Annotated in this window: 50 protein-coding genes, 1 tRNA gene and 2 pseudogenes (1 of these 53 cut by a window edge); 25 read left to right on the top strand and 28 right to left on the bottom strand. The window is 47.7% G+C overall.

The genetic code is table 11. The annotated features are described in order from the left end of the window. Nucleotides 1-2,090, top strand: the 3' portion of a protein-coding gene (locus HMPREF9446_RS17665) for a M16 family metallopeptidase (RefSeq protein WP_009127113.1). 814 nt of this gene lie to the left of the window's left edge; the window shows 2,090 of its 2,904 coding nt (coding positions 815-2,904); its start codon lies off the left edge, out of view; the stop codon is at nucleotides 2,088-2,090. Between the two features lie 89 nt (nucleotides 2,091-2,179). Here HMPREF9446_RS17665 and HMPREF9446_RS17660 read toward each other — a convergent pair whose 3' ends face one another. After that, on the bottom strand, nucleotides 2,180-2,803 hold the full coding sequence (locus HMPREF9446_RS17660) for a trimeric intracellular cation channel family protein (protein WP_039969943.1): 624 nt from the start codon (nucleotides 2,801-2,803) through the stop codon (nucleotides 2,180-2,182). A 140-nt stretch (nucleotides 2,804-2,943) separates the two neighbouring features. Here HMPREF9446_RS17660 and HMPREF9446_RS17655 point away from each other — a divergent pair, with 140 nt between their 5' ends. The 5 genes from HMPREF9446_RS17655 to HMPREF9446_RS17635 all read left to right on the top strand — a co-directional run bounded on the left by HMPREF9446_RS17655 (nucleotide 2,944) and on the right by HMPREF9446_RS17635 (nucleotide 10,158). Then, on the top strand, nucleotides 2,944-4,029 hold the full coding sequence (locus HMPREF9446_RS17655; protein WP_009127111.1) for a UDP-N-acetyl glucosamine 2-epimerase: 1,086 nt from the start codon (nucleotides 2,944-2,946) through the stop codon (nucleotides 4,027-4,029). 160 nt (nucleotides 4,030-4,189) lie between these two features. Continuing rightward, nucleotides 4,190-6,775 (top strand): DUF5686 and carboxypeptidase-like regulatory domain-containing protein, encoded by a 2,586-nt coding sequence (locus tag HMPREF9446_RS17650; RefSeq protein WP_009127110.1) that lies wholly within the window; start codon nucleotides 4,190-4,192, stop codon nucleotides 6,773-6,775. Between the two features lie 37 nt (nucleotides 6,776-6,812). Further along, on the top strand, nucleotides 6,813-8,084 hold the full coding sequence (locus HMPREF9446_RS17645; protein ID WP_009127109.1) for a replication-associated recombination protein A: 1,272 nt from the start codon (nucleotides 6,813-6,815) through the stop codon (nucleotides 8,082-8,084). A gap of 11 nt (nucleotides 8,085-8,095) precedes the next feature. Further along, a complete protein-coding gene (locus HMPREF9446_RS17640) occupies nucleotides 8,096-9,055 on the top strand; it encodes a D-2-hydroxyacid dehydrogenase (protein WP_009127108.1) in 960 nt (319 codons plus the stop codon). 17 nt (nucleotides 9,056-9,072) lie between these two features. Further along, nucleotides 9,073-10,158 carry an endonuclease/exonuclease/phosphatase family protein gene (locus HMPREF9446_RS17635; protein WP_009127107.1) on the top strand — a complete coding sequence of 362 codons (1,086 nt, stop codon included), beginning with the start codon at nucleotides 9,073-9,075 and terminating at the stop codon, nucleotides 10,156-10,158. A 144-nt stretch (nucleotides 10,159-10,302) separates the two neighbouring features. Here HMPREF9446_RS17635 and HMPREF9446_RS17630 read toward each other — a convergent pair whose 3' ends face one another. The 5 genes from HMPREF9446_RS17630 to ettA all read right to left on the bottom strand — a co-directional run bounded on the left by HMPREF9446_RS17630 (nucleotide 10,303) and on the right by ettA (nucleotide 22,162). Beyond that, nucleotides 10,303-13,593: a TonB-dependent receptor gene (locus tag HMPREF9446_RS17630; protein WP_009127106.1), complete on the bottom strand. Its 3,291-nt coding sequence runs from the start codon at nucleotides 13,591-13,593 to the stop codon at nucleotides 10,303-10,305. A gap of 899 nt (nucleotides 13,594-14,492) precedes the next feature. Next, complete coding sequence (locus HMPREF9446_RS17625; RefSeq protein WP_009127105.1) at nucleotides 14,493-15,464, bottom strand: DNA/RNA non-specific endonuclease; 972 nt, start codon at nucleotides 15,462-15,464, stop codon at nucleotides 14,493-14,495. 76 nt (nucleotides 15,465-15,540) lie between these two features. Further along, on the bottom strand, nucleotides 15,541-17,487 hold the full coding sequence (locus HMPREF9446_RS17620; RefSeq protein ID WP_009127104.1) for a choice-of-anchor J domain-containing protein: 1,947 nt from the start codon (nucleotides 17,485-17,487) through the stop codon (nucleotides 15,541-15,543). A gap of 21 nt (nucleotides 17,488-17,508) precedes the next feature. Then, the gene (locus HMPREF9446_RS17615; protein WP_009127103.1) at nucleotides 17,509-20,241 is read right to left on the bottom strand and encodes a TonB-dependent receptor; all 2,733 of its coding nucleotides are present in this window, start codon (nucleotides 20,239-20,241) and stop codon (nucleotides 17,509-17,511) included. A gap of 223 nt (nucleotides 20,242-20,464) precedes the next feature. Then, nucleotides 20,465-22,162, bottom strand: a complete 1,698-nt coding sequence (gene ettA / locus HMPREF9446_RS17610; RefSeq protein ID WP_009127102.1) for an energy-dependent translational throttle protein EttA — start codon at nucleotides 22,160-22,162, stop codon at nucleotides 20,465-20,467. Between the two features lie 185 nt (nucleotides 22,163-22,347). Between ettA and HMPREF9446_RS17605 the strand changes: the two genes are divergently transcribed. The 15 genes and pseudogenes from HMPREF9446_RS17605 to HMPREF9446_RS19410 all read left to right on the top strand — a co-directional run bounded on the left by HMPREF9446_RS17605 (nucleotide 22,348) and on the right by HMPREF9446_RS19410 (nucleotide 34,151). Continuing rightward, nucleotides 22,348-22,420 (top strand) — tRNA-Lys (locus HMPREF9446_RS17605). Nucleotides 22,421-22,661: 241 nt separating this feature from the next. Beyond that, a complete protein-coding gene (locus HMPREF9446_RS17600) occupies nucleotides 22,662-23,894 on the top strand; it encodes a site-specific integrase (protein ID WP_009127101.1) in 1,233 nt (410 codons plus the stop codon). Between the two features lie 469 nt (nucleotides 23,895-24,363). Then, nucleotides 24,364-25,980: a hypothetical protein gene (locus tag HMPREF9446_RS17590; protein ID WP_039969938.1), complete on the top strand. Its 1,617-nt coding sequence runs from the start codon at nucleotides 24,364-24,366 to the stop codon at nucleotides 25,978-25,980. After that, nucleotides 25,949-26,932 carry a zinc-binding metallopeptidase family protein gene (locus HMPREF9446_RS17585; protein WP_039969936.1) on the top strand — a complete coding sequence of 328 codons (984 nt, stop codon included), beginning with the start codon at nucleotides 25,949-25,951 and terminating at the stop codon, nucleotides 26,930-26,932. Before HMPREF9446_RS17590 ends, HMPREF9446_RS17585 begins: the two co-directional genes overlap by 32 nt. Before the next feature lie 115 nt (nucleotides 26,933-27,047). Further along, nucleotides 27,048-27,575 (top strand): annotated as a pseudogene (locus HMPREF9446_RS17580) (hypothetical protein); the annotation flags it as partial. Between the two features lie 2 nt (nucleotides 27,576-27,577). Further along, nucleotides 27,578-28,486, top strand: a complete 909-nt coding sequence (locus HMPREF9446_RS17575) for a hypothetical protein (protein WP_039969934.1) — start codon at nucleotides 27,578-27,580, stop codon at nucleotides 28,484-28,486. Continuing rightward, nucleotides 28,486-28,641: a hypothetical protein gene (locus HMPREF9446_RS18930; protein ID WP_009127094.1), complete on the top strand. Its 156-nt coding sequence runs from the start codon at nucleotides 28,486-28,488 to the stop codon at nucleotides 28,639-28,641. The genes HMPREF9446_RS17575 and HMPREF9446_RS18930 overlap by 1 nt, the downstream gene beginning before the upstream one ends. Before the next feature lie 35 nt (nucleotides 28,642-28,676). Continuing rightward, nucleotides 28,677-29,654, top strand: coding sequence for a hypothetical protein (locus tag HMPREF9446_RS17570; protein ID WP_009127093.1), 978 nt, complete (start codon nucleotides 28,677-28,679; stop codon nucleotides 29,652-29,654). Nucleotides 29,655-29,692: 38 nt separating this feature from the next. Then, the gene (locus HMPREF9446_RS17565; RefSeq protein ID WP_009127092.1) at nucleotides 29,693-29,983 is read left to right on the top strand and encodes a DUF4120 family protein; all 291 of its coding nucleotides are present in this window, start codon (nucleotides 29,693-29,695) and stop codon (nucleotides 29,981-29,983) included. A gap of 104 nt (nucleotides 29,984-30,087) precedes the next feature. Next, on the top strand, nucleotides 30,088-30,372 hold the full coding sequence (locus HMPREF9446_RS17560) for a hypothetical protein (RefSeq protein ID WP_039969964.1): 285 nt from the start codon (nucleotides 30,088-30,090) through the stop codon (nucleotides 30,370-30,372). 10 nt (nucleotides 30,373-30,382) lie between these two features. Continuing rightward, a complete protein-coding gene (locus HMPREF9446_RS17555) occupies nucleotides 30,383-31,135 on the top strand; it encodes an N-6 DNA methylase (RefSeq protein ID WP_009127090.1) in 753 nt (250 codons plus the stop codon). A gap of 100 nt (nucleotides 31,136-31,235) precedes the next feature. Next, a complete protein-coding gene (locus HMPREF9446_RS17550) occupies nucleotides 31,236-31,439 on the top strand; it encodes a helix-turn-helix transcriptional regulator (protein ID WP_009127089.1) in 204 nt (67 codons plus the stop codon). A 52-nt stretch (nucleotides 31,440-31,491) separates the two neighbouring features. Then, nucleotides 31,492-32,829 carry an AAA family ATPase gene (locus HMPREF9446_RS17545; RefSeq protein ID WP_009127088.1) on the top strand — a complete coding sequence of 446 codons (1,338 nt, stop codon included), beginning with the start codon at nucleotides 31,492-31,494 and terminating at the stop codon, nucleotides 32,827-32,829. Beyond that, complete coding sequence (locus HMPREF9446_RS17540; protein WP_009127087.1) at nucleotides 32,826-33,563, top strand: HNH endonuclease; 738 nt, start codon at nucleotides 32,826-32,828, stop codon at nucleotides 33,561-33,563. The genes HMPREF9446_RS17545 and HMPREF9446_RS17540 overlap by 4 nt, the downstream gene beginning before the upstream one ends. Nucleotides 33,564-33,803: 240 nt before the next feature. Continuing rightward, on the top strand, nucleotides 33,804-34,151 hold the full coding sequence (locus tag HMPREF9446_RS19410) for a hypothetical protein (protein ID WP_039969963.1): 348 nt from the start codon (nucleotides 33,804-33,806) through the stop codon (nucleotides 34,149-34,151). 45 nt (nucleotides 34,152-34,196) lie between these two features. On the opposite strand, the pseudogene HMPREF9446_RS19405 reads toward HMPREF9446_RS19410, so the two are convergent. From HMPREF9446_RS19405 to HMPREF9446_RS17450, 18 genes and pseudogenes are all read right to left on the bottom strand, one after another. Continuing rightward, a pseudogene (locus HMPREF9446_RS19405) lies at nucleotides 34,197-34,678 on the bottom strand (glycoside hydrolase family protein). 23 nt (nucleotides 34,679-34,701) lie between these two features. Beyond that, a complete protein-coding gene (locus tag HMPREF9446_RS17525) occupies nucleotides 34,702-35,184 on the bottom strand; it encodes a DUF3872 domain-containing protein (protein ID WP_373187138.1) in 483 nt (160 codons plus the stop codon). 11 nt (nucleotides 35,185-35,195) lie between these two features. Further along, nucleotides 35,196-36,056, bottom strand: a complete 861-nt coding sequence (locus HMPREF9446_RS17520; protein WP_009127082.1) for a toprim domain-containing protein — start codon at nucleotides 36,054-36,056, stop codon at nucleotides 35,196-35,198. 6 nt (nucleotides 36,057-36,062) lie between these two features. After that, complete coding sequence (locus tag HMPREF9446_RS17515; protein WP_009127081.1) at nucleotides 36,063-36,620, bottom strand: conjugal transfer protein TraO; 558 nt, start codon at nucleotides 36,618-36,620, stop codon at nucleotides 36,063-36,065. Next, the gene (gene traN / locus HMPREF9446_RS17510) at nucleotides 36,617-37,531 is read right to left on the bottom strand and encodes a conjugative transposon protein TraN (protein WP_039969962.1); all 915 of its coding nucleotides are present in this window, start codon (nucleotides 37,529-37,531) and stop codon (nucleotides 36,617-36,619) included. The genes HMPREF9446_RS17515 and traN overlap by 4 nt, the downstream gene beginning before the upstream one ends. 39 nt (nucleotides 37,532-37,570) lie before the next feature. Further along, nucleotides 37,571-38,890, bottom strand: a complete 1,320-nt coding sequence (traM, locus tag HMPREF9446_RS17505; RefSeq protein ID WP_009127079.1) for a conjugative transposon protein TraM — start codon at nucleotides 38,888-38,890, stop codon at nucleotides 37,571-37,573. Then, nucleotides 38,802-39,119: a hypothetical protein gene (locus HMPREF9446_RS18840; RefSeq protein WP_143722933.1), complete on the bottom strand. Its 318-nt coding sequence runs from the start codon at nucleotides 39,117-39,119 to the stop codon at nucleotides 38,802-38,804. The genes traM and HMPREF9446_RS18840 overlap by 89 nt, the downstream gene beginning before the upstream one ends. Then, nucleotides 39,116-39,739: a conjugative transposon protein TraK gene (gene traK, locus HMPREF9446_RS17500; protein WP_009127078.1), complete on the bottom strand. Its 624-nt coding sequence runs from the start codon at nucleotides 39,737-39,739 to the stop codon at nucleotides 39,116-39,118. The genes HMPREF9446_RS18840 and traK overlap by 4 nt, the downstream gene beginning before the upstream one ends. 21 nt (nucleotides 39,740-39,760) lie before the next feature. Beyond that, nucleotides 39,761-40,774, bottom strand: coding sequence for a conjugative transposon protein TraJ (traJ, locus tag HMPREF9446_RS17495; RefSeq protein ID WP_009127077.1), 1,014 nt, complete (start codon nucleotides 40,772-40,774; stop codon nucleotides 39,761-39,763). Nucleotides 40,775-40,777: 3 nt separating this feature from the next. Next, nucleotides 40,778-41,407 carry a DUF4141 domain-containing protein gene (locus HMPREF9446_RS17490; protein WP_009127076.1) on the bottom strand — a complete coding sequence of 210 codons (630 nt, stop codon included), beginning with the start codon at nucleotides 41,405-41,407 and terminating at the stop codon, nucleotides 40,778-40,780. After that, complete coding sequence (locus tag HMPREF9446_RS17485) at nucleotides 41,404-41,757, bottom strand: DUF3876 domain-containing protein (protein WP_039969960.1); 354 nt, start codon at nucleotides 41,755-41,757, stop codon at nucleotides 41,404-41,406. Before HMPREF9446_RS17485 ends, HMPREF9446_RS17490 begins: the two co-directional genes overlap by 4 nt. A gap of 41 nt (nucleotides 41,758-41,798) precedes the next feature. Further along, on the bottom strand, nucleotides 41,799-42,395 hold the full coding sequence (locus HMPREF9446_RS17480) for a hypothetical protein (protein WP_009127074.1): 597 nt from the start codon (nucleotides 42,393-42,395) through the stop codon (nucleotides 41,799-41,801). After that, complete coding sequence (locus tag HMPREF9446_RS17475) at nucleotides 42,388-44,922, bottom strand: TraG family conjugative transposon ATPase (RefSeq protein WP_039969931.1); 2,535 nt, start codon at nucleotides 44,920-44,922, stop codon at nucleotides 42,388-42,390. The genes HMPREF9446_RS17480 and HMPREF9446_RS17475 overlap by 8 nt, the downstream gene beginning before the upstream one ends. Further along, nucleotides 44,919-45,245 (bottom strand): DUF4133 domain-containing protein, encoded by a 327-nt coding sequence (locus tag HMPREF9446_RS17470; RefSeq protein ID WP_009127070.1) that lies wholly within the window; start codon nucleotides 45,243-45,245, stop codon nucleotides 44,919-44,921. Before HMPREF9446_RS17470 ends, HMPREF9446_RS17475 begins: the two co-directional genes overlap by 4 nt. A 3-nt stretch (nucleotides 45,246-45,248) precedes the next feature. Continuing rightward, entirely contained in the window at nucleotides 45,249-45,572 is a 324-nt protein-coding gene (locus tag HMPREF9446_RS17465; RefSeq protein ID WP_229089538.1) for a DUF4134 domain-containing protein, read from the bottom strand. 93 nt (nucleotides 45,573-45,665) lie between these two features. After that, nucleotides 45,666-46,325, bottom strand: a complete 660-nt coding sequence (locus HMPREF9446_RS17460; RefSeq protein WP_009127068.1) for a DUF4122 family protein — start codon at nucleotides 46,323-46,325, stop codon at nucleotides 45,666-45,668. Between the two features lies 1 nt (nucleotide 46,326). Next, the gene (locus tag HMPREF9446_RS17455) at nucleotides 46,327-46,761 is read right to left on the bottom strand and encodes a DUF3408 domain-containing protein (protein WP_009127067.1); all 435 of its coding nucleotides are present in this window, start codon (nucleotides 46,759-46,761) and stop codon (nucleotides 46,327-46,329) included. 5 nt (nucleotides 46,762-46,766) lie between these two features. Further along, the gene (locus HMPREF9446_RS17450) at nucleotides 46,767-47,519 is read right to left on the bottom strand and encodes a ParA family protein (RefSeq protein WP_009127066.1); all 753 of its coding nucleotides are present in this window, start codon (nucleotides 47,517-47,519) and stop codon (nucleotides 46,767-46,769) included. Between the two features lie 767 nt (nucleotides 47,520-48,286). Here HMPREF9446_RS17450 and mobA point away from each other — a divergent pair. The 4 genes from mobA (at nucleotide 48,287) to HMPREF9446_RS17430 (ending at nucleotide 52,740) form a co-directional block, all read left to right on the top strand. After that, on the top strand, nucleotides 48,287-48,709 hold the full coding sequence (mobA, locus tag HMPREF9446_RS17445) for a conjugal transfer protein MobA (protein WP_039969959.1): 423 nt from the start codon (nucleotides 48,287-48,289) through the stop codon (nucleotides 48,707-48,709). Beyond that, nucleotides 48,694-49,956: a conjugal transfer protein MobB gene (gene mobB / locus HMPREF9446_RS17440; RefSeq protein WP_009127062.1), complete on the top strand. Its 1,263-nt coding sequence runs from the start codon at nucleotides 48,694-48,696 to the stop codon at nucleotides 49,954-49,956. The genes mobA and mobB overlap by 16 nt, the downstream gene beginning before the upstream one ends. A gap of 52 nt (nucleotides 49,957-50,008) precedes the next feature. After that, nucleotides 50,009-52,048 (top strand): conjugal transfer protein MobC, encoded by a 2,040-nt coding sequence (mobC, locus tag HMPREF9446_RS17435; RefSeq protein ID WP_009127061.1) that lies wholly within the window; start codon nucleotides 50,009-50,011, stop codon nucleotides 52,046-52,048. Between the two features lie 272 nt (nucleotides 52,049-52,320). Beyond that, nucleotides 52,321-52,740: a hypothetical protein gene (locus tag HMPREF9446_RS17430; RefSeq protein WP_039969958.1), complete on the top strand. Its 420-nt coding sequence runs from the start codon at nucleotides 52,321-52,323 to the stop codon at nucleotides 52,738-52,740. 19 nt (nucleotides 52,741-52,759) lie between these two features. Here the strand turns inward: HMPREF9446_RS17430 and HMPREF9446_RS17425 are convergent, their stop codons facing one another. From HMPREF9446_RS17425 to HMPREF9446_RS17410, 4 genes are all read right to left on the bottom strand, one after another. Beyond that, the gene (locus tag HMPREF9446_RS17425; RefSeq protein WP_009127059.1) at nucleotides 52,760-54,046 is read right to left on the bottom strand and encodes a sigma-54-dependent transcriptional regulator; all 1,287 of its coding nucleotides are present in this window, start codon (nucleotides 54,044-54,046) and stop codon (nucleotides 52,760-52,762) included. Then, the gene (locus HMPREF9446_RS17420) at nucleotides 54,021-56,354 is read right to left on the bottom strand and encodes a hybrid sensor histidine kinase/response regulator (protein ID WP_009127058.1); all 2,334 of its coding nucleotides are present in this window, start codon (nucleotides 56,352-56,354) and stop codon (nucleotides 54,021-54,023) included. The genes HMPREF9446_RS17425 and HMPREF9446_RS17420 overlap by 26 nt, the downstream gene beginning before the upstream one ends. 36 nt (nucleotides 56,355-56,390) lie before the next feature. Beyond that, nucleotides 56,391-56,837, bottom strand: coding sequence for a hypothetical protein (locus HMPREF9446_RS17415; RefSeq protein ID WP_039969925.1), 447 nt, complete (start codon nucleotides 56,835-56,837; stop codon nucleotides 56,391-56,393). Nucleotides 56,838-56,856: 19 nt separating this feature from the next. Next, nucleotides 56,857-57,671 (bottom strand): phage baseplate assembly protein V (locus tag HMPREF9446_RS17410; RefSeq protein ID WP_009127056.1); only part of this gene is annotated, 815 nt, incomplete at its 5' end.

Here is a 57,671-nt window from a genome sequence, read left to right as displayed (position 1 = left end):
GTATCAATGCCGCCTTTGGCCGTTTACCCAAGAAGAGCACTCCCGAACGCAAACAGTATTCTGAGTTAGATATCAAAGGGCGTACCCAGTACAATGCCAAAATCGGCTACTACCCCAGCGTATATCTGGTATATAAAGGTGTACCTGCAGGACATCCGGACGAAAAGGCACTGGAAATAGCCATGAAATTACTTTCCAACGGCAGCAACACCGGTACATTGAACAAACTGGTAATCGGCGGTGAACTCACCAGCGGGGTAGCTCTCCCCATGACGTTCCGCGAACAGGGACGCAACGTCGTAAATGTGATTCCTTTATACGACGAAAACCAACGCCGTTTCGAATCCAACAAAAGTGCGGAAAAGAAAGCCCTGAAAGCCATCCAGCAAATTGCCAACGGCGAATTTGAGGAATGGGCGGTAGCAGCCATCAAAAACAACATGTGCCGCGACTACGACCTGCAGATGGAATTCAACGAAAACAGAGCCAATGAGTTGATGAATGCTTTCATCAATGAAACAGACTTGAGCAAGGTATTGAACTATAAGGATGAAATCATGGCCATCACCAACGAAGACATCAAACGCGTCGCCAAGCAATATCTGTCCGACAACTATCTGGCACTTTACATCGAGAAGGGCAAAAATAAAGAAGAAAGTAAAATCAAGAAGCCCGGGTACAAACCCATCGAGCCGCCTGTAGGCAAACAGTCTCTCTATGCCACACAGTTCAAGAACATGCCTATCGGAAACGTGAACGAAAAATTCATGGACTTCAGTGACGTGCAAATCAAGAAGCTGAACGACCGCTCCAAAATGTATTACACCAAGAATCCGGAAAACAATATATTCAGCCTGACGCTGAGATACGGTGTCGGAGAACGCGAGTTCCCCAAACTGGGCATCGCAGCAGAACTAATGAACAATGCCGGAATCATGGGTGCATACGAACCCCAGCAGTTGAAAGAAGAATTGAGTAAACTCAACGCCACTTGTTCGGTGAATGCCGATGACGACTACCTCTACATCACCATGAGAGGTTATGAAGAAACGTTGCCGCAAGCTTGCCAGCTCCTTGCCCGCCAGATATTAATGCCCAAACTGGACGACAAACAATTAAGCCGTATCAAAGGCTCCATATTGGGAGGCCGCCAGCAACGTAAAGAGAACGTCAGCCTGCTGGCAAACGCCCTGACGCAGTACATACGCCATGGAGAAAAGTCCAGCTATATCGATGAACTGACAGACAAGGAAGTCTATGAACTGCAAATATCCGAATTGACAGGTGACATCAACCGTGCCGCCAACTATGAAGCGGAAATCTTCTACTGCGGTACTCTGCCCTTCGAAAACGCATACGATATCTTGAGCAAGAATCTGCCGCTGGTTGCCAACGAACGTCCCAGCCAATCGCCTCAAGACACTCCCCTGGCACCGGTAACGGAGAACACGATCTACTTCCTGCCAAACTCGGACGCTGAACAGGCACAGATATCCTTCTACCTGCCTATGCAGAAATATGAAAAGAAAGACGATGTGCTGCGCGATGCTTTCTATCAATATTTCTCCGGAGGGTTCAACGGACTGGTCATCAATGAAATCCGCGAAAAGCGTTCCATGGCCTATACAGCCGGAGCCTATATAGCAACACCAGAGGTTTTAGGAAACCAGACCTACATGATCGGAAACATCGGCACACAAAACGACAAGGCCAATGATGCAGTGGATGTATTCATGGGACTCATCAACGACATGCCAAAGAATGCTGAACGCATAGACAATATCAAAAGCTACATGCGTCAGGAAGCTTTGAGCACACATCCGGACTTCCGCTATAAGGCGCGATACCTCAAGATGTACCAGCAAATGGGCTATAAAGGAGATCCTGCCGAAGAAAACCTGCCGAAGATTGACGCACTGACATTCGACGACATCGTGAAGTTCTACGAAGAAAACATCAAGGGAAAACCATACGCCATCGGCATCATGGGTAATCCGAAAGATATAGACTTGAAAAGACTGGAAAAGTATGGCAAGGTCGTAAAACTCAACGAACGTAAATTGTTCAACACGAAGGATACTATGTTCTGATAGAGAACACAATCCAATAAAAAAAAGAGGCTCAAAATAAGATGAATTCTTAATTTTGAGCCTCTTTTTACCTGATAATAGATGTGATATCACTCCTCCTGTTCCCCGTTTCCTGAAAGAATAGGTAAGCAAATCCTATATTTCACTGCCAAAATGCGCGTAATAAAAACCGTGACGCCTCCTACAATCTGGCAAATAAAAGCCTCCAGACCCAACAGATGGCACAGCCAATAGCATGTACCGCCCACCACACACGCCATGGCATAGATCTCTTTCCGGAAAATCAACGGGATTTCATTAATGAACACGTCACGTATCACACCTCCGGCCGCACCGGTAATGCTACCCATGATGATGGCTACCCAGAAAGGATACCCCAAAGCGAGGCTTTTTCCTACACCTACCACCGTAAACAGCGCCAGACCGATGCTGTCGAAAATAAAAAACGTATTGTGCAAATGAATAAGGTACTTTCCGAAAAGGATAACCCACAGCAAGGCTAGCCCCGTACAGATTAAATAAATAGGGTCAGTCATCCAGCCGGGAGTGACATCCAACAACAAATCGCGTATCGTACCGCCGCCTATGGCAGTCACAAACCCCACAACGTATGCCCCGAACCAGTCGAACCTTTTTGCCGAGGCCAGGCGTATGCCACTGATAGCAAAGGCGAATGTACCTATAAAATCGAGTATCTGAACAAATGTCGGCATTGTCATAATGAATTTATAAATTAAAGAATTAAATAATCAAAGCTTGGCAATTTTCAAGGTGTATTCAAAATAATGGGGCAAAGTAACAAATAATTTCCCTAAGAAAACGTATTTTTGTCTCATCATTTAAAATTTTTGAAATGAAAATTACCATCGTATCGGGTGCACGCCCCAACTTCATGAAAATAGCGCCTATCTGCCGTGCCATTGACGCGGCCAGAGAAGCAGGAAAGAAAATATCCTATCGCCTTGTTTACACAGGTCCTCAAGATGACACCAGTCTGGACGCCTCCCTTTTCTCCGACCTGGCGATGAAAAGACCGGACGCATACCTCGGGATCAGCGGACACGACCATTCACAAGTAGCGGCTGCCATCATGCTGGCCTTTGAAAAGGAACTGGATGCCAACCCCGCACAAGTAGTATTGGTTGTAGATGACATGACCGCCACCATGAGCTGTGCCATCGTCGCCAAAAAACGGGGATTGAAGGTAGCGCACGTCATTGCCGGCACCCGTTCTTTTGACATGAACATGCCCCGTGAAGTGAACCGCACCATTGTGGATGCCATCTCCGACTACCTCTTCACCGCTGGTATGGTAGCCAACCGTAACCTCAACCAGGAAGGTATGATACCTGAATATATCCATTATGTGGGAAACATACTGATAGACACCATCCGCTATAACCGCCACCGTCTGATTCAGCCCTTATGGTTCCCTACACTCGGTTTGCGCAAAGGCAATTATCTGCTGCTCACTCTCAACCGGCGGGATTTGCTGGAAAAGAAAGCAGTTCTGCATTCCTTGTTACAGACTCTCATTGAAAAAGCAGATGGCATGCCCATCGTAGCCCCCCTGCATCCATACGTGGAGAAAGCGGTCAAGTCGCTGGACTTGAACATACCCAATCTGCATATCCTGCCTCCACAAAGTTACCTGCATTTCGGATTCCTCATCAACCAGGCCAAAGGTATCGTCACCGATTCGGGCAACATCGCCGAAGAAGCTACTTTCCTTGATGTCCCCTGCATCACTCTCAACACTTATGCCGAGCATCCTGAAACCTGGCGCATCGGAACCAATGAACTGGTGGGCGAGAATTCCTTTGCGCTTTCCGCCGCACTCGACAAACTGCTAAACGGAGAATGGAAACATGCCACTCTGCCCGACCGCTGGGACGGGCGGACAGCAGAACGAATTGTACAAACGTTGCTCAACGAATAGCTGAGAGACGGATGATACAGCGCAGTGCAAAGTACGATACTGACTTGATAAAGAGTAATTTTTGTTGGTTACAGCCGATAGGTTTATAACTATATAAGATTATTTTGCTTCTTGATTAACAGTAATTTGTTAACTTTGCACTCTGATTTATATATAATATATGAAGCAACGACATATCACTCTCATCCTTTTTCTGCTGTTTTTGTTTGCCTCTATCGGCGCATCCGCACAGATTAAAGGTGTCATAACAGACTCCCTCACCAACGAACCCTTGATGTATATCACTGTACAATACGAGGGTAAAGGTGTAGGCGGGATTTCTAACGGTAAAGGAGAATACCAGGTTGAAACGCGTAAAGGCTGGGACGAACTGACCTTTTCCGCTGTAGGTTACATCACGCAAAAGATAAAAATAACTCCCGGGACCAAAGTTCTGAATGTAAAGATGGTACCGGACGATATCATGCTTGCCGAAGTCGTGGTAAAACCCAAGAAAGAGAAATACTCCCGCAAGAATAATCCTGCCGTGGAGTTTATGAAAAAGGTCATCGAGCATAAGAAAGCATTGAAACTGGAAGAGAACGACTACTACCAGTTCCAGAAATACGAAAAGATGAAAATGTCCATCAACGATGTCACACCGGACAAGACGGAAAAAGGCATCTACAAAAAGTTCTCTTTCTTCAAAGACCAGGTGGAAGTTTCGCCAAAGACCAACAAGATGATCCTTCCCATCTCCATCAAAGAGACGGCATCCAAAACCATTTACCGTAAAAATCCCAAGAGCGAAAAGACCATCATTGAAGGGATGAATTCCAACGGTATCGAAGAGTTCTTCAGTACCGGGGATATGTTGGGTACCATTCTTACGGACGTATTCTCGGACATCAACATCTACGATGATGATATCCGCTTGCTGCAACGCCGTTTCGTCAGTCCCATAGGACGTGGCGCCATCAGTTTCTATAAATACTATCTCATGGATACCTTGATGGTGGACAAACAAGAGTGCGTACACCTTACTTTCGTCCCCCAAAACCCGCAGGACTTCGGTTTTACCGGCCACCTCTACGTTGTAAAGGACTCTACCTACGCGGTGAAAAAAGCCACCATGAAACTGCCCAAAAAGACAGGTGTCAACTTTGTGGAGAACCTCGACATTGTCCAGCAATTCGAACAGTTGCCGGACAGCAACTGGGTACTGACCGATGACGACATGACGGTGGAACTGGCTTTCGTCAAAGGTATCCAGGGACTGGAGGTGCAACGTACCACCAAATATACCGACTATAAATTCGAAGAAATAGAGCCCCGCCTCTTCCGGCTGAAAGGAAGCGTCATAAAGGAAGCGAACATGCTCGGCAAGAGTGATGAATACTGGGCAAAAGTACGCCAGGTGCCACTCACCAAGAAAGAGAGTACAATGGACTTGTTCATGAACCGGATTGAACAGATACCGGGCTTCAAATACGTCATATTCGGGGCAAAGGCCTTGATTGAAAACTTTGTGGAGACAGGCAGCAAGAAGCATCCGAGTAAATTTGACTTCGGGCCTATCAACACGATGATTACCAGCAACTACGTAAACGGTACGCGCTTCCGTGTAAGCGGCATGACTACCGGTAATCTTGACCCGCACTGGAGCTTGAGCGGCTATGGTGCATATGGTACCAAAGACAAAAAATGGTTCTATTCGGGACAAGTGGCCTACTCTTTCAACAAACGCGAATACGTGTTGTGGGAATTCCCGAAACACTACATCGCCTTCAAGTACACATACGATGTCATGTCCCCCATGGATAAGTATCTGGCAACGGACAAGGATAACCTGTTCGTCGGATGGAAATGGACCAAAGTCGACCAGATGTCCTACATGCGCGATGCTACCCTGAGCTATGAATTGGAAACGAATGCCGGATTCTCCATCCAGGCCATGGCACGCCACCGCAACGACCAGCCTGCGGGTATTCTGCAATATTGGAAGAACAATGGCGGCACGCCCGGAGAATGGGACCAAAAGAATACACTGGTACATGACATCACTACTACCGAACTGGGTGTAACCTTGCGCTACGCTCCCGGTGAAACCTTTGTCAACACCAAGCAGCGCCGCGTCCCCGTATCCTTGGACGCCCCCATCTTCAGCCTCTCCCACACGGCAGGCTTTAAAGGCGTGTTGGGAGGCGAATACAACTTCAACCTGACGGAAGCCAGCATACGCAAGCGTTTCTGGTTTGGTTCATGGGGCAAACTGGATGTTACCGCCCGTGCCGGTGCACAATGGAACACAGTTCCGTTCCCCCTGTTGAACCTGCCCATGGCAAACCTCTCGTACATCACCCAGAACAATGAGTCCTTCAACCTCATCAACAATATGGAATTCCTCAACGACCGTTATGCCTCCCTCAACCTGAGTTATGACATGAACGGAAAGTTGTTCAACCGCATTCCTCTCATCAAGAAGTTGAAATGGCGTGAAATGTTCCGTATCCGCGGCTTGTGGGGCACATTGACCGACAAGAACAATCCGTATAAGAGCAACAACCCGGATTTGTTCCTTTTCCCGACACGCGATGGCGTGCCGACCAGTCACATCATGGGTGATACCCCTTACATTGAAGCAAGTGTAGGTATCTACAACATCTTCAAGTTATTGCATATCGAGTATGTCCGCCGACTGACCTACACCGACATTCCGGGAGTAAAGAAGGGAGGCATACGGTTCATGATATTGATGATATTCTAAAGTAGTTACAAGTTACAACCAATAACCCCAAAGCACCATGCCTCCATTAGCAGAACGGCTTCGGCCAAAGACATTAGACGATTATATCGGTCAGAAACACTTGGTGGGACCGGGGGCAGTACTGCGCAAAATGATTGATGCAGGACGTATCTCATCGTTTATCCTGTGGGGACCTCCGGGAGTGGGAAAGACAACACTGGCACAAATCATCGCCAACAAGCTGGACACTCCTTTCTATACCCTCAGTGCCGTGACCAGCGGTGTGAAAGATGTGCGCGACGTGATAGAACGTGCCAAAAGCAACCGCTTCTTCTCACAGTCAAGCCCCATTCTCTTCATCGATGAAATTCATCGTTTCAGCAAATCGCAGCAAGACTCACTGCTGGGAGCAGTGGAACAAGGCACAGTGACACTGATAGGTGCCACCACGGAAAATCCTTCGTTTGAAGTAATACGTCCGTTGCTGTCGCGCTGTCAACTCTACGTATTGAAATCACTGGAAAAGGACGACTTGCAAGAATTACTCCAACGTGCCATTACTACCGACATCGTGTTGAAAGAACGAAAAATAGAACTGGAGGAAACTACCGCCATGCTCCGTTATAGCGGTGGAGATGCCCGGAAACTACTGAACATACTTGAACTCGTCGTGGAGTCGGAAATCAGCGACCCCGTTGTCATCACCGACGAGATGGTGACTGAGCGCCTGCAGCAAAACCCTCTTGCCTACGACAAAGACGGCGAGATGCACTACGATATCATCTCCGCTTTCATCAAATCCATCCGCGGAAGTGACCCGGACGGTGCCATCTATTGGCTGGCACGTATGGTAGAGGGCGGTGAAGATCCTGCTTTCATAGCCCGCCGGCTTGTCATCTCCGCTTCGGAAGATATCGGCCTGGCCAATCCCAATGCCTTGCTACTCGCCAATGCCTGTTTCGACACCATTATGAAGGTGGGATGGCCCGAAGGACGCATCCCGCTGGCAGAAGCTACCATCTACCTTGCCACAAGTCCCAAGAGCAATTCGGCCTACATGGCCATCAACCATGCCTTGGAACTGGTACGTGAAACCGGTAACCTGCCCGTTCCCCTGCACCTGCGTAACGCACCTACAAAGTTGATGAAACAGTTAGGCTACGGGGAAAAATACAAATATGCCCATGACTATCCGGGGAACTTTGTCAAACAGCAGTTCCTGCCCGATGAATTGAAGAACCACCGCCTCTGGGAACCTCAAGCCAATGCTGCCGAGCAGAAGCATAAAGAGAGGATGCAGCAGCTGTGGGGAAAAGATAAATTTAAATAATTATATGCATTATGAAAATAGTAGTATTAGACGGTTATGCCGCCAACCCCGGAGACCTCTGCTGGGATGAACTGGAAATGTTGGGTGAATGCGCCATCTATGATCGCACGGCTCCCGAAGAAGTATTGGAACGTGCCGCAGGAGCAGAAATCCTGCTGACCAACAAGACAGTCTTGACAGCCGGACACATGGCTGCACTGCCTGAACTGAAATATATCGGTGTACTTGCCACCGGATACAACATCGTTGACGTGGCTGCCGCCAAAGAACATGACATCATCGTCACCAACATCCCGGCATACAGTACCGACTCTGTAGCTCAAATGGTCTTTGCACACATCCTCAACATAGCCCAGCAGGTACAGCACCACTCGGAGGAGGTTCATAAAGGACGTTGGACACGCAGCAAAGATTTCTGTTTCTGGGATACTCCCCTCATCGAACTGCGTGGAAAAAAGCTCGGTATCGTCGGACTGGGACATACGGGATACACCACTGCCCGTATTGCCATCGGCTTTGGAATGCAGGTGTGCGCCTACACCTCGAAAACCAATTTCCAGCTTCCTCCCGAAATACGCAAGATGGAATTGGATGAACTTTTCCGTGAATGCGACATCATCAGCCTGCATTGTCCCCTTACCGATTCTACCCGCGAACTGGTGAATGCGGAACGTCTTAAAATGATGAAGCCTACCGCCATCCTAATCAATACCGGCCGTGGCCCGCTCATCAACGAGCAAGACCTTGCCGATGCCTTGAACAACAACATCATCTATGCAGCCGGACTGGACGTGCTCTCCCAAGAACCTCCCCATGCCGACAACCCGTTGCTCACCGCCAAGAATTGTTACATCACCCCTCACATCGCTTGGGCAAGTACCGCCGCACGTGAACGCCTCATGCAGATCATGCTGGAGAATATCAAGGCATACCAAGCAGGAAAGCCGATAAATTCCGTGATTAAACAATAACAGCAAAAGATTGAATCATGGGAAAAGCGGCCATCAAAGGTCTCTTCTATAGCTGTCTGATAGCTGCCACATTCATTCTGGCAGCTATCACGGCAATAGCCGGATTTTCCGGAAACGTGTCGCCTACCGACTCTGTCATCATGCCTCTATTGGGTCTGGCGGTACCTGCATTGTTGGTCTGCAACCTGATAGCCTCCCTATGTTGGGGAATGGCCCGCAAATGGTGGGCGCTGATTCCGTTGGCTGCCTTTTTCTGTAACTGGAACTACCTGACCTCTGTCATCCAGTTCCATTCCCCTAAAGAGAAAACTCCCTCAGCCCGACATCTGAAAATAGCCACCTACAACGTACACAATTTCGGCGATGAAATTACAGGCTATTCCTGCAAGGAAATGGCCCGGTATATGCAACAGGAACACGTCGATATACTTTGCCTCCAAGAATTCGGGAACAACCGGTACTTCACGGCAGACAGCATACGCAAAGCCCTCTCACATTGGCCCCATGTACTGACCCTCCAAGAAGACTCCCTCCGCAAAGTGCTTCCCATCGCGGTGTTCAGCCGTTATCCGCTGATACACGAACGGTTCATCACCTACCCTCAAAGCGCCAATTGCAGCATGTTGTGCGATATAGTGGCAGGAACGGATACCGTCCGTTTGCTCAACAGTCACCTGCAAACCACGAGTGTCAGCCAAAAGCGTGGCAAATGGCAACGCGAAATGGCCTCTGACGATGCACGCCGTGAAATCCGGGCAGCCAAAGATGCTGCGGAGACCCTGCATGGAAATTTTGTGAAACGCACCCTGCAAACCTACACCGTCGGCTACTTCGCCAAGAACAGCCCCTACCCGGTAATCGTCTGCGGTGACTTCAACTCCCTGCCTTCCTCCTATACCTACCAGTACTTCAGCGGCTTCCTCAAGGACGGTTTCAGAACTGCCGGCAACGGCTATATGTACACCTACCGCTATGGCAAGAAGATGCTGCGTATCGACTATATCTTCCACTCCAACGAACTGGAAGGAATGAGTTACTACTCTCCCACGCAGGAATTTTGCAGTGACCACAACCCGGTGATAATGGAAATGAAAATCCGATAAACAGGAAACAGGCCTGAAGGACAACCTCCGGACAAACTAAAACAAAGGGCTGTCTCCAAACAGGGATAATTGTTTTCCTGTTTCAAGACAGCCCTTGCCGTTATATGCCCCTCCGTCCATACGAAGAGACACCTACCTCATACTTTAGTTGAAAATATAGCGGATACCCACCTGCAACTTCCAACACTCATCATAATTCTTGTTGAAAGAGAATGTTTCAGCAGGAGCATTTCCCGCCTTGTCACGATAGAGCGAATAAACAGGACGGTTGTTGGCATCCTTGCTCTCGTACTTCAAGATACGTCCGTTATTACTGTTTGACATATTCTTGGTAACTCCCCATTTGGAGTTGAACAAGTTTCCGATATTCATAAAATCAAGGCTGATCTGCAGTTTATTGGTTGTCTTTCCTACCTTTACAGCAAAGTCCTGAGCAATACGGAAGTCGAAACGATGTACCCACGGAGCCCGTGCTGCATAAGCTTCGGCATATTCACCTTTATGGTTCTTCAGATAAGAATCCTGATTTACGAAAGCCCAGAAGTCAGCACGGTCAGCCTCATTTGCAAACTGAATTTCACTGTCATCCTTCGGAATATACATCAGGTCATTGTTGATACCGTCACCGTTCATATCATTGGTGTACAGGAAAGAATAACCGCTGGGAGAATAACCACTGTAGAACAAGCTATAATGGGTTTCAAAACCCGGCTTGCAATGTGAGGCAGTATAATTGACAGAAGCGATCACACGGTCAGGTACCACATACTGCGAACGTTGCACAGTGGCAAAGTTAGGTCCATCAATCGTATATTGTCCCTGCCAGGTAGAATTGGCATTGTTGCCCGGAAGACCGGTAACTTCCTTAGACTCGGTATGCGTATAAGCCATCATCACATTCATGTTCTTAATAGGCTCGGCGTTTACGGTAACATTGGCCGTATAGCCATATCCCCGGGATGTATTCGTCAGTACGCAAGCACTGGTCACTTTATCATAATACTTGTATGAAGAAGGATAAATCAAACGGTTATCCGCACCTGAGAAACGCTCCCAACCTTCAGACGGCTTGATGTTGTAGTTAACCATATTCACACCATTGATGTTTTTGGTGTACATGAACTCACCTGTCACACTCAGCGGGAAAGAAACCGGCAATACATAATCCACGGCAATAGAGCTCTTCCATACCTGCGGCATCTTGAAGTCCGGATCCACACCGGCCATCTGGCTCGGAGCCACGCCTTCCTCCGGAGAAATCGTAGTGGGCAAGCCCAATACCTCTATCATCTTATTTACATCCGTAATCATGCCGCCCTTCAGCAGGTCCAAACGAGGGTCACGGCTCTTGATCGTACCGTCGTCATTATACTTTGTATTGATAGTGGCCAGATTCTGAACCATGCCGGAGTTGGTAGGCATATTCGTAAAGAATACCAACGGCAAACGTCCGGCAAACAAACCCGTACCGCCACGTACTTTCAAAGCCTTGTTGCCCAATACATCCCAAACAAATCCCAAACGCGGAGAAACTTGAATCTTGGCTCCCGGCCATTTGCCTGTATCGATACGCTTACCGTCAAAGTTGTAGTCGTAAATAGCATTGTTACGCATCAAGTCATCATCATTGAACACGAGGTCATCGAAACGGATACCGGCTGTCAGTTTGAAATTATTGGTAATGTTCCAATCATCCTGCACATACAAGCCAAACTGGTTGAAAGCCACCTCCGCATTCGGAGTTGTATTGCCGTTGTAACCATAAGTCAGAGCAAACGCTTCGGGAGCAGCACCATTCAAGAAATCGTCCAAACTGCGATAACGGTAATATCCCGTACCATTACGCATATAAGCGTTATTGGCCATCTGGTGTTCAAAGCTAAATCCGGCAGTCAGCTTGTGGTCACCGGCATAGTAAGTAAAGTTATCCGTAAGTGTATAAATCTTGTTATTTACGGCATTGTTGTAAGTAAACAGTTCATATCCCAAAGACATGTACGGCTGCAACGTCTGGACACCTGTAGAGGCATCATATCCCCCCATGATGTCAATGAACGGGAACGGGGAAGAATCCGTTCCGCGAACATCCTGGATATTGGTATAGGTAAACAACAGCTGGTTAGACATATTATTGGAGAAACGGCTGTTCAAATCAGCGGAAACAGAACTCACCTTATTGTCCATTGAATAGCATGAATTGGCAAACGCCATGGAATATTGAGAGAAACGGTTCATGCCATTCAGACGATAGCCGGTATCACTTGAGTTACCGTTGGTCTGGTTCCACGCAGTGTTCTTGGTATAATTATAACGTACAGCCAACTTATGATATTGATTGATGTTCCAGTCTATACGTCCCAACAGTTTCAAGTTGGTTTCATCAGCAGGGAAGCTGGTATAAGAACCTGTATCATAACCATATTTCTGTTTTACAAACTCTGAGACTTTCTGCATGTCCGAAAGTCTGGTGGCTGAAATATAATTATCCGGATTGGCTATGCCATCCTCAGAAGCCCTCCAGTTTACAATCGTAGAAGGAATTTTCTGATACTCTACATTACCGAAAAAGAACAGTTTGTTCTTGACAATAGGACCGCCAAAAGTAGCACCATAGATATGTTTGTCATTCTCTTCGGGCACATTCAAGCTCTGACCGTCCACACGGCTTCCGCGCATGTTGTCATTATAGTGATAAGTATAGGCAGTCCCCTGGAAAGTATTGGTACCCGATTTAGTCACAGCATTAATACCACCGCCGATGAAGTTCGTCTGACGGACATCGAACGGGGCAATCACTACCTGTACTTCTTCAATGGCATCCATGGAGATAGGATTTCCACCGCCGGGTAGCGCTGACGAAAGACCGAAGTTATTGTTGAAGTTGGCACCGTCAATGGTGAAGTTCGTGGAACGGCCGTCACCACCTGCCATGTTCATGCCCGACGCATACGGAGAAAGGCGTGCGATGTCCGAAATACTACGGTTGATGGTAGGCAACTGCTTCATTTGTGAAGAAGAAATATTGGTAGAAGCCCCCGTCTTCTCTGCAGCAAACTTCGTCTTGGCAGCCGTTACAACTACCTCTGTCAATATCTCCGAAGATTCGTCCATTTCAACATTCTGGTTGTAAACTTCACCCAACTGGAGAGTGATGTCCTTGAGAACAATAGTCTGATAGCCTATATAAGAAATAGTAACCGTATAAGGTCCCCCGGTGCGCATCCCCTGAATAGAATAGCGTCCGTCAACATTAGTCACCGTACCATACTGCGATCCCGAAGGCACGTGTACAGCCTGGATTGTAGCCCCGATAATGGGTTCATTACTTGCATCAGTCACTCTACCACCCATTGAAGCAGTAGTAACCTGCGCGTTAACACCCACAGCCGCCAGTAGCAGTACAAGCGTGAGCATAAGTCTTACTCTTTTTAACATAATACCTTTTAATTAGTTCTTTAAAATGTTATATTTTTCAAAAACACAGGCAAAGGTACGTAATTTTATACAATATTATGTTACAGCGTAGTTACATTTTTTAAGATTATGCCCGGTTCTTCATTTAAAGACAACTAAAATAGGAAATAAGCCTTATTTTATACCCAACACCACTATCTGGACCAACTGTCGCATGTATAACTTGAACTCAGCGCTACAGAAAAAGTTTTCGGTTCATTTTGCCTACACTCCGTCACTTTTGTCTTGCAGCTCCCTGTTCATCGGCATTTGCGGAGTGTAGGCAACCGTGTAGGCAAGTGACGGCAAATGGTTTGCCAGCACGCTTATTTATTCCTGTTTTGTTACAAATACCTGTATTAACTTTATAATAATCAGCTTTTTATCTATTCGTTTATTTTGCGTTTTTCATTGTATGGAAATAACTTTTATTAACGTCGATTTTAAGCCAATTCGGCACTTTACCATTCAAGAATCTCTTGTCTGATGACTGATTCTTGCATCCGGTGCTGTGCGTGCTCCTTGATGGGTGTGTAGTGCATCCGGATTCATCCTTTAGGAAACAGGTGTCTTTTCTTTGCAGGGCTTATACTTAATGCGGAAAGGTATCATGTAGAATGCTTGCAGGCCTTATGTAACACTTCGTCCCACGTACGTGTGCCCGCCGGTTCAGGTACGTGGGCTCGCCGGTTTACATGCCTGAACCGGCGGGCACACGTACGTGGGACGAAGTATTGAATGAGCTGTAAGCATAAAAGGCATAAGGCAGATAAGGGATTTATGATTAATCTTTGGTAAACCACCTACATCAAAAAAGCAAACCACGCACCTCGAAGAGAATGAAGTGCGTGGTTGTAAAAGTCAAAAAGAGATGGCGGTTCTTACCAGTTCCAATCCCCTTGGGTATAGCTACTCTCTACCATATCCTCCACCACATCTGGAAGATTACAGAAGAAGTCAAGCCCGGTCTTCTGCTCCAAATTATCAATGCTCACGGCATATTGTTTCATTACATCCGATGGAGCAAAATTATCATACTCATAACCATAATCATCACGGTGCTCCATCCAAAACCCCATAGCTTGATACCTGTCCTCTTTTGCGGAGTCATTTTGTCCTTTGCAGGCAAGGATGGCCATGAAATAATAGCGTGGACAAGCTAAGCCATACTTCGTGCAGCCGTTAGCATCAGTCTTGGGAAAAGTTCCATCCGGTGCTTTCTTCGTACCTGTAAAATTGACGAGCAACTGATCCAATGTTCCACCTTTAACGACATAAAGTTTGTCATACTTACCGGAACGTGCCCACTTCTGCACTAATCCCTCAAACGAAGCCCAAAAACCTCCGTTGAAGCTGTTGAGTTGCGGACTCATATTGCTGTAATAAAAGGTTTGTTCATTGGCTTCTTTGGAATATACCCTGTCGTAAGAGGCAACAAGATGCCCCCTATCGAAACCGTCACTCTTATGCATACTTTCGGTAGTCTGCATTTCAGAAGGAAGCAAAGGATCAACACTCCACGCATCGGTACGCTTCACATTGTTGGCACTAGTTACTTTGTCAAAACTGAAAGCCACCCAGGCTGCATGTTTCTTGTCGGCATTCCATTCCAAAGCATAGTTAAGTATAACTTTATTGTCATACGTTACGGTATGCTCTACATAGTAATTGGAAGGATTGAGATGAGGAATAGAATAGTCAGTGACAAAATCTTGTCCTTCTTTTACCACATTTCCATTCTCATTTTTACTTTCTCCGGGAACCGGTATTTCCGACTCTTCCGAAGAAGTACAACTAATAAATATAAAACATAATAAGAATGAGTATCTTCCAATATTAATAAGTTTTTTCATCGCTAATTCTGTTTATTTAAAAAAAGAAAGTGTGCCATTCAAGGGACACACTTTCTCAACTCATACTATAAAAAGATTATTTCACTTCTTTTAAAGACTCAGCCACATACTCAAATTTACCCTTTTCTATTACTTTATACTGAATAGTCCAAGTAGTAGTGTTAGTTGTCACGCCATCAGCTGCATAAATACCAAAATTAATGGTATAAATCACATCAATGCCCTCTATTGGAGCCACCGAAGAATAGAGTGTCTCCAAAGCATGTATAAACGACTCGGGTAAACGTTTCCACATTAAGGCCTTCAACTCTTCATCGGAAACATCATTGTAAGTACCTTGCCCTTTCCATGCACTTAAACGGAAATCAAAATTATTCTGATAAGCCGAACCTCCGTAATAATAGTCATTATTGCCATATCCGGTCACATACTTAGGATAATTTTCTTTCACCCAATCAGTTATTGTCTGATAGAAAGTTGAAACCTCTTCATTGCCTTTTTCAACAGGTAAGGTAATCACCGTACTCGGATCAAAGTTCCATTTTCCATTACTCAAAACAAATTGATCTGTAACCACTTCTACAGCTGCCGAATGCCAATTACCAGACATATAACTGTAAGAACTACAATTTACAGATGTATTTTTACCATCATAATACTTATAAACCACAGTATATTTCGCATCTTCCTGTGCATATGGATAATTCGTTTTCAAATAAGCAGGCAAATAATCAGCAGGAAGCATCGATGAACTAAAGTTATCATACTTACCTCCCATAGCCTTGTAATCTGCCAAATTCAGAACGACTGCATCCGTAAATGCCTTCCAATCAGAACCGTCAAAGCGGAACAGGCCTGCCATAGCTTCATATTTATTATCAGCCTCGCCACTAGCTGCTGATTTCACAACCACATTATCAAGCTGTATAGTCGTTGTTGCACCAGAAGCACCATCACCGTTATAACGGAAAGCAATTCTTATTTTTTTTCCCGCCAAAGCAGAAAGATCATAGTCACATACATTATCCAAAACGCCATACGTTCCTGTAGGTACAGGTATGTTCACAGCAGATGTAATATCCACCCATGTAGCAGCTCCCACTGCTTCTTTGGTATCACTCTCCAAGTTTTCCGTATAAAGCAAAGTAAGGCGTCCTCCTTTCTCTACATAATTGCCGTAGCAAGCATCAAAAGTTAGATGCATACCTTGAGCGATATTCAATTCCGGAGTAATCATATAAGTTTCCAACTCACCATCATGCTTATAAGCACTTTGTTGCAAGTAATTGTTGCCATTATAAATACGTCCTTGCCATGAGTATGTTCCCTTAGTCGTTATATTAGCCCAACCATCAATGGCGGCAGAACTTACAGTAGCATCCCATAATCCTTCAAAAGTCTCATTGATAGCCGATGCACTTCCGATAGGCTCTTCAGTTGAATAGTTATAATCCACTAACACCATATCGCCTTCGGCGGCATCAGTATATGCAGCTTTAAGGAATCCCGGCACATGTTTTGATGCACTTTCTATAGGAGTAAAGAAATTAAAAGCAGCTCCCCAAGCCTGCTCATAATCCGCATTACTTACTTTATAGATAGAAGCTGCATTAATGGCCTTCTCCATATCAGTAGTAGCTGCCTTCTTGTTGTAAGTCACTTTTACAGAAGAGCCATTGTCTGCAGAATACCAAGTTTTACTCAAGAAAAGCGAAATAATATCAGAGGCACGGTCAGCCAAAGCATTTTCAGTCTTAGCAGCAGACAACCCAGCAGCCACTTCGTTCAAGTAGGCCTTCTCCTCTTCTTCATTATTAAACTCTTTACCCAAATAAGAGAGAACATCTTTAGCTTTATATCCGCCAATTTGAGTATAATCCGCCTCAGTCAACGTATAATCTTTCTTGAACACATAGGTAGGACGGTCAAACTTCTCACTCCCCTCAAAATCGTCTTCGATGTAGTCACAAGCACCTAGCAATAATACAGATGCCATTAACGGGAATATATATTTTCTTTTCATAATCTTCTTCAACGTTAAGAGTTAGAAATTGATTTTAAGTCTTACTGAATAAGTACGTCCCCAAGAATAAAGTACGGAAACATCTTCCCAGTTACCAGAATTCTGTGAATCTTTGGCATCTGTGATATACAACTGATTAAACAGGTTATCTACATTACCATAAAGCGTAGCGTTTATCTTACCAATGTTAAAACGATAACTTGCACTCAAATCAAATACATTTGAAGAGGGAATACGCCATGGATCTTTACGAGTAATTTCAGCGTTAGCGCTCAAATCATTGGAACTTAATGACCATTCTGCATAATTACGACCGAAATAGTTCCAATCCAGACTTACTCGGAAGCCTTTTGCAACCCTGGCATTAAGCCCCAAAGCAGCAGTAGTCTGTGCAGAATTACCAACTTTAGTTCCATCCAGCTTAATAGTAGCAGACGCATGATCCTCAGCTTGAATTCCAGAAGCATGAGTTATTTCACCTGAATTTGTCCAACTCTTTACTGGCTGACCTGCTGAATCATAAAAATAGCCTTTAGCAGTACAGTCCCAACGCCAATTACCAATAGACAACATACCACGTACATCCAGCCAGTTCAAAGGTTTAGCAACAAAATCCAATTCAATACCTTGATGGATAGCATCCAAACCTGACATATTGATGCTGACACGGTCAACAAACACACCATTATTCTTCAAGTCAATACCACGGCTCATCGTCTTGTTCATCCATTTTGTATGGTACAAGTTCAAATTGGCAGTCAAATATTTAGAACGGAAACCATATCCTAATTCTGCAGAGAAAATTTTCTCATTTACAGCATCAGGATTAGTAAGGTTGCTTGTAGTAGATTGAAGGAAAGCTCCACCGGAGAAGAACGGAGCACGGCTGATATAACCTACATTAGCAAACACATTATGATTTTCTGTCAGGTTATAATTCAATCCTCCTTTGGCAGTCCATCCGATAAAGTTAACAGTCTTAGATTTTGCATGTTCCGCATCATAATAGAAGCGGTCATAACGCCAATATCCTGTATTGGAAACAGAACCAGCAACAAAAGCGCTCAATTTATCACGGTTATATTCGGCCTGTCCAAACATGCCTTCTTGTAAAGTATATCCATCATAGTCACGATAAACGACGTCACCCACCTTTAATTTCTTATTTACAAAAGTTGGATCGGCAGCCGCTGCATTATTGGCAACGAGCACTCCTTGACGTGAAGACGAATCTATAAAGAACTCTCCTCCATATAAATCAGTAAGTTCATTAGTATGAACGCCTTTATAATAGCGGAAATCAACACCTCCGTATAAATCTACAAATTCACCAAGTTTGGTAGTATAGGTAGAGAGCAATCCATACCATTGATGTTTATTATATGATTTAGACATAGCCATTTTAGAACCATTTTCACTTTCTTTATTATAATCGTATATCTGGTCATAAGCAAATGTGCCATCATCATTACGGAAATAAGTGTTCAGCATACCATCTGAAGAAGTACCATACCATTTGTATCTATCTTCCGAAGACAAGCCTTGACCGCTATAGCCATAACCGTTACCAATAGAAGCATAAATAGAAGTACTAAGTGAAGATCTAGTATTAATCTGCCACAAGTGATTCAACGACAACTGAGGTTTATGATATGAGTTATAATCAGCCGTCTTGCGTTCTCCATTAATACCATGACCATATGTCGGATTATATCTGTAAGGGCTTTCACCATTCATATAACGCTGAGCCAAAGTCTGCCATTCTGATATTTTCATACCATTATTGTCACGCTTATTATGCCATTGAGGCGCACCAAAAGCTGTAAACGAAAGTTGGTGGTTGTCATTAATACGTTTTGCAATATTAACAAACCAGTTATACGCTTCATATTCAGTTCCTTGAATATACCCATCTGCCCAAGTTTTAGCCCCTAACAATGTCAAAGCCCAACCAGATTTGCTCATACCGGTAGATACGTTAAACAATATTTTGTTATACCCATCATTACCCATTGCGTAAGATATAGAGCCACCTTTCTTTGCCTCTACTGAATTTGTTACAATATTAATAGAACCTCCAACAGAAGGAGCCGATACTTTGGAAGCACCCAAACCACGTTGAGTTTGCATACTACGTGTCACATCAGACAAACCTGCCCAATTAGACCAGTACACACCACCCCACTCCATATCATTCATTGGGACTCCATTAATCATTACTGCAATATTTTCCGTTTCAAACCCACGCATATTAATACGAGAATCTCCAAAACCACCACCCTGTTTGGTAGCATAAATACCCGGAGTAGATTTTAACACTTCTGGAAATTCTTTCGTTCCTAATCTTTCCTCAATATATACCGGATCTACAGTTGACAACGCCACTGGGGTTTTACGGGCTACAGCTACTGAAGAAGTAACAACAACGTCATTCAACATTACAGCATCAAGCTCCATTTTAACCACTCCTAATTCTACAGAAGCACCCTTCTGTGTAATCTTCTTTTTGAGGTCTTTATACCCCACATACCTAAATAATAAAGTAGCATCCGAAGCAACGCTTTGCTTGAAATAGCCATCAATGTCGGTCACCGATCCTTGTGAAGTACCTTCCACCATGACGGCAGCACCCACTAACGGTTCACCTGTTTCTGAATCAACAAGCTGACCTCTCACTGTAGTCTGAGCATAAGTAGCGGCACTAAATACCGACAGCAATGCAACTAACAGGAAATGAATTAGATGTTTTCTCATAATTCTGTTTTTTGTTAATAGATAGTGTTAATTAAACATTAATTTATGTTTTAAGTCGCAAATATAATTAATTAAAACAATATTCATGTTACAATAATGCTACAAAATTTCAAGGTAATAAAGCTTTTTTGAAACATTTTTAAACAAAAAAGCTCCGCAGGTAAATGCGGAGCTTTCATTTTGTAAACAAGTATATAAATATTCTTTCAATCTTTAATAGAAATCAATCATTCATGAGCTTTCTATAACGTACGCGGGTAGGTTCCTCCTTACCCAGGCGTTTCTGTTTATTTTCCTCATATTCGGAATATGAACCCTCAAAAAAGAATACGTTCGAATCCCCTTCGAAGGCTAATATGTGTGTACAGATACGGTCGAGGAACCAACGGTCATGGCTGATGACTACAGCACATCCGGCAAAATCATCCAGACCTTCTTCAAGAGCACGAAGTGTATTTACGTCAATATCATTGGTCGGCTCATCAAGAAGCAATACATTGCCTTCTTCTTTCAAGCACAGTGCCAAATGCAAACGGTTACGTTCACCTCCAGAAAGCACTCCGCAAAGTTTTTCCTGGTCAGCACCGGAGAAATTGAAACGTGACAGATAAGCACGGGCATTGATGTCGCGTCCACCCATACGAATCAAATCCGCTCCACCGGAGATTACCTGATACACAGTTTTGTTAGGGTCAATATCCTTATGCTGTTGGTCAACGTATGCCACCTTTACCGTTTCCCCCACTTCAAACTCGCCTTTATCTGCCTGTTCCAAACCCATAATCAGACGGAAAAGCGTAGTCTTACCGGCACCGTTAGGACCGATGATTCCCACAATACCATTCGGGGGAAGCATGAAGTTAAGATCATCAAAAAGCAATTTATCACCAAAAGCTTTTGCCACATGCTTGGCTTCGATAACCTTGTTACCTAAACGAGGGCCATTGGGAATGAAGATTTCCAACTTCTCTTCTTTCTCTTTTACATCTTCATTCAATAATTTATCATAGGAGTTCAAACGTGCCTTACCTTTTGACTGACGAGCCTTGGGTGCCATGCGTACCCATTCCAACTCACGTTCCAAAGTCTTGCGGCGTTTGCTGGCAGTCTTTTCCTCCATTTCCATACGTTTGGTCTTCTGTTCCAACCAGCTGGAATAATTGCCTTTCCAAGGAATACCTTCACCGCGGTCCAATTCAAGAATCCAGCCTGCCACATGGTCAAGGAAGTAACGGTCGTGCGTCACGGCAATCACCGTACCTTCATATTGCTGCAAGTGCTGTTCCAGCCAGTCGATTGATTCAGCATCAAGGTGGTTGGTAGGCTCATCAAGCAACAATACGTCAGGCTTCTGTAGCAATAACCTGCAAAGCGCCACACGACGGCGTTCACCACCGGAAAGATGTTCTACAGACTGATCTTCGGGCGGACAGCGCAACGCATCCATTGCACGTTCCAATTTACTGTCGAGGTTCCAGGCATCAGTAGCATCGATGATATCCTGCAGTTCGGCCTGCCGGGAAAAAAGTTTATCCATCTTATCCTGGTCTTCATAATATTCGGGCAAGCCAAACTTCTGGTTGATTTCTTCGTACTCTGCCAAGGCGTCCACAATAGGCTGCACACCTTCCATTACAACCTCTTTTACGGTCTTGGCAGGATCCAGGTGGGGCTCTTGCGCAAGATATCCTACAGTATATCCCGGTGAAAACACCACTTCGCCCTGATAGGATTTATCCAATCCGGCGATAATCTTCAGCAGAGTTGATTTACCCGAACCGTTCAGACCGATGATACCGATCTTCGCTCCATAGAAGAACGAGAGGTAGATGTTCTTCAACACCTGCTTATTGTTCTGCTGAATGGTCTTATTCAGCCCTACCATAGAAAAGATAATTTTCTTATCATCCACTGTTGCCATTATTTTTCAATTATGAGTTATTATTTATAAATTATTCGTTACCAACCTTTTGTAAAAGCAAACATCTAAGAACACGCTCTCCTTTTCCTTTTCATCGAGGGCAAAGATAAGAAAAAAAGCGAAAATCTTTTGCTATTTATAAAAAACTCTCTATCTTTGCACCCGCTTAACAGCAATAAAGGATTGATTCGCTAGCTCAGCAGGTAGAGCACAACACTTTTAATGTTGGGGTCTTGGGTTCGAGCCCCAAGCGGATCACTCAAACAAAAAGCAATTTAACGTAAACCGCTGATAATCAAACATTGTCAGCGGTTTTTCTTTTCTACAAAACGGCAAATTGAGGCACTTTACGGCATTTACGAGGTGGACGAAAAGGTGGACTTGATTTCCGGTCTAAAAAAGTCCACCTTTTTAGGTTCTATTTCATTGAATATCTGTATTTTGCATAAATCCAACTCGCGTTAAAAACAGTAATTTTACAACGTCAAAAACAAAGAGTATGGCCATGCAAAACAACTCATTTTCGGTGCTGTTCTTCATCAAGAAATCCAAGCTTCTAAAAAATGGAGAGGCACCCATCTGTATGCGTATTACAGTGAACAGCAAACGCGCTGAAGTACAAGTCAAACGGAGTGTGGAACCGGACAAATGGAACCACTTGAAAGGATGTGCTGTCGGAAAGGACAGGAAACACCAGGAAATCAACCTCTATCTTGAAACGGTTAGAAACAGGGTTTTCCAAATACACCGACAACTGGAGGCGGACGGCAAGCCCATTACTGCCGTAACCATCAAGAACATCTTCTATGGAGGGTATGACTCACCCAAAATGCTGATTGAAACATTCAATGAGCATAATCAGGAGTACCGGGAACTGATGGACAAGGAATATGCAAAAGGGACGGTACTGCGTTATGAACGGACGGTCCGTTACCTGGTGGAATTCATGCGCGAACAGTACAACTGCGCCGACATTCCTCTCAAATCCATCAATTATGAGTTCATCACCAAATTCGAACATTTCATCAAGACCCAAAAGGGATGTGCCCAAAATGCTACGGTCAAATACCTGAAGAACCTGAAAAAAATCACCAAGACCGCCATTCTGAAAAAGTGGATCAATGAAGACCCGTTTGCCGACATCCATTTCAAGCAGACCAAGACCAACCGGGACTTTCTGAATGAATCTGAACTTCGCCGCATTATTGCCAAAGACATCGACATCGAGCGTCTGCAAACCGTACGGGACATTTTCATCTTCTGTTCTTTCACCGGACTCGCCTTTACGGATGTAAAGCACCTGAAGGCTGAACACATCGTGCAGGCTGACGACGGACGTTGGTGGATCCGCAAGGCCAGGGAAAAAACGGACAACATGTGCGACATCCCCCTTCTGGATATCCCCCGACTGATTCTGGAAAAATACAAGTCGAGACCGGGCTACTCTGAAAGGGGATTCCTGCTGCCGGTCCCTTCCAACCAGCGCATGAACGGGTACCTGAAAGAAATAGCCGACATCTGTCACATCAAGAAGAAACTGTCCACACATATCGCACGCCATACATTCGCTTCCTTGGCCATAGCGAACAAGGTTTCATTGGAGTCCATTGCCAAGATGCTGGGGCATACGGATATACGTACCACCCGAATCTATGCAAAAATCATGAATTCCACTATCGCATTTGAAATGCAGACCTTACAGGACAAATTTGCATTGCCAACCCATCCATAACGGTAAAAACCACCCTCACCTCAACAACGGGAGTAGCCATCCAAGGTTATTCCCGTTTTTTTATTCCCTCAAACAGACAGCAGTTCTTCAAGTATCCATCCGCAGATATTCCTGATTCTTCCCTGCAAAGATAGCTTTTTGCCTTGTCGCAGGCAAGGCGGCCCTTGCGGGCTGGTTGGCAGGAAAAAATCATCCTCACTCCGTTCCGGTATTTTTTCCGCCAAGCCTTGCTTTGGACAAGGCAAAAAACAGGACGGGGCATGTAAGAAACAGGAATACCGCGCTCCAAGGAGCCGGTCATGTCAAATTTAATCCATCAAGAATCATGAAAAGATACCAGTCTTGGAAAGGTTTTCCGGAATACGTACCGGAAAGCGGATGTGCCTATACCGGCAGGGAAGAACAGGCGGACCGGTCAATTCCGCCATTTGGAAATAACCCAGTCATTAACGCCACAACCCTTTAGCCTATGTTGTACTATCGGTTTAGGAACTACGAAGAGTTTAAGGAAATTTTCGCAGTGGAAAAAAGAAGCAACGGCGCAGAGGTCAGAAAGAACAAGATCCTGCTCAGCCATCTGAAGAATGCAGCCCTGCTGAAATATTGCCGGGAAAGGAATGATTTCACCTTGCTTGACATCAAGGACATGGCTCAACTGCAGCAGTCTGTCACCGATGCCGTATGCAGTTCCGGCAAGCGAGATGATTCGCTTCCCCACAAGGTGGAGCTGATCGGATGCACCTACTGGTCCGGGCAGTTCCGCACGGATGAATCTCGCGGTATCTGTGAAGACGGTGACTACGGTTCCATCCGCTATGTCAATATGGAACGCAGCAGGGTGTTCAAGATGAAGTCGGCCAAGTTCCTGAGAGCCGTCATGCTGGAGACCTCCGTAGGAAAGGTCCTTTCCCCGAGTGTCGTGAACTGGCTGTGCGGGGACGTGTTCACCAAGCAGTGGTACACGTTCACCCTGGGCTGTACGTCCAATATGGAGCTGCATGTGGACAACAACTTCGAGGCCATCTATGACAGCTACCGGTGCAAGGGAGACTTCAACTCCTGCATGACGGACAAGGACAGACATTTCTTCTATCTGGACTCGGTGAAGGCCAAAGCGGCCTATCTCAAGGACGAGGAAGGAAAGATTGTAGCAAGGGCTGTCCTGTTCACCGAAGTGACCGACCAGGACAACAGACGGTGGAGGCTGCTGGAGCGCCAGTATACCACCGGTGAGGACGAGATGCTGAAATACATGCTGGTCAACAAGCTGATCCAGGAAAACCGCATCGACGGATACAAGATTGTGGGGGCGTCCTGCCATGAAGCGAACGCATTTGTCGGCATTGACGGAAGTTCGCTTTTTGACCGCCGGTTTGAGATAGACTGCGACCTGGGCATGGACAATACGCTTTCCTATCAGGATTCCTTCAAGTGGTACGACTACGATGAAAGGAAGGCCTACAACTACAAGCATTCGGAAGATGACTACCTGCTGGACACGACCGACCGGAATCTGAACGGCGATGACGACGAAAGCGACGAGGCATGGGATGAATACCACCAGCGCTACTGCACGGAAACCCGGGTCTGCTACATGCAGGGACGGGAAATCGAAGTGGATGTGGACGACCTGGAGGATTTCAACTACATATCCTCCTGCGGTGATTATTACCATCACGATGATACGGTCTGCTGTGACTGGTGCGAAGGCTACTGCCTGACAGACCACTCCGTCTACTCGGAAATCACCGAAGAATACTATTGCTGCGAACAATGCCGGGAGGATGCCGAAAGCAGCCACAAGGAAAACTACTGGCATTACTCCGAATATGACAAGGCCTGGTTTGAAGATGCGGACGAACTGACGGACATTCATATCTGGAACCCGCAGGAAGAAGATTACCGGTCCCAGACCATCCATGTGGATACCGTGGAAAGTCTGCTGGAGAACGGGCAGGCGGGCTGTTTCGAAGATGAATACTACGACCTGCTGGATCCGGAAACCGGCCTTCCACTGAATTATTCCGATGATACGAACGCTTATGAAGAAGAACATGAATACGCAACTGTTGAAGAAGCTGTATAGCATATACAGCCCGAGCGGAAAGGAACAGAAGATGGTCCGCTTCCTCTGTTCCTACATCAACGGGCTTCCCGGAGAAATCAGCCTGGAAAAGGACAGCTTCGGGAACCTGTATGTAACCAAGGGAAGCGGCGAGTCCTATCCCTGCCTGGTGAGCCATCTGGACCAGGTGTCCCATTGCAGGCATTCAAAGGACTTTAGGGCCGTCGAAGCCAAAGGCATCCTCTTCGGCTATTCCCCGTCAAAGCGGAGATTCGAGAACCTGGGGGCCGATGACAAGAACGGCATCTTCATCTGTCTGGAATGCCTGCGGAAATACGATGTCCTCAAGGTCGTGTTCTTCCGTGAGGAGGAAACCGGGTGCAGGGGCAGTTCCCGGGCATACATGCCGTTCTTTGACGACGTGCGGTTTGTCGTCCAGCCCGACCGGAAAGGGAATTCCGACCTGATTACAGCCATCAGCTTCACGGAGCTGTGTTCCGGAGAGTTCATCCGGGAGGCTGCTCCCGAAAGGTGGGGCTATGCGGAGAACAACGGGCTGATGACGGATGTCCTCACGCTGAAGGAGAACGGGCTGGAAGTGAGCTGTGCCAATGTCAGCTGCGGCTATTACAATGCCCATACGGATGAGGAAATCACCGTCAAGAAGGACCTGCAGAAATGTCTGGACTTCGTGGAGCATCTCATTGAGGACTGCACAGCCGTCTATGTCCATCAGGGGACGGATGCACTCTATGATTCCCTCTTCGAGTGCGAGGAGGAGATTCACGACATCCTGCACCGGCACCCGTCCCTGTCGCTGGAAGACCTCCGCAGCCTGTATTCCCCCTCTTTTCCGCGCCTGTCTGCAGAGGACTGGAGCCGGATCTACGAGGATTACCGGCTGGTATGGGACGATGTGCCGGATGACTCGGCTGACTACGGATTCCTGTCCTGCCATGAAACAGATGCATGAACGGACAAAAGGATATACAATCAAATCAAATACCGGTTCCACGGAACCGGAAGTTTCACCTAAAAATCAATGAGACATGAAAGAAAATGAAAGAATGAAGGATGTTTCCAATCTGGAAAAACATCAGGAAGAGTCATGGAACCGCTTGAAACGGGACATTTCCAGCAGCGCACACACCATCCATGAAATTGATGCAGGACGGGCCAGAGGGTACAGCCGTGCCCTGTTCGTCAGCAGCATCCTGAACAAGGTAAGCACCTATGCCGGCAAGGGTGAAGTGGAAATCGTGGAGAAGGCGGTGGACCTGGTCCGGGAGTACAATGCCCGCAGCAGCAAGCCGGTCATCACGGCACGCAACCGTTTTTTCCAACTGCCGGAAGTGGCCCGCCAGAACCGGCTGAAACTGAAAGAAATCCGGGAGAAAGAAAAACGGGAAGTGGCGTTTGAAGGGGGAACGCTGGTCTGGAACTACGAAGCCGACCGGCTGCAGATCCTCTTCGACAGCATTCCCAACGACGGGATGCGCAAGGAACTGAAGGCTTCCGGATTCAAGTGGTCTCCCAGGCAGCAGGCCTGGCAGCGCCAGCTGACGCAGAATGCGGTGCTTGCCGCCCAACGTGTGTTGAACCTCAACCCGCTGTAGCCATGGACAGCCGAACCCGATTCATTGCAGATTCCCGCTGTTTCAGCGGGGTCTGCCTGACAATCATGTCAGACGGACTGCACAGCGACAGTACCGGAGAAACGCTGGAAGAGCTGCGCATCCGGAAAGACAATCAGTTTATAACGGCCCTGTCATCCCGCCAGATGGAAAAGCGGATGCGCCTTTACCGGCAGGCACTGTGTGCCCCTTTCGAGGAAATCACGAAGAAGGAATATCTTGAACGGCTGAACGTGCTTCCACCGATACGGAAGCGGGAGGACTCCTTCTTCCTGTCCGAGCCCTATTACGGGGAACTGGCCGAATTCTGCTTTACACGGGAAAACCGGTTCTTCAAGGGAATCCGGTCCGTCTGCACACCGCAAGCCATATTGGACAAGGAAGTGGACCGGCACATGGAACTGATACGGCGGAAGGCTTTCCTCCTCAAAGGGAAGGATACACCGATCGGTGATAACGACACGGACCTCTGGCATATGACACCTTATTCCTTTTCAGTGGACGGCAAAGCACCGGTTTTCCTGTGCAACCTTGTCTACCGGGATGACCGCCGGCAGGCAAGGACAGATATGACCCATACCCTGAAAAGCCTGCGGAACAGCCATTACCGGTACTGTTGGGGAAAAGGTCCCTATGAAACACCGGACTGCCTGATGGACCGTGCGTTCCAGGAAAATCTTACCCTCATTTCCGGCGGCTGCTTTTTCCAGTATCCCACCAACCGGGAATCCGCCACTTTCTTCGGGCAGGTCAAGGAGACCGGAGAAGAATTCCTTTTCCGTATCTACGACCGGGACTACTTCCTCTATCTGCTGAAGCGGCTGAGGACGGTCAAAAGAGAGAATTGCATGGAAAACATTTCCGATTCATCCACCTTAAAAGCTATCCTGTAATGAAAGAAGGAGACATTGTATTTCTGAAACGCCCCTACAGGGGATACCGTGCCGTTGAACTGATTGAGAGACTGCCTTACCGCTGGCTGGTACGGGTGGTCGAGAGCGGCCTGGAGCTGGAAGTATATGAAGATGAACTGACAGCCGAAAACTGAAAAACAAAATGGTATAACTTAAAATATCCAATCCTATGAACCCTATATCGCAAATTACGGAGTTTCTGCCCAGATATGTCTGCCTATTTTATGTGGATTACCGGGACAGTCTGGATGAACATGAAGATATTCAGGAGAAATGTCTCCGGTCCAACAGCCTGGAAAGTCTGTATGAAAAGAGTTTCGAATGGTATGAAAGCCAGGAACAGGAGAATCTGGAGGAATATATGGACGAGACACGCAGAAATATGGAGAAAGCGGGTCTGTCCGGATTGTTTAAAGAACACGAGGAACAGATCCGTGACCTCATCTATGAGCGGAATGATTCGAATCCGGCAAAGGACCTGATACGGAATTCCTGCGACACCAATCTGTTCTATTCCCTCGGAGTAGAAATAGACGGTTACAGCACAGGCTGCCCGGAACGGGGTGAATCGGTATCCATGGCATGCTACAAGGTACGGCGTGCACTCCGCCTTCCCAAAGGAAAATTTGACGGACCGGTTAAAGAACTCGTTGAAAACGCTTCATACGGCGGAGAACTACGGATTTACTTCAATGCCCGGTTTGACAGACTCATCAGTCCCGGAAAGAAGGAGGATTTCCAACGTATCCGCTTCGGCGGAAATGTGGTGGTGGCCATCGTTGACAGCCGCAACGGTTCAGGTTATCACGTACACATTCCCTTGGACATCACCCTGCCGTTCTGCCGGGAGAATCTGTTTGTGGATTCACAGGTACATTATTCCTATGCGGTTGAGATCTGCGGCATGAGCCACGACTGGTGCCAGGCCACCCGGTGGGAGACGGACATGCGGCCCTTCAACGGTTCCATCCGGAAAAGCCGGATGACCGGATACCAACAGCAGGAAGAGGCTTATGAAAGGACTTTCCGCAGCGGACGATGCACATTCGGAGATATGAACTACAAGCGTCACCGTGACGTACGCTACTCCAACAACTATCCGGCCGGATGCCGCTGCCCTCATTGCGGCACATTCTGGATAGACTGAATATCAAACGATTCATTCACTTTTAAAATTCTATCATCATGAAAATCTGTTGTTCACAAGAACATTACGACAAGGTCGTACAGTATGCCAACTCCATCCAGGACCGGACATTGCAGAACTGCCTGGAACGTCTCCAGCAATGGGAAAAGAACGGACAAGGCTGTGAAATCGAACTTTATTATGACTCAGCCCCTTATTCGTTCGGATTCTGCGAACGGTATGCGGACGGAAAAATCGGCATTGTGGGCGGACTGCTGTATCACGGCAGCCCGGACCGGTCGTTTGCCGTAACCCTGGACCGTTTCCACGGATGGAGCATCCATACGTAAACCGCATCCGGATTGCGGCATGAGGCATACAGGAGAGGAACATCATCTCCACCTGTATGCCTCTTACCTTATATATATGTATCACCATTAAAATCATTTGTCTGATGAAACTGAACTATAACGAATGGCTGAAACTGGCTTTCTGGGAATACAACCGGTATCCGGATGAAGAACTGACGCGGGAGCTGTTTCAGGAAACCTTCGGTTCCGTGCCGGGTGCACACTACTACGAGAAATGGGTCCACTACTACGAAAAGAACCTGTTGGGCATGATAGCCTATTTCAGAGGAGAGGAGGACAAAGGACAGAAGTTCTGTGACATGGTCGCCCGGCAAGTGGAGCGGTATGTACAGAACCGGGAAGCATACACGGAAAACAATCACCTATAACAACAAGCATATGGCAAAATTTGAATTATCCAACGAAGTCAAGCCGCTCGACCGAATCATCAGCCGGTTGGCCGGAGAATGCGGCTACGAAGTCCAGCAGGTGTTCAATGACCTGCTGCGGTATATCATACACGGATTCTCACCGGGTGCTCCACCCCTGAAGGACTGGAAATACAAGCGGCAGCAGAATATGGCATTCCTGGAGATGACCCGGGAATGGGTCGGCATCATGCAACGGCAGACTGCCCTGTCCGGCTGGTTCGATGCATTCGGGGAGCTTCACATGGCCTACTGTTCAAAAAGCGGGCAGCAGTATCTCGGCCAGTTTTTCACCCCGGCTTCCATCTGCGAGCTGATGGTCCAATGTACAAGGACTGAGAAAGGCACTACGGGCAAACGCATCAGTGACCCGACCTGCGGAAGCGGAAGGCTGCTGCTGGCCTACCATGTACATTTTCCGGGCAATTACCTGGTCGGTGAAGACATCAGCCGGACCTGCTGCATGATGACCGTATGCAACATGCTGATTCACGGGTGTGTCGGTGAGGTCATCTGTCACGACAGCCTCATGCCGGACAAGTTTACGGACGGCTGGAAAGTCAATCCGACCCTGCAATTCAGCGGTCTGCCTTCCATCCGACGCATCAGCAAGGAAGAATATGCTGACAATCATACAGCGGACAACCAGATACGACACCTGTTGAATGCTGCAAAAGAACTGGAATATCTGGAAAAGAACCTGCCGCCTTCTTTATGGGACTGATGACCGCAGATATTCAAAACCGGATATCCAAAGAAAATTATGAATCAGGATGCAATGTAGAATAAATTATATAACTTTGCGCTGAAGTTTAATTTTGTATATGGATAAAGATAAAAATCTGAATAGGATCAAGGCTGTTTTGGCAGAAAAGCATGTTACCAGCAAATGGCTGGCAGAGCAGTTGGGAAAGTCAACCTGCACTGTCAGCAAATGGTGCTCGCAAAAAACGCAGCCGGATTTGCAGACCATCAATCAAATTTCCAAATTACTTGATGTAAAAAGAAGCGAACTTATTGTTGATTGAACCGTTTTGTTTAATATGGGACAATGGAATCGCATAAAAACATTCAAAGCATATGAGAATCAAAGAGGTCAATATAGTCAATTTCAAAGGTTTCCAGAACGAGACAGTCACTTTCAATGGAAACCTTACGGTTGTCATCGGAAACAACACGGCCGGTAAGACCACCTTGCTGAAAGCGCTTCAAGTGGGTTTGGGAGCTTATCTGCAGAGCCTGAAAACGCTTCCCGGTGGAACTTCCTATCGCCGCAATTTCAGTTCACTCGACAAATTCATGAGATTTGACCAGGAGCTGAGAGATTATGTTCCCAATACAGAGAAGCCCAGAATAACCATCCATGCCGATTTTCCGATAACCACATCTTCGGATGGGCATTGTCCTGAAGTGTCATTTATACCCATCCGTTGGTACAGGGAATATGCAGGCAATTACACCACACATACACGCGTTTCGGCAGGTGAACTGATTGATGCGGTTCACCATATGGAACATTTAAGGAATGAAGAGAAAGAGAACTCCATTTATCCGTTAGTCCTTTCCTTTGGAGCTAAAAGGACCAGTGATGCTCAGGCCAAAAGCAAGTCTACAGTCAAAGAAAGGGCATCCCGAATTGAAAAAGCCTACAAATTTGCCTTGCATGACAAAGTGGATTTCGAGGGAGCCATGGAGTGGTTGAAGCACTACGACAAGAATATCAAAGACAGGAAAGAATTTGAAGGCACAAGAGAGGCTTTTTTTGAAGCTTTGCAGCAGGCCATTCCAGCCTTGTCTGAGATAGATTTCGACAACGGAGAGATTGAAGCCGTGGTCAGCGTTACCGGACATACCCCATCCCGTCATCACTTTTCCTACATGAGTGACGGACTTCAGTCCATGATCAACATTGTCGCTGAAATCGCTCACCGCTGTATTGAACTGAACGGTTTTCTAGGACAGCATGCAATCAAGATGACTCCCGGAATTGTCATGATTGACGAAATAGACCTGTATTTGCACCCGCACTGGCAGAAACATGTCTTGCAGGATCTGACAAATGCCTTTCCCATGATACAGTTCATCGTATCCACGCATAGTCCTTTCATTGTTCAAAGTCTTCAGGAAGGACAACTTGTAAGCTTTGACCCAAATGTCCTGACCTCTGGAGAACCCTTCCGGGAGGGGCTGGAGGATATCACTTCAGAACGTATGGGATTGCAGCAAGATATCCGGAGCAGACGCTTCAATGAAATGGTGGAAGTTGCATCACGCTTGTTTGAAGCAACCGATAAGGGAAGTGCGGACAGAGATGAGCTAAAGGCTCGCCTTAACGAAATCGAAGCGGAATTCAGCGATGACCCGGCCTATCTTGCGCTGGTCAAGACGGAACTTAAAGCAAGGCAGAAACAATTATGAGACCTGTTGAGAAAAAACGACCCGGAGAACTGATCTGTTACACGGATTCGAACAACCAAAAGGTAGAACATCGGATAAAGGAACATTATCCTGATTATGGTGATGCCAAGTTCCCTTTGAGTGCCAACATCGGTGCTTTTTGTTCCTATTGCGAGGGATGTGAAAAAATCCCCACGCTGGATGTGGAACATCTTGCTGCTAAAAGTAAAGGTGGAGCTGAGACAGCATGGGATAATTTCCTGTTGTGCTGTAAAGTCTGCAACAGCAATAAAGGCACAAAAGTGGATGCCGATTGTCACTGGCCTCATTTGAACAATACTTATTATAGTCTTATCTATGATGAAACAGGGAGAGTTCATGTCAATGGCAATATGTCGGAACTGTCAAGGAAGAAAGCCCAGAATTTGTTGGATCTGATACAGCTTCAAAGATACCCTGGAACTGACAAGTCTCCTTCTCCGAAAGACTTCCGATGGAAATATCGCTTTGAAGCATGGAACAAGGCATCCAGATACAAAGAACTCTACCTGAAAGGTGCTATAGCAGAAGATGATGTAATAGACTATGCCCATTGTAACGGACAATGGTCCATCTGGTTTACCGTGTTCAAAGGTATAGACTCTATCAGACACCGGCTGATTACCGATTTTCCGGGTACCTGCGCGCATTGCTTTGATGCAAACAACCATTATGAGCCTATTGAAAGGAATCCTGGCTCTCCGGATCCAGTATGACAGCATCGAAACAGCCAATCTTTGACTTTGTATGAAATTCAAAAAGGTATGATGGATACAACAGACAAGCCCCTGACCAGCATAGATAACCTCATGGATGCCGAGTTCGGCAAAACCGGTACCCGGCAACGTGAAGCATTCCGTAAGGAAGCGTATGATTATTGTGTGAAGTCAAATTTGGAAAGAAAACAAAAGAAAATCAGAAACAGAATTCAGCAACAAAACAAAACCGTATGTATAATGAATGACTTACAGGAAAAAGCGAAGGTCGGTTTTTATTGCAACCGACCCTATGGAATACGGATTGATTATGCCCAAAAGGGATTTGTTCTTTTCAACCGTTATGCCAATACGCTTGGCAACAGAGAAACCGGCTCCATTGAAAAACTTCCCTTGGAGAGTTTTGAAGATGTCAATGAGATTCCTTTGAACGGCATATTTGTCCAAAACGGGAACCATACTACGGACGTCTATTTCTACTCGGAGGAATCTAATCCGTACAGAAACGCGACGTTGGATTTGGAGGCACTGAAACAATACAACCGGTTCATCTATCCCCTGTCCATCCTTCTGAACCGGACATTGTAAAGCGCCAGCCGTGAACTGCATGATGCTTCACGGCTGGCGCTACATTCAGGGTACGAACAACCGTTCGTATTCTTCTTTCCTTCTTCTTTCTATGGACGGAATCTTCTTTCCTTTGTAATGGCAATATTTCACAAAGTCTGCATAGATATCCCTGTTACCGGATTCCAGCTTTCTGATCAATGTACTTTTGGGCATCTTTCCATAGCCGAGAAGCCGGTATGGACCCACCTGATAAGCAAGGCAAGCTATAAGATAAGTGAATCTTTTCCCAAATGGCGAAAGAGGGCACACAGTTCCTTCAGATCCTTTCTTAAAAGCTGTTCCCCTTCCTTTCTCGTCAAACGGGATGGAAACCGTTCGCCCGGACGGATACGATGACCAAATGCCACATAGGGATAATGTTCCGGACCATGCCAACTTTCGTATTTCATGATACATTCAACAGCCGATTCCCAAAGCGGATTGACCGCATTTCCCTGGGCATTCAATCCTCCTGCAAGGATAGTCAGAAAGAGTGCCCAAAGCATACTGCGTCGTTTAGTCTGTCTTGTCATGCACCTCCTTCTTTATCCGGCTGCGGACTTTCCGTGTCATCCTCAGACTCCCCATCGGCATGGTTGAAATCGAATTCCATCTCCACCCAATCTCCCCAGTTGTTCTCTACCACCACAACCAGATTCTGCGCTTCATTACACTGGGAAGTATAATACAGCCGGAATTTGGTATCTTCCAGCAGATAGCGGTCATTCGGTTTGAATACCGTCCCGTTCTCCAGTTTCAAGGAACCCGTTCCATCGTACTGAAAATACCGGATGGTATAGACTGTTCCGTCAAAATCCCCTTCACTCTTCACTTCACAGCGTATTTCCGCCGTTTCACCCTTGGCCAGCTGTTTGGGGACCGGCATGGTTTCCACCGTAAACGGGTACTGCTGCTGCACATCCAACTCCGAATCACAGGAGGAAACCGCCATCGCCAGTAATCCCATACACCACAAAACCAGCCAGCCGGCCATTCTTCTTTCGTTTTTCATACTTGTTGTCTTCATGTGTTTTCTTTCACTTTTATCAGATGTTCATTCAAATCCTTGCTTCCTTCATAGACTCCGGATCCGTCAGAAAGGCGGCTTCCGTATCGTTGGAGCAATTTGTTCAACGCTGACTGCCCGGCAGCATCCCTGTCCAAGTAGCACCGGATTTCCCGGTAGCTGTCCAGCAAGTCATACGACCTTTCCAGATTCGACACGGAGTTCAAGACCAGACAGTCTTCTTTCCCTGCCAGTCCCAGGACCAAGGCTGAAAGGAAATCCATCACTCCTTCAAACACGCAGCACTTGTCCTGCTTGTGATCTGAAAGAGGAACCAAGGACAGGTCCTTTGGAGAGATGCATCCCTTAAACCCGGGATTGCGTACCTCGTAGCCACCGCTCCGGTTGGCAAAGCCGATGGCAAAATACCGCTTTCCACGGATACTGTAGGATATTTCCCGGCAGTGCGTTTGGGCCAGAAACGGTGGTATTGCCCTTTTCTCCAAGTAATCCTTCAAGGCCGGATGGGACAGGCCGGCTACCTTCACCTGTTCGAAACAGGATGCCGATGGCTGCCGGGCGGACCTTGGCTGAGGAGCCAACGGCAAGTGTTCCGATTGACCCGAGAGAAAATCCACCTGCCTGCTGAAGTCCGTACTTCCCGTCAGTTCTCCGGCAAGGTGGAATATGTCACCACCTTTGCCGAGCCCAAAATCGAACCAAACATTCCGGTCTGTATTCACCTTGAACGAGGCAGTCCGCTCTTCCCGCAGCGGAGACCTGTACCATACATCCTGTCCTCTCCGGTAAGCGGGAGCAAACCCCAACCGGGTGAGCAGGTCGACCAAAGGCACCTGCCTGAGCTGTTCTATCTCCATCCTGCATCAATCCAGATAAAATCGGAATCCGGCACCGCACTGCAACTGGCAACGGTCCAGGCTGCCGCCCCACAGGAAGCGTTCCCGCACGGAGGCAGTCAAGGCAATCCGGTCACTGAGGTAAACTTCCATTTCCAGGGTCAGGGCACCGCCATAGACAAAGGCATCCCCGTTCTTCAGCCGGGCCCCGTCATACAGTGTCCGTTCCGACCAGTTCAGCGTTTCGTATCCGGCCAATGCGGACACTCCCGCGTGAAAGAAGAGGGTTTTCCCTGCATCGGATAGTAGTTGGAGATAATAGCCCCCTTCAGCGGTAAACTGCGCAGACGGCAAGGTGACCGTCCGGTAATCATGCTTCCGGTAGAGGTATTCCGCACCGAACACCCATCTGTTGCCGCCCTTGGCATGGGTGGTCACACCCAAGCCGGCAAAATAACCTGCTGAAGGAGCCATGCCTCCACGCATTTCCACGGCCTGCATCCCGGGCAGGCAGCGCTGGGCAGCAGCCTGCCCTACGGAGAGGGCAAGCAGGCAGACCAGCATACACATCCACTTTCTCTTCATCGTACTTTCAGTTCGTTGACGGTTTCTGCACGGACAAGGTCTTCATTGACCACTTCAAAACGCTGGTGACGGCCACCCTGCTTCTCAAGCATCTCGACCACCAGTTTCTTGTCGTCCGGTATCGTAAACTTGGGAAGGGCGAATACCGTACATTCCGAGTCCCTGCCGTTTACACGTGTCACATAATTATAGGCACGCAACGGATAAATCACCTGCTCCTGCATGGCGGTCCGCTTCACCACTTTCTTGTCCACGATCTTGAAGGTGATGAAGTCCACATCGAACGGTACGTGCGAGGTGTTCTTCACCTGGGTATGGAAATAGAGCAGGTCGTTGTGGGTATACATTCCCTTCAGCAGGAACTGGACCCCGAAACGCTTACTGCCGATGTGGCGGATACGGCGCTTGTCATTCTCATGGACAGACTTCATGATCAGCCGGACCAGCCGGGGGGACTCGTTGTCAAGTTCTGTCAGGTAGATTTCCATGGCGTTGTTCGGACGGTTCACCGATTCCCCGTCATGGATGAAGTCACACATCTCCACATTCAGCAGCAGGGGCTCATCGGCATACTTGACATTGAAGGTGTAAAAATTTCCGTCTTCGGTAATGACCGACATGTTGGTCTCCTGCCGGAAATGGCGGGTCGTGGCTTTCACGCGGATGACATTCTCGGCACCGTCAGCCTTGCCGGCAATCAGGTTGGGTGACCCCAGGTCCACGTATCTCACCGGTGCGGGGAAAATGACGTGGACGGTCTTGTCGTACGTGATCTCCAGCCCGTGGGGTGGAATCATCCGGCTGAAACCGATTTTCCGGGTCAGTCCTTCATACAGATCTCCGTTGCTCTGCTGCGCCATGGCAGCCAGCATGCCCGTCAGGAGGGCAAATACCATCAGAATCTTCTTCATGTGCTTGGGTTTAACGATTGTTTTGATGTTCATTGTTTCTTATTGTTCCGGGGAATGGAGCAGCACCCGGTGTCCGGCCTTGAGCGTGACCTTGACCGTACGCATCCTTTTGGTGATATACTGCGAGACGCCCTGCAGCACGCCTTTACCCACATCCGAAGCAATCTGGGCTCCGGCATCGGTGGAGATGTTGATGCTGCTGTTCATCGAACTGCCCATGTTGGCTGCAATTTCCCGTGCGGCATCATACTCCAGCGAATGGGGAATCAGGATTCCCTGCTGCCCGTCCGTATCATAGACTTCCAGTTCCACAGGAAGGATGCTGCCACCCGCTTCCAGGGTATGAATGACGATTTCCAGCCGTTCCCCCTGGATCCGGGTTGCACCGACCAGCACGGTCCCTTTCGGGATGAACCGGTCTGCCACGGCCATGGGTTCCGTAAGCCGGAGCCGGAGAGCCTGCCCGTCGGATACGGTCTGCGTACCATGCACACAGGCGGCAATGGTATTTCCGGTTGTCACGGTCTTCCTGCCGACGGGGGTGTGGAATCCGGTATTCCGTTCACCGGCATAGACGGAAAGGAACTCCTCTTCCGTCAGGGGTGCGGAAAGGCTGGACACCACCTGGTTCTGCAGCCGCTTGACCGGCATGGCCGGACGGTCTTCCGCTTTTGCAGCAGGCATGGCGGACGGGGCTGCCTGCCGGCTGTTGTACCTGGCGGCCAGTTCATATGACTTTTCCATGAGGGCCATTTTCTCTTCCATTCCCGGGGATGTTTCCTGTCTGTCCGCCTGCTGCCGTTCCAGCTCTTCGATTCTTTCCAGCAGCTTCTCCTTTTCTGGATCCGCCGCCGGTTCATAGATGCTCCCGAGGGTACGGTTCATCTGCCGGTATGCTCCGGCGGAGGAAGTGACCGCTCCGGCAGGACCTTCCATCCTTTCCGGGTCTGCATCCGGTTCCTTGGGAAAGGTATCCGGCAAACAGACACTGTCCTTCGGCTGTTCGTTCCGGAACATGGATTCGGCCGTATCAAAGAAGGTTTTCCGTTTCCGGCTTTCTTGTTCCAGCAATGCCTTCTCATAAGCATCCTTCTTGTTGCCTTCCAGTTCCTTGTCCTCGGGGGAAGGGATTTCGGTATTGAACCCTTTCCCCCGGTTCTGTCTGGTCTCTTCCTCCTTCGAAGGAGAAAATATCAGGTAAAGGCTGCCCAGACACAGCAGGCCTATGAGCGGATATACCACGAAGCGGGCACGACGGCGCTTCTGTTCCTCAGTCAGCGGTTCCCCGTCCCTGCGGAACGGAATCCTGAACGGCTTGAGCAGCCGTTCCAGCTGTTTCTTGATTTCTTCTTTCTGCATCTTCGGTTATCGTTTGAATAAAATGTTTCCGGAGTGTGTCCTGTCTCATCCACAGATATTCCGTATCACGGTTCCTGCCGTCTGTCAGAGGGACAACGGCCGTACAGATACAGGAAAGGGCAAACGGGACGAACAGGATGCCCAGGACAATCTTTCGCTGTTTCCGACCCAGCCGGCGGCAGAACAGCCTGAGTGCCAGGTCTGCCTGCCTGATCGGATTCCTTCTCATCGCTCCACACTCCTCAGGTCCTTGTTCTCAAGAATGGTCAGGTGTTCGATGATGAATCCGTTGGGGTTGTCATCCGAACGGGAAGTGTTCTGGAGCTGGCATTCGGTGACCAGCGAACGCTCCGTCACGTTGCTCTGCCGGATGATCATCTGCCGGGCATAGGTACGGGCCTTGTAGGGGTAGGCGGAAAAGTCGCAGAGGACGCTGTCCACCCGCACCGCCTGGTTGATGTTGCCGGATATAAGACGGTTGTAATACCCCTTTTCGGCAAAATCCACATAATAGTGGTAGGCACTCTTGTCGGCCAGTTGGAGCGCACGGTTGATGTTGTGCTCGATGGCGTCTTTCTGCGGTGACAGGCCGAAGAAGAGTTCATGGAACCTGCGCACATGCTCCCGGGCTTCGGCCGGACGGTTCTGCGCCAGATCCTGCGAGAGGGCCAGCATGAGCGACTTGCCGCCGTCCAGCACATAGATCTTCTCGCGCTGCTTCTCCGCAAAGCGGTAGGAGTGCCACAGGGCGAAGACGGTCACGAGCGTGCAACATGCCACAAAGGCTGCCAGCATCAGACGTATCCGTCTGAAACTGCTTTCGATATTGGTCAATGACTTGAATTCCATCTGTTCATGATTGTTTTTCGGTTATTTTCCACGCAGGCGTCCTCCGATGTTGCCCAATGCTGAGCCGGCTGCGCCCGCGGCAAATCCTCCGGCCTTGGTTGCGGTACGGTTGATGTTGCGGCTGTAGTTGCCCGCTCCACCGGCCTGTACAATCCAGCCGGCCACGGTCGGTACGGTAAAGTAGCCGATGATACCGATGAGCATGAAGATCACATACACGGAATTGGAGTTGTCCAGCGAATAGTTGGGATTGTTCTGGAGCTCCAGGATGTCGTTCTGAAGCATCAGCACCTGTATCTTGGCCAGCATGCAGCTGAACAGGTCACTCACCGGGAGCCACAGATAGACGGATATGTAACGGGTGAACCACTGGCTGAGCGTGGATTGGAAGCCGTCCCACACGCTGAAGGCGAAAGCCACCGGACCGAGGATGGAGAGAACCACCAGAAAGAAGGTACGGATCGTGTCTATCAGCAGGGAAGCGGCTGCAAACAGCAGCTCAAGCAGGCTGCGGAAGCCGTCGCGGATGCTCTTTTCCAGACTGTACATGCCCACTTCCATGTACATGCCCATCCGGGTGGCCATGGCATCGGGAGACCAGCCGAGTTCGTCTATCTGACGGTCGAACTCCTCATCGCTCACCAGGTAGGCCGTTTCCGGATTCCGCAGCATGGCTTCCCGTTCCAGCCGGTCCTTCTGTTCCCGGTACTGCTGCATGTCCATCGTCTGCCCCTCCAGCATCCTGTGGGTTCCCTGCACGATCGGACTCAGTACCGTATTCATCGTTCCGAGCACCAGCGTCGGGAAGAGCATGATGCAGATGCCGATGGCAAACGGACGCAGCAGCGGATAGACATCCACGGGTTCGGCACGGGCGAGTGACTGCCAGACCCGCACGGCCACATAGAACAGGGCACCGAGTCCGGCCAGACCTTTACCTACCGCCATCATGTCCCCGCACAAGGGCATCATCTCCTGATACAGGCTTTCCAGTATGGTATGGAGATTGGAAAAATCAACGGATAACAAAACCATAGGCTACCAGTATTTGGAGGTTTCACTTCCGTAGAGCGCCAGTACGCGGTCCAGATCGTTCTTCTTCCGGGCACGGAGGATACTCACGGCAATGTTCCGGTTCGTATAATAGTTCACCAGGTTGCGGTAGCGGCGCATGCTGACATGACAGCCGTCCACCACATCCATCCGGTCCTTGTCCGTCATCGAGAGGGTGCTGACATTGATGACCTGTCTCAGGTCCTGCAGCACGCCGTTGCTCTCTTCCAGCAGCCGGGTGTACCCGAAAGCGATGGCGTCCAGTTCCTGCGGGGAAAAATTCTTGTCGCCCAGCATCTTCCGGAAGTTCGTCACATAGATTTCCGAAACATCGCCGACCATCAGGATGATTTCACTGACCTTGCGGGCATCCTTCACCAGGTTGTTCACGGATTTCAGCGCATCGTAGTATTTCTTGTACTGCTGGTAGATCTTCACTGTTTCCGCAAAGTTCTGTGCGGTATTGGTGGCCGTTGCGGAAGTGTGCACGATATTGTCCGACATGTTGATGATGCTCTGGGCCAGGTTGCCCGGATCGGTCACCACCCATTGTGCCCGGACTTCTCCGGCCAGCAGCAGGGCTCCCATGCCCAGCAGGAGAACCGCTCTTCTCATGGCTTCACCTCCTTCCTTACATAATCCCCGTTCGGGGAGAAGGTCAGTATGTCGGCCGCCTCGTTGTAGGCGACATCGATGCGGTAGCCGGTGTTGATGAACAGGTTCCCGTCCTCTTCCACCAGCAGGTAGGTTTCCGGCTTCAGTTTTCTCGTCCTGCCGCTTCTGGAAAACACCGTCACCTTGTAGGCATCCCCTTCCTTATAGATAAGGACGTCCGGCTTGCCTTCCACACTGCTCCATGAACCGCAAAGGCGGTCACAGTTTCTGTTTCCGCTGCAGCTCTGGAGCAGCAGCGTTGCCGCCCCGACCAGGCAGGCGGCCAGTCTGTACAACTGTCTGTTTTTCATGTCTTGTCTTTTCATGATGTTGTTCTTATTTTGCCATCTGTTCAGAGTCCCTTCCCGCGTCCTTTCGGTTTGGCGACAACCGGTATATGGGCTTTCCGGCAAGGCTGCCGATTGCGTAACGGACGTGAAGCCGGCTCCGTTTCCCGGGTTTGCCTTTTGCCGGTCATCCCCGCCATCCGTTCCTCCAGTTTCCTGCAGGCTGTCTGCGCCTGCTTTTGTCTGACGGTGTCGGAAGCACTCCGGTCTATAGCGTACCTGACCAGAAAAGAAGGTGTCACAAACGGGTTTTCCACATGTTCGGGATCGGCTTCCAGTGTCTTCAGTTTCAGCCATTCTTCATGCAGCCGGTCCAGATACGCAGCGGGCGGGCGGGTACAGAGGCGTTCGAAGACCTGCTCTACGGCCCGGGTCAGCCTGGCATCCACTTCAAGGATATCGGGCACGGAACCTTTCCGCCTCTGCTGCCTGTATTCCTCCGGATCCATGTCCTCCAGCTGCCGGTACAGTTCGTAGTCTTTGGAAAAGCCGTAGTGTTCACGGATATCCCGCGGAATATCCCAGCCGTTCATCAGGGACCAGTAGAAGCACTCCACGATTTCGCTGCGTTTCTGCGGGTCGGTTTCAAAAGGGTCATTCATGGTTGTCTTGGTTTAACAGGTTACTGTTTCTGGCGGCTTTCCTACGGTTGGCCAGCTGCCTGACAGCCAGCTGCAGATTGCCGTCCAGTTCTTCCGTCAGCTTCTGAAGTTCCAGCTTTTCCGATTCTTCCGTCGTATAGATGGCGTATTCCTCCTCGCTGACCTCGGTGGCATATACGGCCGAATGGGTACCTCCCAGTCCGATCCATACTTCACGGTAGATACGTCCGGGGTGGTTGGCCTGGTTGATGGACAGGATCTGCCCCCGTTCCTTGTCGGTCAGCCCCAGGAGTTTCTGGATATGATCGAACTTGTTCATGTATTTCCGCTGGTCCAGCAGGATCTTGCAGTCGCTGTTGTTGATGATGGCTTCCTTCACGACGGGCGAACTGATGATATCGTCCACTTCCTGCGTGACCACCACTGCCTCACCGAAATACTTTCTGACGGTCTTGAACAAATACTTGATATACCCACTCATATTGGCGGACATCAGCGCCTTCCAACACTCTTCAATCAATATCATCTTACGGATGCCTTTCAGACGGCGCATCTTGGCGATGAAGGTTTCCATGATGATGAGTGTGACCACAGGCAAAAGGACCTTGTGGCTGCTGATGTTGTCCAACTCGAATACGATGAAGCGCTTTTCGGTCAGGTCCAGTTCCTCTTCCGAATTCAGCAGGAAATCGTAGTCACCGCCCCGGTAGAAGGGTTCCAGTACGTTCAGGAAACCGTCTATGTCAAAATCCTTTTCACGCACTTTCTTTTCCTCAACCACCCGGCGATAATCGTCCCGCACGAACTCGTAGAAGCCGTTGAAATCGGGTTTCAGCGTCCGGTCTTCGGCAATCCTGCGGATATAGGCATTGACCGCACCCGAGAGCGCCACCTCTTCCGAACGTTTCGGGGTTTCATCCTCACGCTTCCAGAGCGTAAGTATCAGGGTCTGGATGCTCTCACGCTTTTCTACGTCATACTGCCGGGTTTCCGAATAGAACGGATTGAAGGCGATGGGCTTGTCTTCCTCATAGGTCAGGTAGATGCCGTCCTCCCCACGGGTCCGGTTGTGGATCAGGTTACAGAGTCCCTGGTAGCTGTTTCCGGTATCCACCAGCAGGATATGGGATCCTTGTTCGTAATATTGCCGGACAAGGTGGTTCGTGAAGAAGGACTTGCCGCTTCCCGAAGGTCCGAGTATGAACTTGTTGCGGTTGGTGATGATTCCCTTCCGCATGGGCAGGTCGCTGATGTCCAGGTGGACCGGAACACCGCTCCGGCGGTCTGCCATGCGGATGCCGAACGGACTGGGAGAGCTGCGGTAGTTCGTCTCCGAGGCAAACAGGCAGACGGCCTGCTCCAGGAAGGTATGGAAACTTTCCTCGGCCGGAAAGTCACCGGCATTTCCGGGAATGCCCGACCAGTAGAGTACGGGGGTGTCAACCGTGTTGTGACGGGGGACGCAGCCCATCAGGGCAAGCTGGCTTCCGGTATCGTTCTTGATGCGCCGGAGTTCCTCGCCGTCATCCGCCCAGGCCAGCACGTTGCAGTGGCAGCGTACGGGAAGCAGTCCTTGGGTATGGGCTTCGTCCAGAAACATTTCCGTCCATTCATGGTTGACGGCATTGCTCCGGCTGTACCTGGACAGGGACAGCATGTTGCGTGAAGTCTTTTCCATGCGTTGCAGGATTTCCTGGGCATCGTCAATGAACACATACTGAGAATAGATGTGGTTACACGAAAGCAGCAGCCCGACAGGAGCGGCGAACGAAAGCATGCAGTCACTGCGGTCGGTGGACAGACGCTCATAGCGTCTGTCCGTAGCCACGCTTGCGGGCAGGTCCTCCGTATCGGAAAGGACATGCAGGCAGAGGCGTTTGTCACCGACCCTCATCCGCCCGGGATCGAGGCAGATGTCTTGCAATACGGGAGGTCTGTCTTCCATTTCCAGGGCCAGGTACCTTTCGAACAGCCCGGGAGCGTCTTCCGTACCGACCAGTTCTTCCGTCCTCAACCGTTTCATCCGAACATGGCCGGAATCGTTCATGATACGTTCGAACTGCTCCACGGCTTCGAGGAACTTCACCACGGCATCCCAGTCCGTGATTTCCTTGGGGAGGATGTATCCCCGGCACAGGGTGCTGAAGTCGCTCCGGCGGCGGGTCCGCTCACGCGTGGTCTTGGTCAGGTACAGGAAACAGCGGTGCTGCAGATAGGGGCGCTCGTTGAAATGGCCGGCATAGCTCCGGGACAGGAAGCTTTCTGCAACGTCTCCCTCCGCAGAGTAGCTTTCCCGGGTGAACCAGTCCTGCTTGTACACGACCGAAAAGGCGGGAAGCACCTTGATGGCCTTCACCCAGGTGCCGTGCATGGCCTCGTACTCGGCGGATGTCACGGTATAGAGTTCGGGCAGCTCCACTTCATAGGCCACCGTAATGTCGCCATCCTTGCTGACGATGCAGTTGTTCTCCACGGCCAGGATCGGAAAGCGGCTTTCCAACTCAGCGATTTTCAATACGCTTCTCATTTCTTCTTTTTCTTCTTGGGGGTTAATAGGCTTCTTATCCGGCGGCGGACAGTCAGGTAGCGGGGATGGCTTTTTTCGGCCAGCGCCTTCATCAGTCCGTGTTCCCCGTACCGGGCATTCAGGCGGAAGGTCATCCATACGGTCAGCGAACCGGAGAAGGCCCCGAACGTGAGGCAGACCCACTGGCTGACACCGGCCATATAGAGGATGACCACCACCAGAAAGACCGATACAAGACCGCCGGCAAAAATGAACAGGTACTGTGACTTCAGTCCCTTGAACTCAATCGGGCGTCCGGCGCCCTTGTTGATGCGGTACTCCATGGATTAAAGGAAGAATGAGCGGAGAATGGTGGCTGCCACAATCAGGAAGATGCAGGCGAAGAACCAGCTCGCCGCCGTCTTGGACGTATCCGGATCACCGCTGCTGAACTTGCCGTAGGTCTTGATGCCGCCCACCAGACCGAGAACGGCACCGATGGCATAGCAGAGCTTGGTGGCGGGGTCGAAATACGAAGTCATGAGGCTGGTGGCCTCGTTGATGCCGGCCAGACCCTGGCCCTGTGCAAAAAGACCGGCTGTGAACAGCACGCTGAATACGGATAAGAGGATTCTTTTTCTCATGGTAGAATCGTTTTTGAGGTTTGACATAAATTTGATTTCGGTGACAAATATATCAGTAAAGGAAAGCGGTTGGACAGGTGTGTCATTAGATGGCACCGGATGGCATCAGATGGCGCATGGTCAGATATATTTCCGCCATCCGTCCGCAGGGTTTTCGTTTTCTTTCGGGGGAAGCGGCTTGGGATTTCCGTCTTCATCCAGATACCTGTCCAGAAGTTCGTCCACCATTTTTGCGTTTTCCGCATTGGACGTGAAAATGTCAATCAGGTTGCTCTGCTGGATGGAGAATACAATACGGGCTGCCTGCAGGGCCTTTTCCTCACCGACCTCTCCCTTGCGGGCCAGGTATTCCCCCAGCGTTTCCATATCCCTGCTCGAAAGGACCGGCGAAACGGATTCCACATCGGGGTTCCCGGCATCCAGCTCTTCCTGCTCTTGCAGCAGGAGTTTCATCTTTTCAAGGGCAAGATTGCATTCTACCTCTTCCTGTTCCACATTCTCCTCTTCCCCGATGAAGTTCTTTTCAAGGGGCTGGCTCATGAAAGGGGCAGCCGTCTTGCCGGCATTCTCGTCCAGGTAGACGTAACGGGTGCTTCCCATCACCTCATCCTCAGAAGCTACAGCCCCCGTTCCGGAGGCTTCCGGCTTTTCTTTTTTCACGGGTGGCTTTCCATAAAGCAAGGTGCAGACGGTTTCGATACGTGTCCGCCAGCAATACACGCTGTACAGCAGATAAACGATGCATACAATCCGGACACACAGGTATATCAGTTCTTCCATATCAGAATGATTTTTGGGTATTGCGACGAAATAGCTCGTCAAGTTCTTCACTATAAGTATCCAGATGATGCGTCAGCACATTGTCCAGAAAAGCGGGTATAGTCATATCTGCATTAAAAATGGGAAGTGCACGGGCCAATCTTTGATAGATTTCGTAACTGATATAGGTCTGCCGCTTTTGGACAGTTTTTTTTCGTTCCAAAAACTGCGTCCGATACAGGTCCAGCCTTTCATCCATATTCGGGTCGCTGTGTACCGCTTTGCGTAACTTCTTCTGCTCACGTTTTTCCGCCTCTTGCACTTCATTTTCTGATTCTCTGGAAGGTAGATTTTCAATGCTGCCTGTCTCTGGTTTGGCACATGAGATGGACTCACTGGCCATCATGTCCTTCAGGGCATCTTCATTCACCTTGAATATTTCTCTTTTCTTTGCCATAGTTTTTATCCGGGAAAAATGATACGTTCCATTTCCTGCGCAAATGCTTCCAGTCTGCTGTCTTTTAGGAGAATTTCAGAAGGAGGAAGCAAGGTGCAGCGGAAATGCTGTCTGGACAAGGGAGTCATCTCCTTGTTAAATCGCTCAAGGTCAGGAAGCACGGTATCGAACACCTTCAATCCCATACGAGATATGATGGTATTGTACATCACAAAGAGTTCCTTGGACGTACGGCTGTCCATGCGGTTCCAGAACAGACGTATGTCTTTCAAGGGAGCATTCGGATGCTGGCCAATGAAATCCTGCACGGTCGAAACAAAGGAAAGACTGCTCTGCATGACCATCCGGTCTTTCACGATGGGGGTGAAAATAAAATCCATGTTCATGACGGACTCGAACACTCCACGGGAATTGACCGTACCGGGAAGGTCGAAGAATATCAGGTCATAATCACCTTCCAGCCTGCCGGGAATCTTTGCGGCCTCTTCCGGAGTAGAAGTGACTATCGGATAGGCCTTGCGAGTGCTGTTCTCAAACTGGCGGCAGAAAAGCCGCTGGTGATACTCGCTCTTTTCCAGGTTCTTCAAATCCCTTCCCCGTAGTTTGTCCAGGCTAAACTGGGGATAGTCACAGTCAACAACTGCAACATTCAACCCTTTTACATAATTGAAATAACTGGCAAGTACTATCGTTACCGTGGACTTGCCCACACCGCCTTTCTGGTTACTGAAGGCGACAAGAATCGGACGTTTGTTCATTCCTTTTCGTTTTTGGGGTTAATATTCACTTTCTCTCTTTTTGTTACTCCACATGTACTACCCGGTAATCTCGTATAGAACCATGAAGCAAACACATTCAAAATCCTCCATGTATTGCATGGTTGCATCAATATATGATTGCAATACGGTGTCATTGCATGGATGCATCGATATACGATTGCAATACGACGTCATTGCATGGATGAATCAATATATGATTGCAATACGATGTCATTGCATGGATGCATCGATATACGATTGCAATACGATGTCATTGCATGGATACATCGATATAAGATTGCAATACGATGTCATTGCATGGATGCATCGATATAAGGTTGCAATACGATGTCATTGCATGGATGCATGATTATGTTATTGCAATCTAAAATCTGCGTCAAAAATAAGGTCTTTCAAGCAGTTTGGATGCGATACTCCATCCTTGTGGCATCAGACAGCATCAGATGTCATCAAATGTCGCACAACAGCATGTTTTACAGATGGATATGTCGGTGTAATTTTGCAAAGTCAGAACCGAGAAACGGCAGGAAAGATGCTCCAACGGACCACAGCACGCCGCAAGCGTCGCGCAGCAATCCGCCGGAGGTGGATTCTCTGTTCAAGCGAACAGAGCAAGTTGTGTCTTTGTCCGACAGAAAGTATTCTGCCCGACAAAGACCAACTTGCCCTCCCTCACGGTCGGGGGATTTTCCTCCAAAGTCGGAAAATCTGACAGAGAATGCAAAACAACCCAAATGAAGCAAAGCATGGAGAAAAAGCAAGGGACAAGAACAGGCCGGAAACCGAAGACGGATCCGGCGGATTACAAGTACAGCTTCCGTCTGAACGCGGAAGAGAATGGAAGGTTCGAGAGGCTGTTTCTGGAATCAGGAGCCAGGGACCGCACGGTCTTCATCAAGAAGTCGCTCTTTTCAGGGCAACTCAAGGTGATCAAGGTAGACAAGGTATCCATGGACTATTACATCCGGCTCGGGGAATTCCACCGCCAGTTCCAGGCTGTAGGAAACAACTACAACCAGGTTGTAAGGGCCGTACAGAAGAACTTCGGGGAGCAAAGGGCACGGTCCCTGCTCTACAGGCTCGAAAAGGCAACGCTGGAACTCATCCTGCTCAGCAAGCAGATCATGTCATTGACCCGGGAATACGAAGAGAAATGGTTGCCAAGATAAGTCATGGGGCCAGCCTTTACGGGGCACTGGCCTACAATCACGAAAAGGTTCTCAAAGGTTCGGCGGAAATCCTGTCGGGACACCGGATGATTTCCGACCGGCCGGGCCTGCCGAGCGAAGACCTCCGGCTGGTTCTCCTTTCATTCGAGAACCATCTGACAGCAAACCGACGAACGGAAAAGCCCGTCCTGCACATTTCGCTCAGTCCGGCACCGGAAGACAGGCTGGACAATGCCCGGTTGATGGAACTGGCCGAAAAGTACATGGACAAGATGGGGTACGGACAGCAGCCGTTTATCGTGTACAGACACAACGATACCTGCAACACACACGTGCATATCGTCAGTGTCTGCATTGATGATGACGGCAGGAAAATCAAGGATTCCTATGAGCACCGACGCTCGATGGCTGCCTGCCGGGAACTGGAACAGGAATTCGGGTTGCGTAACGGGGCGGATGCGGAAAGACAGAATCCGAAAGCGGAACTGAAAAAGGTGGATGTCTCCAAGGGGGATGTACGTCACCAAATTGGCAACACCTTAAAGGCGGTTCTGGAAAGTTACCGTTTCCAGACTTTCGGTGAATATGCAGCCTTGCTTTCCACACTGAATATAGAAGCGAGGCAGGTGCGCGGCGAATATAAAGGGACAGCGTACACGGGAATCATCTATTCGGCAACCGATGACAGGGGAAAGGTGGTCAGCCCACCTGTAAAAAGTGCCCGGTTCGGCAAACGGTTCGGAGATGCCGGCTTGTCCGAACGGATGATGCGGCATGTCCGGGATTTCAAGGAAGGCAAATGGAGACCGGCCATAGCCGGCAAAGTCGCCCGTGCGATGCGGGATGCCAGGTCTGAACAGGAGTTCAAGAAATTGTTGAAGCAGGAACAATTGGATGTGGTATTCCGGAAAAACGACTCAGGACGCATCTATGGCGTTACTTTCATGGACCATGACAGGCGCGAAGTGTTCAACGGCTCACGGATGGGAAAAGAATTTTCAGCCAATGTATTCAACGACCTGGTCAAATGGTGGGACGGTATTCCCCGGCAAGAAAAAGAGTCATTCAGCGGACCGGAGCTTTGGAAACGGTACGGTCACTCTGTGGAGGATGGCAGTGCGCTTGAACAGGCGGCAGGCATCTTCTCTATGGATACCAATCCGGCCGTCGATTACGAGGAAGAAGCGTTCCGCCGTCGCATGAAACGCAAAAAGAAACCGCAGAAACGCAAGTCGCGCGGCATCTGACACAACCATTATCACCCCGGGGGACCATGTTCCCCTCAAATGCTACTTTACTATGCAACAGGAAGACGATTTGAGAGCCCTGGCCAAAATCATGGAATTCGGCAGGGCTGTCAGTATTTTCATTTTGGTAGTCCACGTCTATGTGTACTGCTACCCGAGCATGGCTGCCTGGTACCTGAACCTGGAAGTCATCGACCGGATACTCATGAACTTTGAACGGACGACCGGTATATTCGGCTGCATTCTTTGGACCAAGCTCCTGGCCGTACTTCTGCTGGCCATTTCCTGCGTGGGCACCATCGGCGTGAAAGGGGAAACGATTACCTGGCAACGTATCTGGATGGTCCTGACAACGGGGGCGGTTCTCTTCTTCATGAACTGGTGGCTGCTGGATTTGCCTTTTCCGCACGAGGCGGTCACCTCCCTGTATATAATGACACTGGCAACCGGTTATCTCTGCCTGCTAATGGCCGGTCTGTGGATCAGCCGCCTTTACCGGCACAACCTGATGGAGGATGTTTTCAACATGGAAAACGAATCTTTCATGCAGGAGACAAGGTTGATGGAGAATGAGTATTCCGTCAATCTGCCTACCCGGTTCCAGTATGGCGGCAAATTCAATGACGGATGGATCAATGTGGTGAACCCGTTCCGTGCCACCATCGTATTGGGAACGCCGGGGTCCGGCAAATCCTACGCAGTGGTGAACAACTATATCAAACAGATGATTTCCAAAGGTTATAGCACCTATATCTATGATTACAAATTCGATGACCTCTCCACCATTGCCTACAACACCTTGTTGCACAACATGGACAAATACAAGGTGAAGCCTCATTTCTACGTCATCAATTTTGATGATCCGCACCGTTCACACCGCTGCAATCCCATCAATCCGGAGTTCATGACAGACATCTCCGATGCCTACGAAGCAAGCTATACCATTATGTTAAATTTGAACAAAACCTGGATTGAAAAACAGGGAGACTTCTTTGTGGAATCGCCGATTATCCTGTTGGCAGCCATCATCTGGTATCTCAAAATTTACAAGAACGGTATCTATTGCAGCTTCCCTCATGCCGTGGAGCTGCTGAACAAACCTTATTCCGATTTGTTTACCATATTGACCTCCTATCCGGAGCTGGAAAACTATCTTTCTCCTTTCATGGATGCCTGGAAATCAGGAGCTCAAGACCAGTTGCAGGGCCAGATAGCTTCCGCGAAAATCCCACTTACCCGAATGATTTCCCCGCAGCTTTATTGGGTGATGACCGGTAATGATTTTTCATTGGATATAAACAATCCGGCAGAACCTAAAATTTTGTGTGTGGGCAATAATCCGGACCGCCAGAACATCTATTCCGCCGCATTGGGTCTCTACAATTCGCGTATCGTGAAACTCATCAACAAGAAGGGGCAGCTTAAAAGTACAGTCATCATCGACGAGCTGCCCACCATCTATTTCCGTGGACTGGACAACCTGATTGCAACGGCACGATCCAACAAAGTAGCAGTTTGTCTGGGTTTCCAGGACTTCTCCCAATTGAACCGAGACTATGGTGAAAAGGAGAGTAAGGTGATCCAAAATACGGTCGGCAACATCTTCAGCGGACAGGTGGTCGGCGAAACGGCCAAGACGCTTTCGGAACGTTTCGGAAAGATTCTTCAGAAACGGCAGTCCGTTTCCATCAACCGTCAGGATGTTTCCACCTCCATCAATACCCAGTTGGATTCCCTAATTCCGGCTTCCAAGATTTCCAACCTGTCACAAGGTTCCTTTGTAGGTGCCGTATCGGACAACTTCGGTGAGAAAATTGACCAGAAGATTTTCCATGCGGAAATTATTGTGGACCATGCCAGAGTGAGTGCCGAAGAAAAGGCATACAAGAGAATACCGGTTATCAACTCCTTCAAGGATAAAGAGGGGAATGACATCATGCTTGAACAGATTCAGCGCAATTACGACCAGATCAAGGCGGATGCCCAAGCCATCATCAACGACGAGATGGAACGGATCATGAATGACCCAGAACTGTGTGAACGGCTGGGTATTGAAAAAACAGAATCTGAAAACAAAGAGGATGGCAAATAAATCATGGCCGGATTTGATTTTCAAGAAACATTCCGTATCTTTGAACCTGAAATAGAACATAACGGCGGATTACGGGATGTTTTCCGTTGCTTATATACATAAGTCGCAAGATGTCACAGGTAGAAATCTGGTAAATTTCAAAAAAAACGATGACTATTGCGTGAGGCTTATGCTATACCTTATAGCATGAGCCCATGCAAGTTATCGTTTGGGCTATTACCAGAGCCTCTACCTGAAACTGCATGGGCTTCATGCTTTTTTCAGATAAGGGTATGGCAAGAATACGAATCGTTATGGCAATTACATTGGATGGATTTCTTCCAAAGCAAGAGGAAAAATTCATGCAATGGCTTATGGAAGAACCTCGAAAAGGTTTTCCGTATTGGAAAGAAAAAGCTTCATTTCAAATCAATGAATTATATGGCATAATAGACCTGTCTGACATGATACGTAGATTTAGCGCGGATTGTATATGCCAGACTATCATACATGATAAAAATAGTGCAGATTATGCCGATGGTCTTTTCCAATATAATCTTGTTGACGAAATGGTTCTTTATACGTTACCGATATCCTACGGGAAAGGATTTTCATTGATGGATAGTATCGGTAAACATCATTGGCAACTCCGCTCTTTCAAACTGTACCCCAATGGCATTTCCCGTTTGGTGTACGAAAAAAGACGTATGTAATAATCCGTGTCACAATTTGTTACTTTATCTTTTTATAGATTGAAGTACGACTTATTCCTAAAATTTGTGAGGCATGGGAAATGTTTCCATTACATTCTTCTATCACATTGATTATTCGTTTTTTTTCTAATTCTTTCTTCGCAGCCTTGTCCGGCTCCGGGCTTTTAATTTCTCCTGTACTTTGTCCGATGCCAAAACAATCCAATACGGGAGATTCAGAAATAGCCACAGAACGTCTCACCATATTTTGCAGTTCACGTACATTGCCAGGCCAGGCATAAGTCAACATTTTACACTTAGCTTCTTCTGTAAAACCGACAGTATCCTTCTTGAATTCTTTAGAATAGCGTTCGCGGAAAAATTCAGCAAAAGGGAGAATATCTTCAGTGCATTCAGCCAGGGAGGGAACTGTAATTTCAAACTCGTTTAGACGATGGTAAAGGTCTTCTCTGAAACGGCCTTCCTGGATTGCCTGCTGAATGTTTTCATTGGTAGCTGCAACTATACGTACATCTGCAATATGTTCCCGATTGCTTCCCACCGGCATATAGGTATTCTCTTGCAACACCCGCAGCAGCATCGCTTGTACTTCATAAGACATGGTACCTATCTCATCCAAGAACAAGGTACCCCCCTTGGCCTTATCAAAATAGCCTGCTTTGTTGTTATCTGCCCCCGTAAAGGAACCTTTTTCATGACCAAAAAATAGGGAAGGAGCCAAATCTTTGGGGAGAAGTGCACAGTTCACTGCCAGAAAAAGCATATTGGAACGATCACTTCCTTGATGGATACTTTGGGCTATAGACTCTTTTCCTGTTCCGCTGGCTCCGTAAATAAGCACTGACATATCAGTAGGAGCAACCATTTCTGCATACTTCAGGATCTCTCTCATTCTGGCGCTTTTACGCTGAAGCAGCATCGGCTCCTGTTTTCTTACTGTAACCAAAGGAGCAAATACATCCTTGGTCAGTTCCAGCAAGTGTTCTTTGCGTACGGGTTTAGGCAGATAATCTACAGCTCCCAATTTAATGGTACGGACAACATCAGGTACAGACACATACTCAGTGGTAATAATAAAAGGAGTATTATTCTTTTCCTTACGCAGCCACTCCAGCAATGAGATTCCGTCTCCGTCCGGCAAACGCACATCCGAAAGAATCAAGTCAAAATGTACCTTGCGGATTAACGAACGGGCTTTCGTTGCATCTACGGCCGTTATAGCGTCATACCCGGCCTGTACAAACCAGTCTTTCTGCATCTGTGACAGGTTTATATTGTCTTCAACAATCAATACTTTCCTTTTCATTTTTCAATCGTGTTAGTTCTTTTTCTGCTTTCGTCATCAATGTTGAAACATGACTCAGAATCTGCCGTGTGTGGTTCTTCAGCACCACATCACTCACTTGGTCATCCTTTAAAATATCACGGTATTCAAATAGAATATCCTCCATATGCAGAAGTTCCCAGACAGGTTGCATCCGATGGACTATTTCACGCATCTGTCTTCTGTTGCTTGCCGATAAAGCAGCCAGCAATTCATCCTGGTCTTTTCTGGACTGCTCTATCAAGGTAAACAGCAGTTTTTCCTTATCCTGAACCTCTGACAGCAAGGCATCCAAATCACTTGGCGGAGACGCTGCTACATGACATTGATTGATAGATGAAAGCAGATTGAGCAGTTCATTATAAGAAAACGGTTTATAGATACAATCCGTAAATCCGGCTTCCTGTAAGGACTCCTTGGTCTGCTCACCACGTGCGGTCATGGCTATGACCGGTATCGTGCGAGAATTACCTATATTTGAATGTCGTAGCAAAATCAGGAGATTAAAACCGTTGGTACCTGGCATCTGAATATCAGTAAGCAACAAATCATAGTCCTTTTCTCTCATCTCCTTTACCAGTTCTTTGGCCGAAGCACAGGTCGTACAATTAATGCCGTTACGTTCAAGCAAATCCTTGATGACTGCACGCAACATACTGTCATCATCAATGACAAGTATATTATGAGGCAAATGTCCGGTATGGGTCAATACGGGCTTTTCACATTCCAGCGGTTCATCCGTTTCTTCAAGAGGAAGAGTTACCTTGAAGGTACTTCCCTGATGAATCTTGCTTTTTACGTCAATTTCTCCGTTGAAGAGATGGACAAGTCCCTGTATAATGGACAAACCTAAACCAAAGCCATCAGTATTGTTTGCTGTCATCTGCCGTTCAAATGGGCGGAAAATACGTGCAAGTGTTTCCTCCGTCATGCCAATGCCGGAGTCAGTCACTTCCAAATACAATTTCCCTTGAGAATAACCGGCATGAAAGGAGATTTCTCCGCATTCCGTAAACTTGATAGCATTGCTGAGCAGGTTGCCGACAATCTGTTCTATACGGTCCACATCTCCACGTAATCTGACATCCGTATTGTCAAACGAGGTGTTGAACAGCAATCCCTTGTCGTTGACCAGACCGGAAAAACGGGAAGCAATCCGATCAAGCATTTCATGCAGACTGAACGGAACATAGTTGCATTCTTCTTTGGATTGATTCAACCGGTATACATCCAATAAATTATTCAGCAGATGTACTACATGCAGACACACTGATTCAATGTTGGACAAATAGGTATCACGCCGTTGGTTATCCACTTCCCTCCTTGCCAATTCAACTGTTGCACTAATCACGTTCAAAGGGGAGCGGATATCATGCGATATGGTTAAAATGATTTTGTTGCGAATTTGCAACAATGCAGCATTCTGCTCTATGGTTTCCTCCAACATTTTGCTGGTCTTCTGCTTCTCACGCAGGTCCTTCTGGATAATCAGATAAGAAACAATCAGCAGTATAACAGCTGATATAACCAGCCACGTGATGATGCTTTTTGAACGGTCATAAGAGGCATTCAATTGTTTTTCCTTATCTTCAAGTATTTGCTCGGCCTGATCATTCATGGTTGTCATCAGCGAGCGCAGTTTTCCATTGATAACCTTGTTGTGCCTGCGTAAACTATCAGTACAGACATCTATGTTGTCATTGAGTTCGTTCTGCATGGAAAGCAATTCTTTATTCAATGCATGCAATGCAGCCGAAGTGCTGGGTGTAACTTCTACTGTCTCTTTGCCTCCGAAGAAGCCCGCCAATCCTTTTTTCTTGCGAGTTATCGTTTGCGGAAAGACATTATAAGGTATTTTGCTGAATTGTAAAACGCCATGACCATCTCGGCTTTGAATCAGATACATGATTTGAGCCAGGTGCTCTTCCTTGATTTTCAAGAGGGAACGCAGTGAATCTACTTGGCTTCGCGCAACATGGATTTCATTCTCTTTTCGTATATCCAGCAATGTGGAATCCACGTACTGCCGAAGTGAACGATAGTCAGCAAAATCCTTTCTCTCCCAAGAAATGGCAGTTTCACCCAACATGGCAAGAAGTGTGATATGACGATGGGCCGTATTGACCTTGCGCTGTACCTGCTGAATGTGTCTGGCTTCTTTTTCAATATCCGATATACGCATACGTTCATGTTGTAGAATTCCGAATATGCATGCTATTATAGCAAACAGAATAAGGTGTCCTACAAGAATTTTATGTTGTATACTGACTTCGGGTACTTTAAAACTCATAATTTCGTCAGTTAGTTAACCGTTGATGAATAGAAACTATTCTCTCATTATACATTCCGGACTATTCATATGATTTGTCATTTGTTCTAGAAACCAACTAATTTCTCCTCCTGAATAATCCAACTCTAAAATACTTTTAATTCTTTCCCATTGAAAACGAATATCTGCCATATTATGTATTGATAGTATCTCATTATCTTTTGTTATAGATATAATAATACCATTATATCTATAACTTATCCTTCTTAATAAATCTTCCTGTTTTTTTAGTTTATCATTATTGATATACAATATATCAGTAAAATAGAATTGATACTTATTTTTCCCTAATGATATGACATGAACATATTTCACACATCTTTGAACATAAATAACTCCTCTATCTAATGACTCAATATATGAATCTAAGGCATATACTCTTGGTGGTAATACATTTATGTTATTTACTGTTTCTGAATAAGCTAAATAATCTAATATTGACATATTGCTATATTTCAAATTATTAACCTTCACATATTCGAGCCTCGCTCGCTCCTTTAAGTAGAGATTTTCCATCAGCTTGAATTATAACATCCCCTGATGAAATCATATCTAAATCCCCTGATACTTGGCTACACTTTCCACAGATTTGAATATTTGCATTTTTTTGTATAGCAGTATCTAAACAACTCATAGAGGTTCTCAATTCATTTCCTATTTGCATAGTTACATTCTCTTCAACAATCGTTTTTAATTGTTTTGAATACTGTGAAATAGTATCTTCTATATTTATAAATAATTTTTTCGCATTTAGAAATAATGACTCTTGGGCAGTTATTTCAATACTCTCCTCAGAGGTTTTAAACATTAATTCATTTCCACTTTTATCTTTTAATATAATATTTTCACCACCTTCTGTGTCATCAAAAATAAGAGTGTGACCACTACGTGTAATAATGCTTTTAATACTATTGTTTCGTCCTCCCCCATAGCCGTTTTTCTCATTAAACATACTACCTGAGACATAAGGGCGAGATGGATTGGCTAGTTCAAAACAAACTATCACTTGATCATTTTCTTCTGGTACAAAAACAAACCCTCTATTTTTGAGAACTATTTCACTTTTACCCGAATCTAGACTTCGTACCCGAATCCAGTTAGTTGTCTTATTCTGTTCCTCTTGCCATACAAACTGAACTTTAACACGTCCTTGACTCTCTGGGTCAGCATTACTGATTACCTTTGCAAGCATCGGGTGAGCTTGAGGAATGACAACATTGCTTACCGGGATTCGTTCCATACTTGCCGGAATGCCTTCAAAAGTATTGGAATAAACAC

The organism is Bacteroides fluxus YIT 12057, assembly GCF_000195635.1.
In the GTDB taxonomy this organism is placed as follows: Bacteria; Bacteroidota; Bacteroidia; order Bacteroidales; family Bacteroidaceae; genus Bacteroides; species Bacteroides fluxus.
This window is presented reverse-complemented; position numbering and strand designations above follow the sequence as displayed.

Excerpts from the sequence above, each read along its gene's own strand:
- mobA (WP_039969959.1), top strand. The coding sequence starts at position 48,287 with ATGGAGAAAAAGCAAGGGACAAGAACAGGCCGGAAACCGAAGACGGAT.
- traN (WP_039969962.1), bottom strand. The coding sequence starts at position 37,531 with ATGAAGAAGATTCTGATGGTATTTGCCCTCCTGACGGGCATGCTGGCT.
- traK (WP_009127078.1), bottom strand. The coding sequence starts at position 39,739 with ATGGAATTCAAGTCATTGACCAATATCGAAAGCAGTTTCAGACGGATA.
- HMPREF9446_RS17620 (WP_009127104.1), bottom strand. The coding sequence starts at position 17,487 with ATGAAAAGAAAATATATATTCCCGTTAATGGCATCTGTATTATTGCTA.
- HMPREF9446_RS17485 (WP_039969960.1), bottom strand. The coding sequence starts at position 41,757 with ATGAAAAACAGACAGTTGTACAGACTGGCCGCCTGCCTGGTCGGGGCG.
- HMPREF9446_RS19410 (WP_039969963.1), top strand. The coding sequence starts at position 33,804 with ATGAATGACTTACAGGAAAAAGCGAAGGTCGGTTTTTATTGCAACCGA.
- HMPREF9446_RS17480 (WP_009127074.1), bottom strand. The coding sequence starts at position 42,395 with ATGAATGACCCTTTTGAAACCGACCCGCAGAAACGCAGCGAAATCGTG.
- HMPREF9446_RS17515 (WP_009127081.1), bottom strand. The coding sequence starts at position 36,620 with ATGAAGAGAAAGTGGATGTGTATGCTGGTCTGCCTGCTTGCCCTCTCC.
- HMPREF9446_RS17450 (WP_009127066.1), bottom strand. The coding sequence starts at position 47,519 with ATGAACAAACGTCCGATTCTTGTCGCCTTCAGTAACCAGAAAGGCGGT.
- HMPREF9446_RS17630 (WP_009127106.1), bottom strand. The coding sequence starts at position 13,593 with ATGTTAAAAAGAGTAAGACTTATGCTCACGCTTGTACTGCTACTGGCG.
- HMPREF9446_RS17575 (WP_039969934.1), top strand. The coding sequence starts at position 27,578 with ATGGACAGCCGAACCCGATTCATTGCAGATTCCCGCTGTTTCAGCGGG.
- HMPREF9446_RS17635 (WP_009127107.1), top strand. The coding sequence starts at position 9,073 with ATGGGAAAAGCGGCCATCAAAGGTCTCTTCTATAGCTGTCTGATAGCT.
- HMPREF9446_RS17615 (WP_009127103.1), bottom strand. The coding sequence starts at position 20,241 with ATGAGAAAACATCTAATTCATTTCCTGTTAGTTGCATTGCTGTCGGTA.
- HMPREF9446_RS17520 (WP_009127082.1), bottom strand. The coding sequence starts at position 36,056 with ATGGAGATAGAACAGCTCAGGCAGGTGCCTTTGGTCGACCTGCTCACC.
- HMPREF9446_RS17540 (WP_009127087.1), top strand. The coding sequence starts at position 32,826 with ATGAGACCTGTTGAGAAAAAACGACCCGGAGAACTGATCTGTTACACG.
- HMPREF9446_RS17545 (WP_009127088.1), top strand. The coding sequence starts at position 31,492 with ATGAGAATCAAAGAGGTCAATATAGTCAATTTCAAAGGTTTCCAGAAC.
- mobC (WP_009127061.1), top strand. The coding sequence starts at position 50,009 with ATGCAACAGGAAGACGATTTGAGAGCCCTGGCCAAAATCATGGAATTC.
- HMPREF9446_RS17645 (WP_009127109.1), top strand. The coding sequence starts at position 6,813 with ATGCCTCCATTAGCAGAACGGCTTCGGCCAAAGACATTAGACGATTAT.
- HMPREF9446_RS17565 (WP_009127092.1), top strand. The coding sequence starts at position 29,693 with ATGAAAATCTGTTGTTCACAAGAACATTACGACAAGGTCGTACAGTAT.
- HMPREF9446_RS17590 (WP_039969938.1), top strand. The coding sequence starts at position 24,364 with ATGTTGTACTATCGGTTTAGGAACTACGAAGAGTTTAAGGAAATTTTC.
- HMPREF9446_RS18930 (WP_009127094.1), top strand. The coding sequence starts at position 28,486 with ATGAAAGAAGGAGACATTGTATTTCTGAAACGCCCCTACAGGGGATAC.
- HMPREF9446_RS17420 (WP_009127058.1), bottom strand. The coding sequence starts at position 56,354 with ATGAGTTTTAAAGTACCCGAAGTCAGTATACAACATAAAATTCTTGTA.
- HMPREF9446_RS17425 (WP_009127059.1), bottom strand. The coding sequence starts at position 54,046 with ATGAAAAGGAAAGTATTGATTGTTGAAGACAATATAAACCTGTCACAG.
- HMPREF9446_RS17640 (WP_009127108.1), top strand. The coding sequence starts at position 8,096 with ATGAAAATAGTAGTATTAGACGGTTATGCCGCCAACCCCGGAGACCTC.
- HMPREF9446_RS17490 (WP_009127076.1), bottom strand. The coding sequence starts at position 41,407 with ATGAGAAGAGCGGTTCTCCTGCTGGGCATGGGAGCCCTGCTGCTGGCC.
- traM (WP_009127079.1), bottom strand. The coding sequence starts at position 38,890 with ATGCAGAAAGAAGAAATCAAGAAACAGCTGGAACGGCTGCTCAAGCCG.
- HMPREF9446_RS17660 (WP_039969943.1), bottom strand. The coding sequence starts at position 2,803 with ATGCCGACATTTGTTCAGATACTCGATTTTATAGGTACATTCGCCTTT.
- HMPREF9446_RS17570 (WP_009127093.1), top strand. The coding sequence starts at position 28,677 with ATGAACCCTATATCGCAAATTACGGAGTTTCTGCCCAGATATGTCTGC.
- HMPREF9446_RS17430 (WP_039969958.1), top strand. The coding sequence starts at position 52,321 with ATGGCAAGAATACGAATCGTTATGGCAATTACATTGGATGGATTTCTT.
- HMPREF9446_RS17460 (WP_009127068.1), bottom strand. The coding sequence starts at position 46,325 with ATGGAAGAACTGATATACCTGTGTGTCCGGATTGTATGCATCGTTTAT.
- HMPREF9446_RS17415 (WP_039969925.1), bottom strand. The coding sequence starts at position 56,837 with ATGTCAATATTAGATTATTTAGCTTATTCAGAAACAGTAAATAACATA.
- mobB (WP_009127062.1), top strand. The coding sequence starts at position 48,694 with ATGGTTGCCAAGATAAGTCATGGGGCCAGCCTTTACGGGGCACTGGCC.
- HMPREF9446_RS17470 (WP_009127070.1), bottom strand. The coding sequence starts at position 45,245 with ATGGAGTACCGCATCAACAAGGGCGCCGGACGCCCGATTGAGTTCAAG.
- HMPREF9446_RS17560 (WP_039969964.1), top strand. The coding sequence starts at position 30,088 with ATGAAACTGAACTATAACGAATGGCTGAAACTGGCTTTCTGGGAATAC.
- HMPREF9446_RS17655 (WP_009127111.1), top strand. The coding sequence starts at position 2,944 with ATGAAAATTACCATCGTATCGGGTGCACGCCCCAACTTCATGAAAATA.
- traJ (WP_009127077.1), bottom strand. The coding sequence starts at position 40,774 with ATGGTTTTGTTATCCGTTGATTTTTCCAATCTCCATACCATACTGGAA.
- HMPREF9446_RS17650 (WP_009127110.1), top strand. The coding sequence starts at position 4,190 with ATGAAGCAACGACATATCACTCTCATCCTTTTTCTGCTGTTTTTGTTT.
- HMPREF9446_RS17475 (WP_039969931.1), bottom strand. The coding sequence starts at position 44,922 with ATGAGAAGCGTATTGAAAATCGCTGAGTTGGAAAGCCGCTTTCCGATC.
- HMPREF9446_RS18840 (WP_143722933.1), bottom strand. The coding sequence starts at position 39,119 with ATGAGAAGGAATCCGATCAGGCAGGCAGACCTGGCACTCAGGCTGTTC.
- HMPREF9446_RS17625 (WP_009127105.1), bottom strand. The coding sequence starts at position 15,464 with ATGAAAAAACTTATTAATATTGGAAGATACTCATTCTTATTATGTTTT.
- HMPREF9446_RS17555 (WP_009127090.1), top strand. The coding sequence starts at position 30,383 with ATGGCAAAATTTGAATTATCCAACGAAGTCAAGCCGCTCGACCGAATC.
- HMPREF9446_RS17525 (WP_373187138.1), bottom strand. The coding sequence starts at position 35,184 with ATGAAAAACGAAAGAAGAATGGCCGGCTGGCTGGTTTTGTGGTGTATG.
- HMPREF9446_RS17465 (WP_229089538.1), bottom strand. The coding sequence starts at position 45,572 with ATGTCAAACCTCAAAAACGATTCTACCATGAGAAAAAGAATCCTCTTA.
- ettA (WP_009127102.1), bottom strand. The coding sequence starts at position 22,162 with ATGGCAACAGTGGATGATAAGAAAATTATCTTTTCTATGGTAGGGCTG.
- HMPREF9446_RS17585 (WP_039969936.1), top strand. The coding sequence starts at position 25,949 with ATGAATACGCAACTGTTGAAGAAGCTGTATAGCATATACAGCCCGAGC.
- HMPREF9446_RS17600 (WP_009127101.1), top strand. The coding sequence starts at position 22,662 with ATGGCCATGCAAAACAACTCATTTTCGGTGCTGTTCTTCATCAAGAAA.
- HMPREF9446_RS17455 (WP_009127067.1), bottom strand. The coding sequence starts at position 46,761 with ATGGCAAAGAAAAGAGAAATATTCAAGGTGAATGAAGATGCCCTGAAG.
- HMPREF9446_RS17550 (WP_009127089.1), top strand. The coding sequence starts at position 31,236 with ATGGATAAAGATAAAAATCTGAATAGGATCAAGGCTGTTTTGGCAGAA.